This window comes from Paenarthrobacter sp. NPDC090522 (assembly GCF_044769225.1).
Classification (GTDB): Bacteria; Actinomycetota; Actinomycetes; order Actinomycetales; family Micrococcaceae; genus Arthrobacter.
Map to the genome: position 1 here is coordinate 286212 of NZ_JBIVXL010000001.1, position 57671 is coordinate 343882.

Consider the following 57671-nt stretch of genomic DNA (forward strand, 5'->3'; position numbering starts at 1 on the left):
CATCTCCGCCAACATGCTGGACGCTCTTGCCTTCCGGATTGGACGTCAGTGCAAGCACGAACACTCCCCTGCCGTACTCCGCTGCGAGCTCCAAGGCAGGCCGCAAGGACTCAAAGCCCAAGTAGGGGCTCAGCGTGACCGAGTCGGCTGCCAAGGACGAACCATCGCGAAGCCAGGCATCCGCGTACGCCGCCATGGTGGAGCCAATGTCGCCGCGTTTGGCGTCGGCGATGCTCAAGACTCCGGCCTCTTTGGAGGCTGCCAGGGTGCGTTCCAGGACCGCCATACCGGCGGATCCGTGGCGCTCGTAGAGCGCCACCTGCGGCTTGACGGCGGCAGCGAGGGAAGCCACCGCCTCCACCACAGTGAGCGAAAAGCGTTCCAGCCCGGCGGCGTCGTCGTTCAGTCCCCAGTCCGCCAGCAACTGCGGGTGCGGGTCAATGCCAACGCACAACGGACCGCGGGCGTCCATGGCCGCCGCCAGCCGGGAGCCGAACGACTCCCGGGCCGGCTGCAGTTCGGGTGTTACGCCGGACTCAGGCATTGGCGGCCTCAAAGGAGGCAGCCAGGTTGGCCGCGTGCTCCTGCAGGCTCGTCACGGACCACTCGTAGGTGCGCAGCGCTTCGATCGCCTGGACCGCAGCGTTGAACTCCGCCACCGTGGTGATGCAGGGAATGCCGATCGAGGTTGCCGCAGCCCGCAGTTCGTATCCATCGCTGCGCGCTTCGCCGCCGGACGGGGTGTTGAACACCATGTCGATTTCCCCTGCCACGACGAGGTCCGCGATGGTTCCCTCACCCTCGGCGCTGCTGCCCTCGGCCACCTTGCGAACAGGCGTTGCCTGGATGCCGTTGCGGCGCAGGACGTCCGCGGTTCCGCCTGTGGAGACAATCTCGAAACCGAGGTCCGACAGGCGCTTGACGCCCATGATCACGGACCGCTTGTCCCGGTTGGCCACCGAGACGAAGATCTTGCCACCGGTGGGCAGGGCGTTGTTCGCGCCCGACTGGCTCTTCGCGAAGGCGGTATCGAAGTGCTTGTCGATGCCCATGACCTCGCCCGTTGAACGCATCTCGGGGCCGAGCAGGGAGTCAACAACCTTGCCCTCCGGAGTGCGGAAGCGGCTGAACGGCAAAACGGCTTCCTTGACGGCGACCGGGGCGTCGAGCGGAAGCATGGAACCGTCGCCGGACTCCGGCAGCATCTTGTACGCGCTGCGGAGCTGGTTGATGGTCACGCCCGTACCGATCAACGCGGCGGCCTTGGCCATCTGCACGCCCGTCGCCTTGGAGACGAACGGAACGGTACGGGAGGCGCGCGGGTTCGCCTCGAGGACGTAGAGGACATCCGATGCCAGGGCGAACTGGATGTTGATCAGGCCGCGGACGCCCACACCTTCGGCGATGGCGCGCGTAGCAGTACGGACGCGCTCGATCACGTTGTTGCCCAAGGTGATCGGGGGCAGCACGCACGCGGAGTCACCGGAGTGGACTCCGGCTTCCTCGATGTGCTCCATGATGCCGCCCAGGTACATGTCCGTGCCGTCGAAGAGCGCATCGACGTCGATCTCCACCGCGTCTTCGAGGAAGCGGTCGATCAGCACCGGGTGCTCGGAAGTGATTTCCGTTGCGTTGGCGATGTAGCGGGACAGGTTGGCTTCGTCGTAGACGATCTCCATGCCGCGGCCGCCCAGGACGTAGGACGGACGGACCAGGACGGGGTAGCCGATCTCGTCGGCGATCTTCTTGGCGTCCTCGAAGGAGACCGCGGTGCCGTTCTTCGGGGAGGTCAGGCCGGCCTCATCCAGGACACGGGCGAAGGCGCCGCGGTGCTCTGCGAGGTCGATCGCTTCGGGCGAGGTGCCCAGGATGGGGACACCGGCGTCGGCCAGCTGCTGGGCCAGCTTCAGCGGGGTCTGGCCACCGAGCTGGACGAAGACGCCCATAACGCCACCGGTGCGCTCCTCGGCGGCGATGACCTCGAGGACGTCCTCGAGGGTCAGCGGCTCGAAGTAGAGGCGCGTGGAGACGTCGTAGTCAGTAGAGACGGTTTCCGGGTTGCAGTTGACCATGACGGTCTCGTAGCCGGCCTTGCGCAGTGCCATGGAGGCGTGGACGCAGGAGTAGTCGAACTCGATGCCCTGGCCGATGCGGTTGGGGCCGGAGCCGAGGATGATGACAGAGGGCTTGGAGTGCAGTCCTACCTCGTCTTCCTCGTCGTAGGCCGAGTAGTGGTACGGCGTGTAGGCGGCGAACTCGGCGGCGCAGGTGTCCACCGTCTTGTAGACCGGGCGGATACCCAGGGCCTGGCGGACACCGCGGACAACAGCCTCCGAGTTGTGCGTGAGGGCACCGATCTGCTCGTCGGAGAAGCCGTGGCGCTTGGCGGTCCGCAGCATGTCTTCGCTGAGGACGCCGGCCTTGCGGATCTCCTGTGCCGTCTCGTTGAGCAGCTGAAGCTGGTCCAGGAACCACGGATCGATCTTGGTGGCCGCGAAAAGGTCTTCCACCGTGGCACCGCCCAGGAGGGCGCGCTGCACCTGGTGGAGGCGGTCCGTGGTGGGGCGCTTGGCGTTCTCGATGAGCTCCGCGACCTGGTACTCGGGGACGGAGCTGAAGTCCAGCTGCGAGCCCTTCTGCTCGAGGGAGCGAAGGGCCTTCTGCAAGGCTTCGGTGAAGTTGCGGCCCATGGCCATGGCTTCGCCCACGGACTTCATCGTGGTGGTCAGCGTGTTGTCCGCCGCCGGGAACTTCTCGAACGCGAAGCGCGGAACCTTGACCACGACGTAGTCGAGGGTGGGCTCGAAGGATGCAGGGGTCTTCTGCGTGATGTCGTTGGGGATCTCGTCCAAGGTGTAGCCGAGGGACAGCTTGGTGGCGATCTTGGCGATCGCGAAGCCGGTTGCCTTCGAAGCCAGGGCGGATGAACGGGATACACGCGGGTTCATCTCGATGACCACCACGCGGCCCGTGGCGGGTTCGATGGCGAACTGGATGTTGCAGCCACCGGTGTCCACACCGACTTCGCGGATCACGGCGATGGCCACGTCGCGGAGCTTCTGGTATTCGCGGTCGGTCAGCGTCAGGGCAGGTGCGACGGTGATCGAGTCACCGGTGTGCACGCCTACGGGATCGAAGTTCTCGATGGAGCACACAACAACGACGTTGTCGTTCTTGTCGCGCATCATCTCGAGCTCATATTCCTTCCAGCCAAGGATGCTCTCTTCGAGCAGTACCTCAGTGGTGGGGCTGTACTGGAGGCCCTGGCCAACAATGCGGCGGAGGTCGTCTTCGTTGTACGCCAGGCCGGAGCCCAGGCCACCCATGGTGAACGACGGCCGGACCACCATGGGGTAGCCGAGGTCCTCGGCAGCCTTGAAGGCCTCGTCCATGGTGTGGATGATGTGGCTGCGTGCCGATTCGGCGCCACAGCGTTCCACGACGCCCTTGAACTTTTCGCGGTCCTCGCCGAGCTCGATCGCGGCGATGTTGGCACCGATCAACTCCACGTTGTACTTCTCCAGGACGCCGTTCTTGTCCAGGGCAATCGCGGTGTTCAGTGCGGTCTGGCCACCCAGCGTCGGCAGGACGGCGTCAGGACGCTCCTTGGCAATGATCTTCTCGACCACCTCGGGCGTGATGGGTTCCACATAGGTGGCATCCGCGAACTCGGGGTCGGTCATGATGGTGGCCGGGTTGGAGTTGACCAGGATGACCCGCAGGCCTTCGTCCTTCAGGACGCGCAGGGCCTGGGTACCGGAGTAGTCGAACTCGGCGGCCTGGCCGATGACGATCGGGCCGGAACCGATGACAAGGACGCTCTTGAGATCTGTACGCTTGGGCATTACTTCTGGTCCTCAGTCTTGGTGTCGGTGGAGTTTGCGGCGGTGGCGGCTTTCGTGTCGGCCATGAGGTCGATGAAGCGGTCGAAGAGGTACGCGGCGTCGTGCGGGCCCGCAGCTGCCTCGGGGTGGTACTGGACCGAGAAGGCCGGGATGTCGAGGCAGGCGAGGCCTTCCACAACGTCGTCGTTCAACGAAACGTGGCTGACCTCAACCCGGCCGTAGCGCTCTTCCGGGGCCACAGTGGCGCCGTTCATGGGCGCGTCCACAGCGAAGCCGTGGTTCTGGGAAGTGATCTCCACCTTGCCGGTGCGGCGGTCCATGACCGGCTGGTTGATGCCGCGGTGTCCGTAGCGCAGCTTGTAGGTGCCGAAGCCAAGCGCGCGGCCCAGGATCTGGTTGCCGAAGCAAATGCCGAAGTACGGCAGCTTCTCGTCCAGCACCGAACGGAGCAGGGTCACTTGGTGGTCCGCGGTGGCGGGGTCTCCGGGGCCGTTGGACATGAAGAAGCCGTCCGGGCTGACGGCGTTGACGTCCTCGAGTGTGGCGGTGGCCGGGAGGACGTGCACGCGGACGCCGCGCTCCGCGAAGCGGACCGGGGTCATGGCCTTGATGCCGAGGTCCACCGCGGCGATGGAGAAGCGCGGTTCGCCGTCCCAGCCGTGGTCCTTGGGCTCCACCACGTAGGCTTCGTCGATGCTGACTTCCTCAGCCAGGGCTGCGCCTTCCATGGGGGCGCTGGCCAGGACGGTCTCCAGCAGTTCCTTGTCCGAGGCCTGGGCGGCCTCGCCGGAGAAGATGCCGGCGCGCATGGTCTTGTGCTCACGCAGGTGCCGGGTAATGGCGCGGGTGTCCACGCCCTGGATGCCCACGATTCCCTGCTCCACCAGTTCGGCGTCGAGGGAACGCTCGGAGCGCCAGTTGGAGGGGCGGCGTGCGGCGTCGCGCACGATGTAGCCCGCAACCCAGATCTTGCGGGACTCAGCGTCTTCGCTGTTGACGCCCGTGTTCCCGATGTGCGGGGCCGTCTGGACCACCAGCTGGCGGGCGTAGGAGGGGTCCGTGATGGTCTCCTGGTAGCCGGTCATACCGGTTGCGAAGACGGCTTCACCGAGGGCTGTGCCTTGGGCGCCGTAGCTCCGGCCGCGGAACATGCGGCCGTCTTCGAGCACCAGAACGGCTGCTGAGGGGGTTGGTGTGGTGGCTGCGTTACTGTCCGTCACTTTATTACTTTCCACTATCGGCATCTGCCTGAGGGGCTGCGGAGATCAATTCTTGAAGGGCTTCGAGGAGGAGCTGCTGGTCTGCGGATTGCCTGGATCTGAAGCCGGTGTCCAGTTCCCGGTCCCCCAGCTTCCAGCTGATGACCAGGAGTCCGTCCTTCTCGACGAACTTGCCGGCCATCCCGGCGTCCCTGCGGACGTCGGTCACGGCCGCGCGGGGGATGAACACCGGAGCTGCTCCGGGGCGGTCGAACAGCACGCCTTCGGCGTGGATGCTCAACTCGGCGTTGGTCCGGATTCCCAGCCCCTGCACGGCGATGCGGTCCAGCCAGTCGCCTGCCGTGGTGGTCGCAACATACTGCCCCTCGGCCACCACTGCGGCCGGCGCCAGTTGCTGCGGCACGTCCGGGAGGCGTTCGACGTCGGACTGTCGCCTGAGGCGGTTCCGCCACCCCAGCCCGATCATCGCCAGGATGACGAGGATCAAAGCCACGGTGATGACCGCTGAGAGGGTCTGGGTGTCCATCAGGCGCCGCTGACCGCCGCGGCAGGGGTATCGAGGTTTCCCGGGTACCGGTAAGGCGTGTTCAGTTGGCCGTCGAGGACCGTCGGGTGGCCCTTGAAGAACGTGGCAACGACTGATCCGGGCAGTTCCTTGCCCTTGAACGGTGAATTGCGGCCCATGGTGGCCATTTTATGGGGGTCCACCGTCCAGCGCGCAGCCGGGTCGACCAGGATGAAGTTGGCCGGCTCACCTTCGTCCAAGGGACGGCCCTGGTCGGCGACCCGGCCGATCTGCGCCGGAGTGAAGGAGGTAACCCTCGCGAAGTCGGCCCATGTCATGAGGCCGGTTTCGATCATGGTTGCCTGCACCACGGAAAGTGCGGTTTCCAGGCCCGTCATGCCCATGGCGGCCTGTGCCCATTCGCATTCCTTGTGCTCGCTCGGGTGCGGCGCGTGGTCCGTTCCCACCACATCGATGGTTCCGTCGGCCAGGCCTTCGCGGAGAGCCTGGACGTCCGCGTCCGTGCGGAGCGGCGGGTTGACCTTGAACACGGGGTCGTAGCTGCGGACCAGTTCGTCGGTGAGGATGAGGTGGTGCGGGGTGACTTCCGCCGTGACGTTGATGCCGCGGGCCTTGGCCCAGCGGACGATTTCAACGCTTCCTGCCGTTGACACGTGGCAGATGTGCAGGCGCGAACCCACGTGCTGGGCCAAAAGGACATCGCGGGCGATGATGCTTTCTTCGGCGACAGCCGGCCAGCCGGCCAGTCCCAGGACGGCCGAGACGGCGCCTTCGTTCATCTGTGCCCCGGCGGTAAGGCGCGGTTCCTGCGCATGCTGGGCCACCACGCCGTCGAACGCTTTGACGTATTCCAGGGCGCGGCGCATGAGGACGGGATCATGAACGCAGATGCCATCGTCGGAGAACATCCGTACCTGCGCGCGGGAGTCGGCCATGGCACCCAGCTCTGCGAGCTGTTCCCCGGCAAGTCCGACCGTGACCGCACCCACGGGGCGGACATCCACCCAGCCCGAAGCCCGGCCCAGGCTGTGGACCTGCTCCACGACGCCCGCGGTATCTGCCACGGGGTTGCTGTTGGCCATGGCGTGGACGGCAGTGAAGCCGCCCAGGGCTGCCGCACGGGTACCGGTTTCAACCGTCTCTGCGTCTTCCCTGCCCGGCTCGCGAAGGTGGGTGTGGACGTCCACCATGCCGGGGAGGGCGATCAGGCCGGCCGCGTCGATGACAGTGGCATCGTCAGCTGCCAGGTCCTTGCCACGTGCCGCGATGAGCCCGCCACGGATCAGGAGGTCTTCGGCTTCGCCGCCAAGAATGGCGGCCCCGCGGATCAGGTAGGTATCACCGGACATCAGTTGTTCTCCTTGGTGGACGGGGTGGTTGCAGTGGGGGCTGCCTCGCGGGTGTCTCCCGAAAGCAGCAGGTAGAGGGCGGCCATCCGCACGGAAACACCGTTCCGGACCTGGGCCAGCACGGTGGAACGGGGAGAGTCTGCGGCCGCGGAGGAGATCTCCAGGCCCCGGTTCATGGGACCCGGGTGCATGATGATGGTGTCCTTCATGCCGAGGTCATCCAAGGTTTTCAGGCGTGCGTCATCGAAACCCCAGCGGCGTGAGTACTCGCGGGTGGACGGGAAGAAGGAAGCGTTCATGCGTTCGCCCTGGACCCGGAGCATCATCATGGCGTCCACGCCGGCTTCGAGGGTCTCGTCGAGGTTGTAGCTGATCTTGCAGGGCCAGTGTTCGACGCCGATCGGCAGCAAGGTGGGTGGCGCAACAAGCGTGACATCGGCACCCAGGGTACGCAGCAGCCACACGTTGGACCGGGCCACCCGGGAGTGCAGGACATCGCCGGCGATGGCCACCCGCATGCCTTTCAGGTCCGCGCCGGAGGACGCCGTCCCGTTGATCTGCGACCAGTGGCGGCGCATGGTGAAGGCATCCAGCAAGGCCTGCGTGGGGTGTTCGTGGGTACCGTCTCCGGCGTTGATCACCGCGGCATCGATCCAGTCGGTAGCGGCAAGTCGGTGCGGAGCCCCGGATGCCCAGTGCCTGATCACCACGGCGTCGGCACCCATGGCGGCCAGGGTCTGTGCCGTGTCCTTGAGGGACTCCCCCTTGGAGACCGAGGAGCCTTTGGCAGCAAAGTTGATGACGTCCGCGGACAAGCGCTTGGCCGCGGCCTCGAAGGAGATGCGCGTCCGCGTGGAATCCTCAAAGAAGAGGTTCACCACCGTACGGCCGCGAAGGGCCGGAAGCTTCTTGACCTCGCGGTCCCCCACGGCGGACATTTCCTCGGCGGTGTCCAGAACGCGGATGGCGTCCGCGGCGCTGAGGTTCTCAGTGGAAAGAAGGTGCTTCACTTACCTGCCTCGATCACTACTTCGTTGATGGGTTCGCCGTCCACGGAATCGATCTCTTCGAGGCGCACGCGGACCTTCTCTGAAGATGACGTGGGAAGGTTCTTGCCCACATGGTCCGCCCGGATGGGCAGCTCACGGTGACCCCGGTCCACCAGGACTGCGAGGCGCACGATCCTGGGCCGACCCAGGTCAACCAGGGCATCCAACGCCGCACGGATGGTACGTCCCGAGTAAAGGACGTCGTCAATGAGGACAACAACTTTGTTGTCGATGCCGGAGAGGGGAAGGCGCGTGTGGTGCGGTGGCCGCGTGGGCTGGTGCGAGAGGTCGTCACGGAACATGGTGACATCAAGCTGGCCGACAATGGTTTCGGCGCTGACCGCGGGATCGGCCGCGGCAATTTTGTTGGCCAGGCGCACGGCAAGTGGATAGCCGCGGCGGGGAATGCCCAACAGGACCAGGTCCTGGGAGCCTTTGTTGGCCTCGAGGATCTCATGGGCGATACGAGTGAGCGCACGGTCGATGTCCGCCTGGTTGAGGACAACCCTGGACGGAACCTGCGCTGAAGTAACTTCAGTCATCGCTCGTCTCCCCTTTCCCCGCCTCACAGGACGGAATTAAAAAAGGAATATTTGCGTTTCAAAGTTACCACAGGCACCTCGGGCGCCCTCACCGCATGACCCGGGCAGCGGTGAGTTTAACCTCACATCCCGAACGCGTGGAATAGGCTCGAGAGCATGACCAGCAACTTCCCCGGCAACCCTGGCGGCCCGCGGCACGATCCTGGGTCCATGCCGGGCGGGTCCCCCAATCCCACCTGGATCGGCAGGGTGCAGCCAGGCAACTACCAAACGGCCCCCGGGAATCCAGGCGCGCTTCCCCAACAGTCCTGGGCCAACCCGGCCCGCGCCCAGCCCCGACGGAGTTGGGGTTTGATCCCGCTGCTCCTGGTGGGTGCCGTCCTGGTTTTCGGAAGCCTCCTCCTGGTGATCCCTTTCCTCCTGGGAAACACCGGCGTCACCGGCTTCGTGATCGGTTTTGTGGCTTCGGTGGTTCCGCTGTCCGTGGTGTTGTTGACCGTACGGTTCATTGACCGCTGGGAGCCCGAGCCCAAGCGCCTGCTGTGGTTCGCGTTCACCTGGGGAGCCGCCGTCTCCATTGCCGCGACGCTTTTGATCCAACCTGTGTTTGCCTTGGCAGCTCCCACCACCAGCGAAGAGGCCTTCACCTACTTCATGGCTACGGTGCAGGCTCCCATCGTGGAGGAATTCAGCAAGTCCCTTGGCTTGCTGGTACTCATCCTCGCGGCACGGAAATACTTCGACGGTCCGGTGGATGGCGTGGTCTTCGCCTTCACCATCGCCGCCGGCTTCGCCTTTACGGAGAACATCCTGTACTTCGGCCGCGAGATCGCCTCATCCTCCGAGCCGGGTGCAGACCTGGTCCGGATCTTCATCCTGCGTGGGGTCATGTCGCCCTTTGCGCACGCCATCTTCACCGGGACCACCGGGCTCATCATGGGATTCGCCGCACGGAAATGGCACACCGGCTACGCGGTCCTGGCGTTCTTCATAGGCCTGCTCCCCGCAATGTTCCTGCATAACCGCTGGAACAGCATGGGCCAGGACTTCCTGGCCGAGTACTTTGTGGTCCAGGTACCGATCTTCCTGGTGGCCGCCGTGGGCATCATCCTGCTTCGCCTCGCCGAAGGAAAGCTCACACGCCAACGCCTGCAGGAATATGCCGCTGCTGGTTGGTTCACGCCGGTGGAGGTGGAGATGCTGTCAACCGCCCGCGGCAGGAGGCAAGCCATCGGATGGGCTGCCACCCGCGGCCGCTCGGCCCACATGCGCAACTTCATCAAGGCCGCCACGGCTTTGGCTTTCACCCGCCAGCGGATCCTGAGCGGACGCGACGTCCAGCTCCATCAAAGGGACGAACTGGAGCAGCTGCGGGCCATTCCGGAGTTCCGCAAGGCTGTCCTGGGGTAGGCATACAGAAAGGGCCCGCTTTCCGGCACGCACGGTGCGGGAAAACGGGCCCTTCTTGGGCAGTACAGCTAGGCCAGCAAAGATGGCTTGAGCTTCTGCAGCCGCCCCAGCAAACCGTTGATGAAGGCCGGCGATTCGTCAGTGGACATGGTCTTGGCCAAGGCCACGGCTTCGCTGACGGCCACACCATCAGGAACGTCGTCGTTGTACAGCAGCTCCCAGGCGCCGATACGCAGGATGATGCGGTCCACGGACGGCATCCGCTCCAACGTCCAACCCTGCGCGTAGGTCTGCAGGAATTCGTCGATGGTGGGCTGCATGGACACAACACCCTCCACGATTTCCACCGTGTACGGGTTAACAACGAGGTCAGTCTTCTCCCGGCGTGCCTTCAGCGCGTCGAAAGCCGAGACCGAGCGCTGCTCGGCTTCGAAGAGTACTTCCAGGGCCCTGTTACGGGCCTTACCGCGGGCGCTCACTAGTCGTTGACCCGGCCCAGGTAGCTGCCGTCGCGGGTGTCGACCTTGACCTTGGTGCCCTGCTCGACGAACAGCGGAACCTGGATCTCGTATCCGGTCTCGACCGTAGCCGGCTTGGTGCCCGCGGACGAGCGGTCACCCTGGAGGCCGGGCTCGGTGTACGTGATTTCGAGGACGACGCTCGGCGGGAGTTCAATGTAGAGCGGAGTGCCCTCGTGGATGGCGATGTTCACCATCTGGTTCTCCAGCATGAAGTTGGTGGCATCACCCACAGTTGCGCCGGATACGTGGATCTGGTCGTAATCGCTGGTGTCCATGAAGACGAAGTCTTCGCCATCCTGGTACAGGTACTGGTAGTCGCGGCGGTCAACCGTGGCGGTCTCGATCTTGAGGCCGGCGTTGAACGTCTTGTCCACAACCTTGCCGGACATGACATTCCGCATCTTGGTGCGGACGAAGGCGCCGCCCTTGCCCGGCTTGACGTGCTGGAACTCAATGACGTTCCAGAGCTGGCCCTCGAGCTTCAGTACGGTTCCGTTCTTGATGTCGTTTGTGGTTGCCACTCGTATCCTCTGGTTTCTCTCACTGGTCAAAGCTAAGTTCTAGCTTCCAGCCGTATGCCAAGCCGGCATGCCACAATGGCTGGCCAGCGCGTATTTATCAAAAATCCAAGAACCATTCTAACGGCAATTGGAGGGTGGCCCGTCATCGGGCAGCAGGAAGCGGCCTAGGAAGCCACTTCCACCACGTCGCGGGCACGCTGCAAGGCCACGGCGGAGGAATAGATCAAGGCCGCGTCGGCCGCCATGGCTACCCGCAGGTCCAGGGCCTTCGCGAACTCTTCTGAAGCCGCGACGGCGTTGCCACTGACGAAGTAGGCACGCCCAAGGTACTGATGGACCACGGCTTCCTTGCTGCTGCCATGGACTTCATTAAGGAGTTGGCGGAACAGCTGAACGGCACGGTCGTGCCTGTTGGTGGCACGGTGGACTTCGGCTTCGAAGATCCTCAGGCGAAACGACTCGGGGTCCTTATAGCGTGCCTCGGCGAGCAATTCGGCGGCTTCCTTGGGCTGGTTCTCCAGCAGGAGTGCCATGATGCGGTCGGCGGGATCTTCGGACACAGCGAGGGCGGACTCCATCGCGTCCTCGTTCACCACCACCGGGAGGAGGGTGTCCGGGTTCATCCGGACTCCTGGGAAGCCGGCTGTTGGCCAGTCGCTGATGCCTTCGCTGAGGGTGGCCGTCATGATGCGATCTCCTGGTAGGCGGCAAACAGCAGTGAGGTGTCCGGAACATCCAGGATGCCGGGCTTGGCCACCCCGTCCAGGACCACGAATCGAAGAAGGTCGCCGCGGGACTTCTTGTCGCGCCGCATGCCGTCCAGCAAACCCTGCCAACGGTCCTTGCGGTAGGTGATAGGCAGGCCCAGGCTCTCCAGGATGGTCCGGTGCCTGTCGGCGTCGGCATCCGTGAGACGGCCAACACTGCGGGAGAGCTCTGCGGCGAACATCATGCCGACGGAGACCGCCGCGCCATGCCGCCAGGAGTAGCGCTCCACGAGTTCGATGGCGTGGCCCAAGGTGTGGCCGTAGTTCAGGATCTCACGCAGCCCGGATTCCTTGAGGTCCTGGGAAACAACCTTGGCCTTGACCGCGATGGCCCGCTCGATCAACTCCCGGATCACCACCGATCCCGGATCCGTCACTGCGTCCGTGTTCTTCTCCACGAGGTCCAAAATGGCGGGGTCCGCGATGAAGCCACATTTGATGACTTCGGCCATGCCCGAAATGAGTTCGTTCCTGGGGAGCGTCTGCAGTGTGTCCAGGTCCGCGAGCACAGCGGCAGGCGGGTGGAACGAACCCACGAGGTTCTTGCCTTCCGCGGTGTTGATGCCGGTCTTACCGCCGACAGAAGCGTCCACCATGCCAAGCAGGCTGGTGGGCATGTGGATGACCTTGACGCCGCGCAGCCAGGTGGCAGCAACGAATCCAGCCAGGTCCGTGACCGCACCACCGCCAACGGCGACGATTGCGTCCGATCTTGTGAAGTCGTTTTGCCCCAGCACCTGCCAGCAGAAGGCGGCTACCTGGATGTGCTTGCCCTCTTCGGCATCGGGGATCTCGGCTGTCAGGGCCGTGAAGCCTGCGGCCTCAAGTTCGGCCCGGACGGTATCGCCGGTCAGCCGAAGGGCCCTGGGGTGGATCACCAGGACACGGCGGACGCGCTCCCCGAGCTTGGCCGGAAGTGTTTCCAGCAATCCCCGTCCCACCACGACGTCGTAGTTGTCCGAGGCATTTTGCCCGGTGACCTTGATGACAGTTGCTTCGTTGCTCACTTTTCAACTTCCTCTTTCAAGGCTGCGTACTCGCGCAGCCGCTCCTCCAGCAGGAGGGCGATTTCCGTCACGGATCCCGACCGGACATCCAGGACGATGTTGGCGAGGCGCTCGTAGACGGGCTTTCGGGCGGCGAACAAGGCCTCCCAGCGGGACATCGCGTCCCCCTGCAGCAAGGGGCGGCCGGTGTTCCGCGCAATACGGTCTGCAACGGTTTCGGCATCGCATTCCAAGTACACAACAGTGCATTCTTCAAGCAACTGCTGCGTCCCCGAGTCAAGGACTGCTCCCCCACCGAGCGAAATGACGGCGGGCAGGACCTTGGCTGAATCGATGGCTTTGGCCACTGCCCGCGCTTCGAGTTCACGGAACGCGTGTTCGCCGCGGCCCGCGAAGATGTCCGCAATGCTGCCGTGCGCGGCCACCACTACGGCATCCGTATCCACGAAAGGTATGTCCAACTGTTGCGCCAACTGCACGCCAATGGCGGATTTTCCTACCGCCATCGGACCAACCAGGACAACGGGACGGCCTGCGCGGCCGCCCTGGATCGCGCCCGCCACTACCGGCCGACCGAGTCCAGGGTAGCCGGGATGCTGTCCAGGTAGCTCTGCAGGTTGCGGGTGGTCTCCGCCACGGAGTCGCCGCCAAACTTTTCGGTGATGGCCTCGGCCAGCACCAGCGCCACCATGGCCTCTGCAACGACGCCTGCCGCCGGCACCGCACATACGTCCGAACGCTGGTGGTGTGCCTTGGCCGGCTCACCGGTGCTGACGTCGATGGTGCGCAGCGCGCGCGGAACGGTGGCAATGGGCTTCATGGCCGCACGGACCCGGAGTACCTCACCAATGCTCATGCCGCCTTCGATGCCGCCTGCACGGTTGGTCTGCCGGATGATCTTGCCGTGCTCATCCTTGACGATTTCGTCGTGGGCGGCCGATCCACGGCGCGCAGCGGTCAGGAAGCCATCGCCAACTTCCACGCCCTTGATGGCCTGGATGCCCATGAGCGCTGCCGCCAGGCGTGAATCGAGGCGACGGTCCCAGTGGACGTAGCTGCCAAGTCCGGGCGGGAGTCCGTAGGCCAGGACTTCAACGACGCCGCCCAGGGTTTCCCCTTCCTTGTGGGCTGCATCAACCTCAGCCACCATGGCGTCCGAGGTCTCACGGTCGAAGCACCGCAACGGGTCCGCATCCAGGGCGAGTACGTCGCCCGGAAGCGGCAAAGGCCGGCCTTCAGGAACGGAGACGCTGGCAATGGAAACGGTGTGACTGACCAGTTCGACGCCAAGTTGCTTCAGGAACTGCGCCGCTACCGTACCCAGTGCCACGCGGGTGGCGGTTTCCCGGGCACTCGCACGTTCAAGCACAGGACGTGCTTCATCAAACCCGTACTTCTGCATACCGGTGAAATCGGCGTGGCCCGGACGCGGACGCGTCAAGGGGGCATTGCGTGCCTGGTCCGCCAAGAGCTCCGGATCCACCGGATCCGCGGACATGATCTGTTCCCACTTGGGCCATTCGGTGTTGCCCACCTGGATGGCAACGGGACCACCTTGGGTGACACCGTGACGGACACCACCCATGATGGTCACTTCGTCCTGCTCAAACTTCATGCGGGCGCCACGGCCATAACCAAGGCGGCGACGCGCCAGCGCGTCGCGGATCTGCCCACTGGTGAGTTCAACACCGGCAGGCACGCCTTCAACTATTCCGACCAGAGCCGGACCGTGGGATTCACCGGCTGTCAACCAACGCAACATATAACCAATCCTGCCATGTAAGGCCTCTAGAACACTCGCCGGGGAAGCCCGACTGAGTCGCACATCACATCTATGACGGCGGCATCCACGTCGCATCCGCTGAAAAGGCGGATCTGTTCTGCCGCTTGGTACATCAGCATTTCAAGCCCTGGAACCACGGCTCCGCCGTGCCCATGCCACACCTCGGCAAGGCGGCTCGGCCAGGGGTCGTAGGCGACGTCCAGCAGCACCCCTCCCCCGGTTCCGGGCTGGTCCGCCAACTCGTCCGCCAGGGCATCGGCGGCACGCGGCGGGAAGGTAGAGATCACCAGGTCGCTCGCGGCCACCGCTGTTGAGGCTTCCGTGAGCGGACGGACCGCAAGTGAAATCCCGACGGCGGCCGCAGCCGCTTGGGCTTCGACGGCACGGGAGACATCGCGGACGAAGACATCGACGTGTCCCGCTCCCATCTCCTGCACCGCTGCGATCGCGGCCGCGGAGGTTCCGCCACCGCCCAGGATGGCTGCGTGGGGCGTCGTTGCCAGACCGGCGTAACGGACAGCTTCAATAATGCCTGCGACGTCGGTGTTGTATCCGACACGGCGGACGGAACCGCCGTCGAGTTCAAATGCCACGGTATTGAGCACGCCCAAGTGGGCGGCCGCACCGCGGACCTCGTCCACCTCTGCCACCATTGCCGTCTTCAACGGCATGGTCACGGACAGACCGCACCACGAGCCATCTCCGCGGACCGTTTCCATGAACGCTGGAAGTGATTCCACCGTCACGTCAATCGCCGAATAGCCGATGTCCACACCGAGCTTCGCGTATGCGGCGGAATGCATCGCCGGAGACTTCGAATGTGAGATCGGATGGCCAAGGACAGCAGCCCGGCGGCTCACACACACCGTCCCGGATTGGCCGCGCACCAGGCGTTGTATTGCTCGACGTAGCCGCTGTGCTCCGCCAACGTCTTGGAGAACTTGGTCTCCTTGGTGTCCAGGTTGATGGTCACCCAGTACAGGTAGTCGTTGGCAGTGGGCTTGGCGGCGGCATCGATTGCGGTCTTGCCCGGCGAACCGATGGGGCCCGCAGGAAGTCCAACATTCGCATACGTGTTGTAGGTGTTGGACTTATCGGCCTTCTCTTCGTCCGTCAGGTGGAAGGACTTCTTGCCGAGGCCGTAGGTCACCGTGGCATCGGACTGGATGAGGCCGTTGGTTTCCTTGTTGTCGGGCTTGAGCCTGTTGTAGATGGCGCCGGCCACGTTTCCGTAATCGGCCTGGCCACCTTCTGCCTGGACGATGCTCGCGATGGTCACGACGTCGTACTGCTTGGCCTGGTCCGTGATGCCCTGCGCCTTGAGTTCGTCCAACGTGGCTGTGACGAGGGCCTGGATGATGTCCTTGCCGGACGTACCCAGCGGGAAACGGTACTCACCCGGCGCAAGGAAGCCTTCAAGGTTCTTCGCCTTGGCCGGCAGCCCGAATTGGCCGGGTGCCTGGTTGAACGCGTTGAGTTGCTGGAGCGGGATACCTGAACCCTTGGAGATCGCGTCGAGCGACTCGTTGATCCGCAGGCCTGCGCTCAAGGCGAAGTAGATGACCTTGGACGAATCCTTGTTGGAGAGGATTGCGACGGCATCGGAGTTCTTCATCTCCGTCTTGAACGTGAAGTCGCCCGGAGACAAGACACCGCCTTCAGCTGTGAAGGCCTTCACGAAGCTGTCGGCATCGGCCACCACCTTCTTCGACACCATGTCGGCGGCAACCTGCTTGGGCCCCGCACCTTCGGGCACCGTGACGGTGACTGAACCGGAGCCCGGCCCCGGATAGTCGGTCACCTTGTCCATGCCCAGGAGAGGCTTGAGGAACTGGGCGCCGATCACGATGGCGGCCACGAAGACGCCGAGGGTGATGAGCAGGGCGAGCACACGACGGCGGCGGCGCGCCTTGCGGACAGCTGCTTTGCTCACCGGGCTTTCCATGGCCGGAATCAGCTCATGGGCGTGATCGTCGGGATGGTGGTCATCGGGATGGGCTTCATGATGCTCGTCGTAGGCGTAGTGCGCATCGTGCCCGGCGTGGATGTCCCCGCCGTGGTGGGCCTCGTGGTCCGCAAAATCGTGGTGTCCATGGTCGGCGGCGTCGCTGTCCTGGCTGGGCTCTCCCTCAACATGGCCTGCATAGGCGGGAGCCACGACCGGCATATGCGTGGTGGCATCGTGAGGCTCAGGCTCCTCCGCAATGGACGGAGCCGCTTCGGGTGCAGGCGGAACAGGATTCGGCAGATCCGCGGGCTGTGCCTGTGGGGCGGGACGCGGCGCTGGCTCGGCTGCCGGCGGAGCAGGCTCCGCTGCCGGCGGGGTGGGCCGGGCTGCGGGAGGTGCCACGGAGGGACGCTGCGCAGCTGCGGCATTGGGGACCGCAGGTACAGGACGGGGAAGTTCGGGCTCCACTTCCGCCGAGGCGCCCGCCTCGCCTGGCGTGGCTTCGGGAACGGGCACCACGTTCTGGTTTTGCGTGGCAAGGAATCTTTCCCTTGCGCGCAACTCCTTGCGGGTCAGCGGCATGCCACCGCCCCCCGTACCGTTGGAGGGGTCGTTGTTGACCGGGCTCACAGTTGCAGTCCCCTCGTAGAAGAATCTGGATCACTGCCGGAGGCAGCCCGCAGCGTTGGGGCACTGCTGGGTGTTTCGGACTGCGCCCGCGCCTGCACGCGGCGGCCAACGTCCGTTCCTCTGGCTCTTTGCATGTCGATCGCGTGCTGGAGTATTCCAGCAGCAGCAACCTGATCAACCACTTTACGGTGGTTCTTGCTGCTCATGCCAGCTTCGTGCAGGTTGCGGTGCGCCGTCACGGTGGTCAAGCGCTCATCCACGAGGTTGACGGGAACATCCATTTCCGCCCGCAGCAAGGCCTCCGCCAACAGTTCGGCATACTCGGATGCCATTTGTGCCGATGCGCGCTCCTCGCCTTTCATGGTGCGCGGAAGGCCCACCACAATCTGGACGGCGCCGAGCTCAGCCGCCTGCTTCACCAGGACGCGGATGTCCGAGTTCTTCTTTGCGTCCCGTCCGACGGTCTTGAACGGGGTGGCAAGGATCCCGTCGGGGTCGCAGATGGCGAGCCCTACGCGGACGGTGCCGACGTCCACCCCCAGCTTGATGCCCCGGGGGTAGACGTCGCCGCTGCTACTGGAACCCACCTCAGCGCTTGGCTATCGCGTCCACTACCGCGGCGAGGGCCTCGGAGACCTTCGCAGCGTCAGTACCGCCGCCCTGGGCAACATCGTCCTTGCCGCCGCCGCCTCCGCCGAGGATTCCGGCTGCGAGGCGAACCAGGGCACCGGCCTTCACTCCGGCGTCACGGGCGGCCTCGTTGGTAGCCACCAGGACCACGGGGCGATCGTTGCTGACGCCTGCGACAGCCACCGTGGATGCCTCCGAACCCAGGCGGTTCCGGAGGTCAAGGGCGAGGTTGCGGAGATCGTCCGCGCCACCAACCTGGCCCGCGTCGTGGGCAATGACACGGACGCCCGCGGCGTCACGTGCGGTACCTGTCAGGCTTGCCGCGGCTGCAGCAAGCTGTTCCTTGCGCAGGCGGTCGAGTTCCTTCTCGGTGGCCTTGAGCTTGTTCAACGTGCTGGAGATACGGTCGGCCAACTGGCCGGACGGCACCTTCAGGAGTTCGGTCAGCTCGGTGACCAGCGCACGTTCGGCGGCCAGGTGGCGGAAGGCGTCCAGGCCCACGAAGGCCTCCACGCGACGGTTTCCGGAGCCAACGGACTGTTCTCCCAGGAGCGAAAGGCTGCCGATCAGCGAGGTATTGGACACGTGCGTGCCACCGCACAGCTCCCGCGACCAGGCGCCGTCGATCTCCACTACCCGCACTTCGCTGCCATAGTTTTCACCGAACAATGCCATGGCTCCGAGCGCCTTGGCCTCGGCCAGGCCCATCACCTTAGTGTCCACCCGGAAGTTGTTGCGGATGGCGATGTTGGAGACTTCCTCGATTTCCGAGCGAGTGGCGGAGCTCAGGCCTTCGCCCCAGGCGAAGTCGAAGCGAAGGTAGCCTGCCTTGTTGAAGGAGCCTCGCTGGGTGGCCTCCGGGCCGAGGATCTGGTGCAGGGCAGCGTGCACAATGTGCGTTCCCGTGTGGGCCTGCTCTGCGGCGTGGCGGCGTTCGCGGTCGACGGCGGCACGCACCAGCGCGTCGCCGGCAATCTCGCCTTCGCGGACGATTGCCTTGTGGACGCTCAGGCCCTTGACGGGCCGCTGGACGTCCAGGACCTCGACGACGAAACCGTCGCCGGTGATAAGGCCAGTGTCTGCCGACTGGCCACCGGCCTCGGCGTAGAACGGGGTCTCGTTGAGCACGAGTTCGATTTCGTCGCCCGTGGAGGCGTGGGCTACCCGCTTGCCGCCGCTGACGATGCCACGGACCCTGGACTCGCCCTCAAGCTCGTCGTAGCCGGTGAAGACTGTGTCGCCTTCGCCCAGCAGTTCCTGGTAAGCCGTGAGGTCCGCGTGACCGCCCTTCTTGCCCTTGGCGTCGGCCTGGGCACGCTGGCGCTGTTCGAGCATGAGTGCACGGAATCCGGCCTCGTCCACCTTGAGGCCGGCTTCCTCGGCCATTTCAAGGGTGAGGTCGATCGGGAAACCGTAGGTGTCGTGCAGGGTAAAGGCGTCGGCACCGGAGAGCGGAACACCGGCGGCCTTGGACTCCGCAACAGCATCTTCCAGGCGGGCGGTGCCGGAAGCGATGGTCCGGAGGAAGGCCTTTTCCTCGGCATAGGCAATGCGGCTGATGCGGGCAAAATCAGTCTCGACCACCGGGTAGACGCCCTTCATGGCGTCCCGGGAAACCGGCAGGAGCTCAGGGAGGCAGGCGTTCTCGACTCCAAGGAGGCGCATGGCCCGCACTGCGCGGCGGATCAGGCGGCGCAGGACGTATCCTCGGCCTTCGTTGGAGGGTGCCACGCCATCGGCGATCAGCATGAGGGCTGAACGGATATGGTCTGCCACAACACGCATGCGGACATCGTCAGTGTGGTGCGGATCTTCGTCGGTCTCGGCGGAGGTGTATTCCTTGCCGGACAGCTCGGCAGCCTTGTCGATGACGGGACGGACCTGGTCGGTCTCGTACATGTTCTCCACGCCCTGCAGGATCATTGCGAGGCGTTCCATGCCCAGGCCCGTGTCGATGTTCTTGTTGGGAAGTTCGCCAACAATGTCGAAGTCCACCTTGGAGCGGACGTTCTCGATCTGGTACTGCATGAACACGAGGTTCCAGATTTCGATGTAGCGGGTCTCGTCCGCGATGGGACCGCCCTCGATGCCGTACCCGGGACCGCGGTCATAGTAGATTTCCGAGCACGGACCGGCGGGTCCGGGCTGGCCGGTGTGCCAGTAGTTGTCGGACTTGCCCATCCGTTGGATGCGCTCGGCCGGGATGGCGGTGTTCTTGAGCCACAGTTCCTTGGCTTCATCGTCTTCTTCGTAGACGGTGACCCAGAGGCGTTCCGCCGGAAGCCCGTAGCCGCCGTCGTCCACGCTCTTGGTAAGGAGTTCGAAGGCGAACTTGATGGCGTCTTCCTTGAAGTAATCACCAAAGGAGAAGTTGCCGCACATCTGGAAGAACGTGCCGTGGCGAGCGGTTTTTCCGACTTCCTCGATGTCGCCGGTGCGGATGCACTTCTGGACGCTCGTGGCGCGGCTGTACGGCGGCTCTTCACGGGCAGTCAGGTAGGGAATGAACGGCACCATGCCGGCCACAGTGAAGAGAAGTGACGGGTCGCTGGAAACGAGCGACGCGGAGGGAACGGCTGTGTGGCCCTTACTGACAAAAAAGTCCACCCAGCGCTTGGTGATCTCCTGCGACTTCATTGGCTGATTACTTACCCTTCTCAATTCACTGCACACGTTGTGCGCGGTACCGGCTGATGCCGTTCCGCAGCTTTCCATTCTGCCCTGTTGCGGGCGCGGGGGCGAACCCGCCCGCTACCGACGGACGGCGTCTTCGATGCCCAACGCCGCCCGGAGGTCCTCTTCGCGCTCGTGCATGCCCGCCCGCACCGCGTCGGCAAAGTCGAACAGCCCGTCGGCCAGCCGGCCAACGGCGCGGTTCAGGCCATCAGGCCCGATGGAGGCCTGCGCCTCGTTGAACTTCTTGAAGGCGATGACGCCGATCGCGACGCCAATGCCCATCCAGACAACTCTCTTCATGTGTGATGCCCTCCCGGGGAATCAGCGGCTGCGCCGGCCGGACGATGGGGTGCTCTTCCTGGCGAACGCGGAGCGGACACCATAGCTGAACGCGGCAACCTTGATCAGCGGTGAACCAACCGTGGCCGCCACGAGCGAAGACAGTGCCGAAATGTTGGCGGAGGCATCGGAAACGTTCGACGCAATGCCGTCCACCTTCTTCAACTGCTCGTTGGTGGTGGACACCGTGGCCGTCACCTCGTCCATGAGGGGCGTGGCGCCGTCGCTGATGGAACGGATGGACGAGCGGACTTCGTCGAAAACTCCACCGAGCTTCAAGATCGGCACAGCCAGCAACAGAACCAGGAGCGCGAAGACTCCTGCCGCAATCAGGCCGGCGATGTCGCCACCAGACATAGAACTCAACTCCTAGGATCGTTGCGCTGCCCCGCCGGCCGTCTCCGGTTTGGCTGGGGCTTCCCCAAGTACCTTACAGACAAAAGGAGCCTCATCTCACCTGTGGAGGCAACACCGCCAACACCAGCCGCAAAGACAGAGAAGCCCGTGGCGTATGCCACGGGCTTCTCAGTGCGCTGCTGGAAAATTTAGCGAGCGTAGAATTCGACGACGAGCTGCTCTTCGCAGATCACGGGGACCTCGGAGCGCTTCGGGCGGCGAACCAGCTTTGCCTGCAGGGCGTCGATCTTGACATCCAGGTAAGCCGGGGTGGTGGCCAGGACGTGTGCACCGGCAGCTGCTGCCTGGAACGGTGCCATGACCTCGGAGCGGCTGTGGACGTGGATGAGCTGGCCTTCGCCGACGCGGAAGGACGGGCGGTCCACGCGGATGCCGTCAACCAGGATGTGGCGGTGCACAACCAGCTGGCGGGCCTGGGCGATGGTGCGGGCGAAGCCTGCACGGAGAACCAGGGCGTCAAGACGCATCTCGAGCAGTTCAACCAGGTTTTCACCGGTCAGGCCCTTGGTGCGGCGTGCTTCTTCGAAGGCACGGGTCATCTGGGCTTCGCGGATGCCGTACTGGGCGCGCAGGCGCTGCTTTTCGCGCAGACGAACGGCGTAGTCGGAGTCCTGCTTCTTGCGGGCACGGCCATGCTCACCGGGGCCGTACGGGCGGCGCTCCATGTACTTGGCGGCCTTGGGGGTCAGAGCGATGCCGAGTGCACGCGAGAGGCGTGCGGTACGGCGAGCACGAGTGTTGTTAGCCACTTGTGTCCTTCCAAATTACTGCGGTGTATCAGTGTTCCTGGCCTCCATCAGGGAGAGCATCGGCCAACCGCTGCCTCTTGCTACTGGCCCACGGCACAGTGCCATCGAAGGAAACTTCCATGGGATTGTGCGTCGGGTCATGCCAGACGAAGATCAATCCTACCACGGGGCCACGGCTCCACGGTCGCGGACCGGCACCAGGGAGCTACTGGCCGCGGATGATCTTGCGCAGCCGTTCGAGCCTTGGGGCAATGTCCCTTTCCGCGCCGTTGGTGGTGGGCACGTAGTAGTCCTTGCCCACCAGGTCGTCGGGCGGATACTGCTGGGTGGCCACACCGTGGGGCTCATCGTGGGCGTACTTATAGCTCTGGCCGTGGCCAAGCTGCTTGGCGCCGGGATAGTGGGCGTCGCGAAGGTGCATGGGAATACCACCGCCGAACCCTGCCCGGACATCGGCGATGGCCTTGTTGATGCCCATGTACGCAGCGTTGGATTTGGGTGCGGTTGCCAGGTGGACCACGGCTTCGGCCAGGATGATGCGGCCTTCCGGCATGCCGATCAATTGAACGGCCTGCGCAGCCGCGACGGCCGTCTGCAATGCGGTGGGATCGGCCATGCCAATGTCTTCGGCGGCGGAGATCACAATGCGGCGCGCCACGAACCTGGGATCTTCGCCGGCTTCGAGCATGCGTGCCAGGTAGTGCAGGGACGCATCCACGTCCGAACCCCTGATGGACTTGATGAAGGCGCTCGCCACGTCGTAATGCTGGTCGCCGGCCCGGTCATACCGGACGGCGGCCGCATCCACGGCGCGTTCGGTGTGGCGCAATTCCACGGGTACCGGCGCGTCCGGTGCGCCGTCGTCGGCAAGGCCCGGCTCGCCGTCGTGCGTTTCTTCGCCTTCGACGGCGGCGCTGTCACCGAAAGCGACACCTGCGGCAGCTTCCAGCGCGGTCAGTGCCCGCCGCGCGTCCCCACCCGACAAGCGCACCAGGTGCTCCAAGGCTTCCTGGCTGAGCTCCACCCGCCCGCCGAGTCCACGCGCATCCAGGACCGCCCGCTGCAGCAGCCCCGAAATGTCCTCATCGGTCAGTGGCCTGAGCGTCAGCAGCAACGAGCGCGACAGCAAGGGCGACACCACGGAGAAGGAGGGATTCTCCGTCGTGGCCGCCACCAGCACCACCCACCGGTTTTCGACACCGGGAAGCAGGGCATCCTGTTGGGCCTTGTTGAACCGGTGGATCTCGTCCAGGAACAGGACCGTGGTCTTCTTGTAGAGGTCCCGGGCAGTCAGGGCCTCATCCATCACCCGCCGCACGTCCTTCACGCCCGCCGTAATGGCGGACAACTCCACGAACTTCCGGCCCGGTCCCCTGGCAATCACATGCGCGAGAGTCGTCTTGCCGGTACCCGGCGGACCCCACAGGATTACCGAGCTCGGCCCCGCAGGACCGGCTGCCTCCGCCCCCGCCGCCAACTGCCGCAGCGGTGAGCCTTGACCGAGGAGGTGCTGTTGTCCCACCACGTCATCCAGGGTCCGGGGACGCATGCGGACCGCCAACGGGCTGCGCTGCGAAGCCATCCACCCCGCATCGGAGACTCCCCCGGCTGCGGGCACGTCCTCCGACTCGTCGTCGTTGACTGCGCCGGCACCAAAGAGATCTTCCACATGGATAGGCTACTCATAGTTCCAGCAAAGGAGACATTGACGTGGACCGGCCCGTAACCAGCCCGCACCACCAAGGACCCCGCGCCGCCAGCCGGACGGCCTTGGTTCCTGCCGCGCGGCTCAAGGGCTGGGTGGACCGCTTTGCTGCCAGCCACGGGTCCGCGGCCGAGGATTTCGACGGCGACGCCCTGGTCCTGCGCGCGGCCGACGGCACCACGGCTGCGCTCAGGCCGCCATGGCCGATCGACGGGCGGCCGGGGCGCGGCGCCACTGAACTGGAGCGCCTGGCCTCCCTGGCTGCCCAGGAACGCGGGCTGGGGCTTGTCCTGGTGCGACGTGGCGGCTTTGCCATTGCCGCAGCCAGCGGCGGCAAGATCCTCGCGTCGAAGAGCGGCAACCGCTATGTCCAGTCCCGGACGTCGGCAGGAGGGCAGTCACAACAAAGGTTTGCCAGGCGGCGATCCAACCAGGCAGACGCTTTGGTGGAGACTGCAGCCGACCATGTGGGCCGGATCTTTGCTTCACACCTGATCGAATACATCATCCCCGGAGGGGACCGCGCCTTGGTGGAGCAAGTCCTTAAGGCCCCGGTCGCGCAGGCCTGGGCCCAACGGACCCGGCTGGCCTTCCTCGATGTTCAGGAACCGAAGACGGCAATCCTGCCCAAAGCTGCTTCCGATGCATGTTCCATCCGCATCACCGTCACTGACCCACCAGGCTGATTTCTAGCAGCCTGACCTTGCCCGCTGCAGCGGTGCCTGCCGATACAAATAGCTGCCGTAGTCCCTGAAGCCTGCCAGTCGGTACAGGCTCTGCGCAGCATGATTTGCCGCCGTGACAAGCAGCCAGAATCCTTTGAGGTCCTCACGGGCACCCTCGTTCAGCAGGGCGTCCAGCACCTCACTTGCGTAGCCCCGCCTGCGGTGCGCTTCCGACGTCGCCATGCCATAAATGCCACCCCAGCCACCCGCCAAAGCAAGACGCCCGACGGCGGCCGGCTGGCCGGCGTCGTCCCTCACGAGGGCGTAGACGGAAGGACAGCCGGTCAGGATCCTGCGCGCGACCTCCAGTTCAGGTTCACCGCCGCGGCCGTCCACCGACCACCACAGCCTCAGCCATTCCTCCGATGGGGAACGCGACAACTCCACGCGGCCGTCACCGCAGGACGGCAGGCCCGACGTGCCGCGCACCATGATCTGCGTGGCGGACTGCCGGGTGAAGCGCAAGCCATCCAGGACGTCATTGAGGCCCGCGCTGCGGGCGTCGTCGAACACCTGGAAGATCAGCGGGAGGCGGCGGCGACGGTACCACTCGGAGGCATCACGGACGGCCGCGGCCAGCGCCGCGCCGTCCGCGCCAGCGGACAATCCGCGTGGCCACACTGAATTGGCCCGCTGCGTCACGCCCTCAGACGCCCTCAGCACCCAAGCACCAGATTCTTCCCGGTCCAAGGACGGCCAGGCCTCGTCCATGAGGGCTTCGATCGAGGACTGGTCCAGCATGAAGGGGGCCACCTTTCACTGACGGCGGGAACGCCGAAGGCCCCCCGCGGACGGGGAGCCTTCGAAGGGGAACTTTACTCGGACTTGGTCTCCGGCTTTGCGGCGGGCTTGGCCTCCGGCTTGAAGTCCACTCCGGCTTCCTTGCGCTGCTGCGCCGTGATCGGAGCAGGCGCTGCGGTCAGCGGGTCAAAGCCGTTGCCGGTCTTGGGGAAGGCGATGACGTCGCGGATGGACTCGACCCCGGCCAGCAGGGCCACCACGCGATCCCAGCCAAGGGCGATGCCGCCGTGCGGAGGGGCGCCGTACTTGAAGCCCTCGAGCAGGAAGCCGAACTTGGTCTCGGCATCTTCCTTGTCCAGGCCCATCAGCTTGAACACGCGCTCCTGGACATCGGCCTGGTGGATACGGATGGAACCGCCACCGATCTCATTGCCGTTGCACACAATGTCGTAGGCGTAGGACAACGCCGATTCCGGATCCTGGTCGAAGGTGTCCAGGAACTCAGGCTTGGGCGAGGTGAACGCGTGGTGCACAGCCGTCCACTGGCCGGCGCCAACCGCGACATCCCCGGACGCCACAGCCGCGGCAGCAGGCTCAAACATGGGGGCGTCAACAATCCAGACAAACGCCCAGTCGTTCGGGTCGATCAGGCCGGTACGGTGGCCGATCTCCACGCGGGCTGCGCCGAGCAGTGCACGTGAAGCGGACTTCTCGCCCGCTGCGAAGAAAATGCAGTCCCCCGGCTTGGCGCCCACGGCATCCGCCAGGCCTGCGCGTTCCTGCTCGGTGAGGTTCTTGGCAACGGGACCGGCCAACTCGCCGTCTTCCTTGAAGAGGACGTAAGCCAGTCCCTTGGCACCGCGCTGCTTGGCCCATTCCTGCCAGGCATCCAGGGCGCGGCGGGCTTGGGACGCACCACCGGGCATGATCACGGCGCCCACGTAAGGAGCCTTGAACACACCGAAGTTGGTGTCCTTGAAGAATTCCGTCAGCTCGGTCAGCTCAAGGCCGAAGCGCAGGTCCGGCTTGTCCGAACCGTACCGGGCCATGGCGTCGAGGTAGGTCATGCGGCGGATGGGCGTGGGGACTTCGACGTCGATCAGCTGCCAGAGGGCCTTGACGATGCCTTCGCCCAGGTCGATGATGTCGTCCTGGTCCACGAAGCTGGCTTCGATGTCCAGCTGGGTGAACTCAGGCTGGCGGTCCGCGCGGAAGTCTTCATCGCGGTAGCAACGGGCGATCTGGTAGTACTTCTCGAAGCCGCCCACCTGGAGGAGCTGCTTGAAAAGCTGCGGTGACTGCGGCAGGGCGTACCAGGAACCCGGGGCCAGGCGTGCCGGCACCACGAAGTCGCGGGCGCCTTCCGGCGTCGAACGCGTCAGCGTGGGCGTTTCGATCTCGACGTAACCACGCTGGTGCAGCAGTTCACGGGCTACGCGGTTGGCCTCGGAGCGGAGGCGGATGTTGCGGGCCGGGCCCGGGCGGCGGAGGTCCAGGTAGCGGTGCTTGAGGCGTGCCTCCTCGCCAACTTCCACGTGCTCGTCAATTTGGAACGGCAAAGGATCGGAAGTGTTGAGAATCACCACTTTGTCCGCGATGACCTCAATGTCGCCGGTGGCCAGGGCGGGGTTCTCGTTGCCTTCGGGACGCTTGTTGACGGTACCGGTCACCTGCAGGACGTATTCGTTGCGCAGGCCGTGGAAGACCTCTTCCTCGCGGACAACCACCTGGGCGACACCGGAGGCATCACGCAGGTCAACGAATGCCACGCCACCGTGATCGCGGCGGCGGCCTACCCAGCCGGCCAGGGTAACGGTTTGTCCAATGTGCTCGGAACGGAGTGATCCGAGGTCATGTGTGCGCAGCACAGCATTCCTTTCAGCGTGAATTTTGAGGGATGTCCGCAAGGACGATCCCGTCCGAGTTTACCCGCCCCGGCCGCGGCCCCCGCTACGGGGGAAGTCAGGCGGTGGTGACCCGGACGTACAGGTCCTCGTCCGACGGAGTCCAGGTGGCCGGATCCGCATCCACCTGCTCGCCCGAACGGATGTCCTTGACCTGGTGCTTGCCATCCTCGTCGGTGAACCACACGAACGGAATGCCACGACGGTCCGCGAACTTGATCTGCTTGCCGAACTTTTCGGCCTTCGCGGCGACTTCCGTGGCGATGCCGCGGCTGCGCAACTGCGCAGCGACGTCCTGTGCTGCGGACCAGCTGTCATCGTGGTTCAAGGCAACCAGGACCGCAGTTGGCACGGAACGGGATGCCGTGGCGAACTCCTGGCTCAGGATCCGCGAGACAAGGCGGGTCACGCCAATGGAAAGGCCAACGCCGGGGAACTTGCGGTTGCCCTTGCTGGCCAGGGCGTCGTAACGTCCGCCCGAGCAAATGGAACCCAGCTGCTCGTGGCCAACCAGGACGGTCTCCACCACCGTGCCGGTGTAATAGTCCAGGCCGCGGGCGATGCTGAGGTCTGCGAGCACCTTGCCGGGGGCACGCAGCACTGCTGCCTCAATGACCTGCTCGAGCTCGCTCAGGCCTTCGTCAAGAAGGTCGTCCTTGACACCGAGAGCCTTGACCTGGGCCACGAAGGACGTGTCCTCGGTGCGGATCGTGGCAAGCTGCAACGCCAGGCCGGCCTGCTCGTCCGTGGCCCCTAGCTCGCTCTTGAGCAACTCCGCCACCTTGTCGGCACCGATCTTCTCCAGCTTGTCGATGCTGCGCAGCACCCCCGCAGTGTCCGTGAGGCCGATGCCGCGGTAGAAACCTTCCGCCAGCTTGCGGTTGTTCACGCGGAGCCGGAACTCCGGAATCGGAAGTGCGCTCAGGGCTTCGGCAATGACCAGGGCGATTTCCACGTCGTAGCGGAACGGCAGCTCACCGTCGCCCACAACGTCAATATCGGCCTGCGTGAATTCCCGGGCACGGCCCTCCTGCGGGCGTTCTCCGCGCCACACCTTTTGGATCTGGTAGCGGCGGAAGGGGAAGGCAAGGTAGCCGGCGTTCTCCACGACGTACCGCGCGAACGGCACCGTCAGGTCGAAGTGCAGTGCAAGCGCGTTCGGATCCGAGCGATCAGCTTTCGCCGGTTCGCCTTCGTCATCCTGGAGCCGGCTCAATCCATAGACTTCCTTGTCGATTTCGCCCTTGCGCAGCAGTTGGCCAACCGTTTCCACCGCGCGGGTCTCAATTGATGAGAAACCGTGCAGCTCGAAGGTCTTGCGGAGGGTATCCAGGACATGGAGTTCCACCAACCGCTCCTGGGGAAGCCACTCGGGGAATCCGGACAGGGAGGCGGTACGTGCCATGGTGGAAATGTCTCCTCGAAGAAAGCCGACCCGGAATTCAATGCAGCGACAATAAACATCCAATCAGCGTTTATTGGGCAGGAGTCCAGACGGTCATGCATAAACTATGTGCGGCAGCCAGTTTATGCTTTCCTCGCGTGCACTTCTAATGCAGCATGCCCGGATCCCCTCGGCCGCCCTGGTACACGGACATTAACAGGAGGACTCTTGGCAACGAAGTCGCGCGATGAACGCGAGGCCAGACGACGCATCCGGCAAATGGAAGCCAAGCGTGCCCTGCGGCAGGAACAGGGCAAGCGGCGCAAGCGGGACAATACCCTTGCCATCACCGCAGCCATCGTGGCCTTGGTCCTGGCCGTGGTGCTCCAGTTGACGGTGTTCAGCTCCAATCCAACTGAGGAGGAGTATGCAGCGGCCCAGGCCGGGCTCAGTTCACCGTCCGCCTCGCCCGCAGCCACCAACAGCGCGGACGTTCCCAGCGCGGACACAGCCGCGGGGAAAACCTTCACGGGAGAACTCACCCTGAACAGCGGCGTGGTGGGAGTCCAGATCGATGGAACCACCGCTCCACAGGCTGCTGCCGTCCTCAAGTCGCTCAGCGATTCCGGCTATTACGCTGGTGCCTTCTGCCACCGGTTGACAACCTCGGATACTTTTGGGCTGCTGCAGTGCGGGGCCAAGGCCGAGGACGGTTCCGATGACCCCAACTACCGGTGGGGACCGCTGGAAAACACGCCGGCCGACAACAAATACCCCGCGGGCACCATTGCCGTCGCACGCAGCGGCAACAACGCCTACGGAAACGGCCACCAGTTCTTTATCGTCTACAAGGACACCCTGATCCCTTCGGACTCTGCCGGCGGCTACACCATAGTGGGGAAGGTAACGAGTGGCCTGGATGTGGTCACCAAGATCGCAGCGGCCGGGCTGAAGGCCGGTGCCGCCAACAACGACGGCGCCCCTGTGGCACCTGTCACGATAGACTCTTTTTCACTGAAGTAACCGACTCCCGGCCCCGGCCTGGGGTGCATGACCTTTAGCAGTCCCTCCAAGCGAAAGACTTTTAGCGGTGACAGACAGTCAGAAATCCGACGAAACAGCAGCAGTGACCAACCAGGAAGCCGTCGAGGCGACCGAGGGCAGCGGCCAGGAAGAGACGCCGGGCGTCGAAACCACGACGCCGGAAGCCAAGCCTGTTGCACCCCGCCCGGCTCCCTCGCCCGCTGCCTTCGCAGCGCGTCCCAAGGCTCCCGCCGCCGTCGTACCTGCCGCGCCGGCAGTGTCCGCAGCGTCCCTCGCCGAAGCCGCCAAGTGGGGCCGCGCCGAAGGCGACGGCCATGTGTTCCTCACCCTGGACGGTGAAGAACTCGCCGTAGGCCAATACCCCGGCGTCAGCCCTGATGAGGCCCTGGGGTACTTCGCCCGGAAGTTCGACGACGTGATCGCCCAGGTGGTGCTCCTGGAACACCGCGTGGAATCCAAGGCACCGGCCACGGACATGCAGAAGACCGTCGCCCATCTGCGGGAACAACTGGCTGAACGGAACATGGTGGGCGATATCCGCTCAGCCGAGGCGCGCCTGGACTCGCTCTCCACCCAGATCGTGGAGCTGGAAAAATCGGAGAAGGCGGCGCACGACGCCGTCCGGGCCAGCGAACTCGCAGCCCGCGAAGCGATCGTCGCCGAAGCCGAGTCCATCGCCGGACAGGATCCCGCGCAGATCCAGTGGAAGACCTCGAGCGCCCGCATGAACGAGCTCTTTGAGACCTGGAAGGCGGCGCAGAAGAGCGGCGTCCGCCTGGGACGCAGCAACGAAGACGCACTGTGGAAGCGCTTCCGGTCGGCACGCACGGTCTTCGACCGCCACCGCCGCGCCTACTTCTCGCAGCTGGACAGCAACAACTCGGCAGCGAAGGCCGCCAAGGAGGCACTGATCACCGAGGCCGAGGGACTCTCCTCGTCAACGGACTGGGGCTATGCCGCAGGCGAATACCGCCGGCTCATGGACCAGTGGAAGGCCACTCCCCGCGCCAGCCGCAAAGACGACGACGCGCTCTGGGCCCGGTTCCGTGCAGCGCAGGACGTCTTCTTCAGCAACCGGCAGGCGGCCAACGACCAGATCGACCAGGAATACACCGCCAACCTGGCTGTCAAGGAAGAGCTGGTGGCCGAGGCCCAGGCCCTCCTGCCGATCAATGACCTGAGCGCTGCCAAGAAGGCCCTCCAGTCCATCCGTGACCGGTGGGAGGACGCCGGGAAGGTGCCGCGTGCGGACATGGGACGCATCGAGGCCGGCCTGCGCAAGGTAGAGGACGCTGTCCGGGAAGCCGAAGAAGAGAAGTGGCGCCGGAGCAACCCGGAGACCAAGGCCCGCACCAACAGTGCACTCTCGCAGCTTGAGTCGGCCATCGCCAGCCTCAAGGATGACCTGGAGAAAGCTGAGAAAGCAGGCGACCAGCGACGCATCAAGGCCGCCCGCGAAGCCCTCGAAGCACGCCAGGCCTGGCTGGACCAGATCCAGCGCTCGGCAAGCGACCTCGCGTAGGATTTTTTCCACGAAGGCAGGCCCCGTCCCGGTTATCCACATAGCCGGGTCGGGGCCTGTACTCGTTTTCGGGGTTCGGGAAATGATCGATGGATGGTCTCCGCTGTCACCACCGCGCATCTGCAAGAACCCGTACTCCATGAGCTCTACTCCGCGCCACGCATCTTCACCTGGCCCGAACTCCAGAGCATGGCATCGGATGGCATCCTGTCGCCGCTGTACGGAAAAAGCTACGCAGCGCCCGGATCCGCGGTCACCCCGCGTCTGAGAGCCCGGGCTGCCGCGCTGGCCGTTCCGGAACGCATGCGGACCAAAGTGGTGGCCGGCAGGCTGACGGCGGCATGGATCTATGGCTGTGCCAGGCCACCCAGGAGCCTGACGCTGCTGGTTGACGCCAAGCACCGCATCTCCAGCATCCGCGGTGCCCGTGGCTGCAGCCTGCACGAGGTCCGGCTCGGCCAGTTTGACGTCGTCAGCCTTGGCGGGTTGCTCGTCAGCAGCCCCTTGCGGACCGCAGCGGACATCGCCTTGCACGTCGAAGCCGAGCATGCGCTTCCGGCGTTGTCTTCACTCCTGGAAAAACCGGACCTTGGAGTCCGGCTCCGCCTGGTAACCCTGGCCGTGCAGGCTGCCCCGCGGGTACCGCACAAGAAGCGCGCCCTCGCCACCTTGGCCCGGTTACAGGATGGCTAGCTTCGGCGGCGGTTGCCCGTGGTCCGGTAGACGTCAAAGACTCCGTCGATGCGGCGTACGGCACTCAGGACGTGATGCAGATACTTCGGATCACCCATCTCGAAGGCAAACTTGGAAATGGCCACCCTGTCGCTGGACGTGTGGACCGATGCCGCAAGGATGTTCACGTGGTTGTCCGAAAGAACCCTGGTGACATCGGAGAGCAGGGACTTGCGGTCCAACGCCTCAACCTGGATCTCCACCAGGAAGACACTCGACTGCGTCGGAGCCCATTCCACTTCCACGATCCGGTCCGGCTGGTCCCGAAGGCCTGCGACATTCGTACAGTCGGTCCTGTGAACCGACACTCCGGAACCCCGGGTCACGAAGCCCAGGATCGGATCCGGCGGGACGGGCGTACAGCACCGGGCAAGCTTGACCCACACATCGCCCACGCCGCGCACAATGACGCCGGAATCGGAGAACTTGGATTTGGCCACCTGCGTCGGAATGCTGACCTCGTCAAGGTCCTCATCAGGCGTCTCATGGCCACCCAGCTGCTCCATGAGCTTTTCCATGACCGACTGTGCAGACGTGTGGCCGTCTCCTACACCCGCGTACAGGCCGGAAATATCCACGTAATGGAAGTCCTCGGCCACGGACGACAAGGCGTCATGGGTCATGAGGCGCTGCAGTGGCAGGTTTTGTTTGCGCATCGCCCGCGTCAGCATGTCCTTGCCGCGGTCAATGGCCTCTTCGCGGCGTTCCTTGCTGAACCATTGGCGGATCTTGTTGCGGGCACGCGCCGACTTGACGAAATGCTGCCAGTCCTGGCTGGGGCCGGCACCCTCTGCCTTGGAGGTGAAGATCTCTACCCAGTCGCCATGGTTCAGTTCGCTGTTGAGGGGTACCAGCTTGCCGTTGACCCGGGCGCCGATGGTGCGGTGTCCCACTTCGGTGTGGACGGCGTAGGCGAAGTCCACGGGCGTGGATCCCGCCGGAAGCGCCATGACTTCGCCCTTGGGCGTGAACACGAACACTTCCCGGGCGTTGATCTCGTAACGCAGCGAATCGAGGAACTCGCCGGGATCGGAAGTTTCCTGCTGCCAGTCAACCAATGACCGCAGCCAACCCATGTCACCGTCACGCGGGCTTCCCGGACCAACGGCCGTGCGGTTGGGCTGGTCTTTGTACTTCCAGTGCGCCGCTACACCGTATTCCGCCCGGCGGTGCATCTCGTGGGTCCGGATCTGGATCTCAACGGGCTTGCCGCCAGGACCGATCACGGTGGTATGCAGTGACTGGTACATGTTGAACTTGGGCATCGCGATGTAGTCCTTGAACCGCCCCGGGAGCGGGTTCCAACGCGAGTGCAGGGTGCCCAGGGCTGCGTAACAGTCCCGGACCGAATCCACCAGGACACGGACGCCCATGAGGTCGTTGATGTCGTCAAAGTCCTTATCCCGGACGATCATCTTCTGGTAGATGGAGTAGTAATGCTTGGGGCGACCGGTGATGGTCGCCTTGATCCGCGCGGTGCGAAGGTCATCGGCAATCTGGTTGCGGATGACGCTGAGGCTCTTCTCACGCTCCGGCGTCCGGTCCCCCACCATCCGCACGATTTCCTCGTACACCTTGGGGTACAGGGCGGCGAAGGACAAGTCCTCGAGCTCCCATTTGATGGTGTTCATGCCCAGGCGGTGGGCCAGCGGAGCAAAGATCTCCAGGGTTTCGCGCGCCTTGCGGGAGGAGGATTCAGCGGACACGAACCGCCAGGTACGGGCGTTGTGGAGCCGGTCCGCCAGCTTGATCATCAGGACACGGATGTCCTTGGCCATGGCCACGACCATCTTGCGGACCGTCTCGGACTGGGCCGCCTCGCCGAAGCTGACCTTGTCCAACTTGGTGACGCCATCCACCAGCATGGCTACTTCCGGCCCAAAGTCCCGCGTCAGATCGGCGAGCGTGTACGGAGTGTCCTCCACAGTGTCATGCAGCAGGGCTGCCGCCAGCGTGGTACCGGTCATGCCGAGCTCCGCCAGAATGGTGGCGACGGCTACGGGATGGGTGATGTACGGATCGCCGCTCTTGCGCTTTTGCCCTTGGTGGCTGCGTTCCGCAACGGCGAAAGCGCGCTGGATGAGGTCGAAGTCCTCTTTGGGGTTGTTGGCCCGGACGGTCCGCAGCAACGGCTCCAGGATGGGCGAGTATGGTGCCACTCCCCTGCCGGTCAGGCGGGCCAGGCGGGAGCGCGTGCGTTCGCGTCGTCCAGGGAAGGTTGGGCGTGGCCCGGGGGCATCAACCGGGACAGCAGCAGTCCGTCCAGCCACGCTTGTTGCTGGAACAGCCACCCCGCTGTGACCGTCTTCCCCGCCCGCCGGTGGTGCCGACGTCGCACGTTCTTCCACAGAAGTACCCCTCACGACCGATTTAATTCTCCCAGTCTATTCCCGGAAGCGAATGCTTCCGCAACCCGGCAGCACATGACGGATGGACCGGCAAGTCAAAGAGCCGGGCGCCTGCACTGAAGCAGGTGCCCGGCTCTTCCGGTGATAGAGTTCCTAGGCGCTGGGAACAGCGGCCTCGGTACGGCGGTGGGAGACCTTCTTGGCTTGCTTGACGAGCTCCGGCTCGCCTTGGCGCAGCCACGCGTACAGAGGCGCAGCAATGAAGATCGTGGCGGCAGTTCCGATCAGGATACCCACGAACAGGGCCAACGAGAGGTCCCGCAGGGTGCCCGCGCCAAGAAGTCCGGCACCGATGAACAGGATCGCAGCAACCGGAAGAACGGCCACCATCATGGTGTTGATGGAACGGACCAGGGTTTGGTTGACCGCGAGGTTTACCTCTTCGGCGAAAGTCCGGCGGGAAGAGGTCGCGATGTCCGACGTGTTCTCACGGATCTTGTCGAAGACCACCACCGTGTCATACAGCGAGTAGCTAAGGACGGTCAGGAAGCCGATGATGGCCGACGGCGTGACTTCGAAATCGCTCAGGGCGTACACGCCCGCTGTGGTGAACATCGTGACGAGCATGCCCACCAGGGCGGACAGGGACATCTTCCAGGTCCTGAAGTACAGGGCCATGAGGACGGCAGCCAGTCCAACGAAGACCACCAGGCCGATCAGCGCCTGCCGGGTGACATCCTGGCCCCAGGTGGGACCAACGAAGTTGGAGGTGACCTCATTCTCGGTCACGCCGTAGGCGCTGGTGAGGCCATCCTTGATGCGGTTGGTTTCGTCGTCAGTCAGCTGGTCCGTCTGGATGCGCATGGTGTTGCCGGCGACGTTCGCCACACGCGGCACGGCGCCCGCGACGACGTCGTGGACAGCCTTCTCGCCCAGGGCGGCATCGGTGGTCTTCACGTTGGAAACCGTGAACTCCGAACCGCCGCGGAACTCGATGCCGAGGTTGAAGCCTCCCTTGAGAACGGGAATCAGGATCGAAAGGACCACTGCGACAGCCGCGATGGTGAACCAGATCTTCTTGGAGTCGACAAAGTTGTACGAACGTTTGCCGGTGTAGAGCTCATAGCCGAAGGTTGCGAAGCTCGTCTTCATTACTTCTCCTCCTTGGTGCCGTTCGAGGTGCCGGTGAGCTGGCCCTTCTCGGCAAGGCGCCGTTCGGCGATGGTCATGCGGCGTTCAGCTTCGGCTGTGGCACCCGCATTCCGGGCGCGGACGTTGGCCGGCTTGTCGGCGGGCGTCCGGAGACGGCCTGCGCCACGGTACAGGGGTACTGCTCCCAGCCGGTCAGGAGACAAGCCGGAGAAACGGTGCCCTTCTCCGAAGAACTTGGTACGCGCCAAGGCCTGCAGCGTGGGGTGGGTGAACATGAAGACCACAATGAGGTCGGCCACGGCCGTGAGGCCCAAGGTAAAGGCGAAGCCACGGACGTTGCCGACGGCCACGAAGTAGAGGACCAAGGCGGCGAGGAGGTTGACGGCCTTCGATGCCAGGACGGTGCGCTTGGCGCGCTTCCAACCGTTCTCGACGGCGGAGACCAGGCCGCGGCCCTCACGGAGCTCGTCGCGGATTCGTTCGAAGTAGACGATGAAGGAGTCAGCCGTCTGGCCGATGGCGACGATCAAACCGGCCACACCGGCCAAGGAGAGACGGTAGTTCTCGGTCCAGCCCAGGATGGCGATGGCCAGGTAGGTCAGCGCACCAGCCACAACCAACGATGCCACCGTTACCAGGCCAAGGGCGCGGTACTGGAACAGCGAGTAGACAACCACCAAGGCAAGGCCAATCAGGCCCGCCAACAGGCCAAGGCGAAGCTGGTCCCCACCGAGGGTGGCCGAGATCTGTTCCTGCGACTGGATCTCGAAGCTGATGGGCAGTGCGCCGTAGCGGAGCTGGTCGGAGAGGGCCTTGGCTGTGGCCTGGGTGAAGTTTCCGGTGATCTGCGGACGGCCATCGGTGATGACGGCCAGGGCGCGGGGAGCCGAGATGACTTTGTCGTCCAATACAATGGCGAACTGCGACTTGGGGTCGTCACTGCCTTGGGCCTGCGCGGCAACATAGTACTGGTTGAGGCGTTCGGTAACCTGCTTGAACTTCTCCGTGGCGTCACCGTTGAAAACGATGTTCACGCCCCAGGAGTTGGTCACCGTTCCCTGTGCACCCTGGACCTGGGAGAACGTGGAATCGGCGATGTCCTGGCCCTTGACCTCCACCGGTCCGAGGATGTACTTGATGGCCGGCGTCTTGTCCGTCGCGGCCTCGCACGTCACCAGGGGCTTCGCGGGGTCCGAACGGTCGCGCTTCTCCGTTGAAGGATTGACGCAGTCCAGGGCCTCGAATTCCTTCTGGACCTCGGGGGTGACCCAGTTCGGATCGCTCGCGTTGGTCGGCTCGGCGGTCGGCTTGTTCAGCTGGTCGTCCGGAGTGCGGGATTCGGCGGGGACCGCAGCAGGATCGCCGTAGGTGATGACGGGGCGGAAGTTCATGTCCGCCGAGGCCTGGATGAGGTCGCGGGTTTCCTTGGACGGCGTACCCGGCAGGCTGACCACGACGTTGCGGCCTGACTGCGTGCTGATTTCGGCTTCGGCAACACCGGAGCCGTCCACGCGCTGGCGGATGATCGCGACAGCCTGGTTGAGTTGCTCCTCATTGATATCGCTGGCACCCTCCACCTTGGGCGCCAGGATCATCTGGGTTCCACCCTCAAGGTCCAAGGCGAGTTTGGGAGCCCAGCTGGCGTGGCCAGTCAGGACCCCGCCACCGAGGACTGCGGTCAGTACAACGAAAATTGCTCCAAGCCAGGTCAGCACCCTGCGGGCTGAGTTTTTGGGGCCGGTCCGTGCCATTAATCGATCTTCCTGTTATCGCCGGACAGCCGCCGGCCGACGCTGGTAAGCGTCCGCCGGCGGCTTTCCGCTGCCTTAGAAGTTAACGTGCGCGGTGTTACCGCGACTGACAGTGCTAATTGTCCTTCTTGTCCTCTTTGTTGAGGCGCGCGATGGTTTCTTCGGGCGTCTCAGTTGCAGCCGGGCCTTCAGTCTCGGCGACAGTGAGGGAAGAAGCGTCGTCCGGCACAACCGGAGCTTCCTCTTCGGGCTTGTCCACCACTTTGGTGACAGCCTGGCGGTGGACCGTGGCCTCGTTGCCCGGGGAGAGCTCGATGACAACTTTGTTCTCGGCCTCGTCGATGGACACGATGCGGCCAAACAGGCCAAAGCTGGTCATGACGTCAACACCCGGCGCAAACTTCGACTGCATCTCAGCCTGCTGCTGCTGGGTCTTCTTGTTGCGGCGGAACATCATGAAGACAAAGAGGCCAAGCATGACGAACAGCAATATGGTCATTGGATCCACAGGGAAGTTCCGTTCTGTACTTACGTTTTGTTCACGGCAACGTCCTGTGCCGAGCGTCATACCAGTCTAGAGGGAAATTCTGAACGGGGCGTGTTAACCGAGGGTGTCTACGCTCTCAGCGTTGTTTTCGTCCTCGTCAAACAGTGCCAGCTGTTCCTGGCCGAACACCCCGGCAGGCACCGCATACCCCAAGTGCGTCCAGGCCGCTGCCATGGCGATGCGGCCACGCGGCGTGCGGCCCATCAGCCCTTCCCTGACCAGGTAGGGCTCGGCAACGGTTTCCACCGTCTCCGGCTCTTCTCCGACGGCGATGGCCAGCGTGGACAACCCCACGGGACCACCGTTGAATTTGGTGATCAGGGCTTCCAGGACCGAGCGGTCCAACCGGTCCAGACCTCGCACGTCTACCTCGTACATGTCCAGGGCCGCCGCGGCCGAGCGGGCGTCGATCTGCTCAATGCCGTGTACCAGCGCCCAGTCCCGGACACGCCGGAGCAGGCGGTTGGCAATACGGGGCGTTCCCCGGGACCGGCCGGCAATCTCGGTGAACCCTGCAGAGTTGACCTTCAAATCCAGCAAGCCGGCCGAACGTCGCAGGACCAGCTCAAGCTCGGACAGCGAATAGAACTCCAGGTGTCCGGTAAAACCAAACCGGTCGCGGAGCGGGCCGGGCAATAGGCCCGCACGGGTAGTGGCACCCACCAGGGTGAACGGCGGCAATTCCAGCGGGATGGCTGTGGCACCCGCTCCCTTGCCCACCACGATGTCCACGCGGAAGTCTTCCATGGCCATATAAAGCATTTCCTCGGCAGGCCGGGACATGCGGTGGATTTCGTCGAGGAACAACACTTCCCCCTCGGACAACGAGGAGAGGATGGCCGCAAGGTCACCGGCGTGCTGGATGGCCGGGCCGCTGCTGATGCGAAGGGGTGCATTCATTTCTGCGGCAATGATCATGGCCAGGGTGGTTTTGCCGAGGCCAGGAGGGCCGGAGAGCAGCACGTGGTCAGCGCTCCTCCCACGCATGCGGGAAGCTTCCAGCACCAGCGACAACTGCTTCCGGACCCGGTGCTGGCCCACGAAATCGTGCAGGTTCTTGGGCCGGAGCGCGGCTTCAATAACCCGCTCCTCCGGTTCCTCTCCCCCGGCTACGAGGGATTGCTCAGCCACGGCTGCCTACGCGGTTGCCCGCACGGGCGCCGTCCTGCCCCAGCCAACGCAGCGTGGCGCGGAGGATCTGGGCAACGTTGCCGGAGTCCACCAATTCGGGAGAGTCGGCCATGGCTTTGTCGATGCTTCCTGTGGCGTCCTTCTCCGACCAGCCCAGGCTGGTCATGGCTGCAACCACCTGGGGCTTCCATTCGGCACTGATTTGCACGGCGGGGGTGCTTGACGTTCCCGTTCCGTGCGGGACGAGCTTTCCTGCCAACTCCAGGACCAGGCGGCCGGCAACCTTCGGGCCGATGCCCGGCACCTTGGTGAAGGCCTTGGTGTCACCGGTGTGGGCGGCTACCCGGATGGCTTCGGGCTCGTGGACGGCCAGCACGGCCAGCGCCAGCCGGGGACCGATGCCGCTGACGCCCAAGAGGACATCGAAAACCTCACGTTCATCTTCGTCAGCGAATCCGAACAGGGTCAGGGAGTCCTCCCTGACGATCATGGACGTGAAGAGCTTGGCTTCATCGCCCACCTTGAGGTGGCTCAACGTCTGGGGCGTGGCGTAGACGCTCATGCCGGCACCGTTGAGGTCGATCACTGCGGTGGACAAGCCAACGTGGGCAACCGTTCCACGAAGAAAACTGATCAAGACCCGGCTCCTGTAATTATCCGAACATATCTACGAATAGCCTAGCAAGCGCCGCCGGCTTTTACCGACCACGCCGCGCCTTGGCTTCGGCTTCCGCCCACGCCCGCTGGGCAGGAGTCAGCGACGACTGGCCCTTGGCGGAAGCCGTCCCCATGGTCCCACCTGCCCGCCAGGCGTGGGTCAGGGCGAGGGCCAAAGCATCGGCGGCGTCCGCGGGCTTGGGTGGGGCATCCAAGCGAAGGATCTTGGTGACCAGCTTCGTCACGGCCTCTTTGTTGGCGCTGCCACTGCCGGTGACGGCCGCTTTCACTTCCGACGGCGTATGCAGGGCCACCGGAATGTCCCGCCGGGCTGCGGCGGCAATGACGACGCCTGACGCCTGCGCCACGCCCATGACCGTGCTGACGTTCATCTGTGAGAACACCCGCTCCACCGCCACCACATCGGGTTCATGCAGGTCCAACCACTCATCGATGGCCTGGGCGATCACCAGTAAACGCCGGTCAAGCGTCAGTTCGGCTGAGGTTCCTACCACCCCCACTGCCACCATGGTTGCCCGTCGGTTCCGCTCGATGTCCACCACGCCGATGCCGCAACGGGTAAGGCCCGGATCGACTCCCAATACGCGAAGAGTCAAGTCCGGGCCTTCCTGTCAGTGGTGGATGTGTTGCGTTGCCCCGGCCTAGTCGGCGTCGAGGGCTGCCTGCACTTCCTCGCTGAAGTCGGCGTTGCTGTAGACGTTCTGGACATCGTCCAGGTCATCGAGCGCGTCAACCAGCTTCATGAACTTCTTGGCGCCGTCGACGTCCAGGTCCACCTGCATGGACGGGACAAACTCGGCTTCGTCCGAGTCGTAATCGATCCCGGCATCCTTCAAGGCATCACGGATGGCCTGGAGGTCCGAGGGCTCGGAGTGGATTTCCCAGTTCTCGCCGCTGTCCTTGACTTCTTCGGCGCCTGCTTCAAGGACCGCCATGAGGATGTCGTCTTCGCTCAGGCCATTCTTCGGCAGGACCACCACGCCCTTGCGGGTGAAGAGGTAGCTGACGGATCCGGGGTCGGCAATGGTGCCGCCGTTGCGGGAGATCGCGAGCCGGACTTCGGAAGCGGCGCGGTTCTTGTTGTCGGTCAGACATTCGATGAGCACGGCAGAGCCCTGCGGTCCGCGTGCCTCGTACATGATCTCGGTGTAGTCAACCACTTCACCGGTGAGGCCGGCACCACGCTTGATGGCGCGGTCGATGTTGTCGTTGGGAACGGAGGTCTTCTTCGCCTTGGTAACGGCAAGTTCCAGGCCGGGGTTGCCGGCGAGGTCCGGTCCGCCCATCCGGGCAGCAACTTCGATGTTCTTGATCAGCTTGGCGAACGACTTTGCACGCCGCGCGTCAATGACGGCTTTCTTGTGCTTGGTGGTCGCCCATTTGGAGTGGCCTGACATGCTTTACGCTTCTCCTCTGATCATTCGAATAAAGAGTTCATGCACGCGCTTCTCGCCCGTCACTTCCGGATGGAAGGAGGTTGCCAACAGGTGGCCGGAGCGCACTGCAACAATTCTAGCCAATCCATGCAAAGTGGCCGTGTGGCTTGCATGGTCGGGATCCACCTGGGCCAATACTTCGACGTCCGGACCCACGCGCTCAACCCACGGTCCGCGGATGAAGACGGCATGCACAGGATCGACGCCGGACTCCCCAGCGCTGAAGTCGAGCCCCTTGAAGTCGAGGTCCGTTTCGAAGGACTCCCGCTGCCTGCCGAAGGCATTGCGGCGCACGGTAATGTCCAGGCCACCGAAGGTCTGCTGCGGGTTCCCCTCCATGTCGGTGGCCGGATCGGCGATCTCGTCTGCCAACAGGATCATTCCGGCACAGGACCCATAGACGGGAAGGCCGTCGGCAATGCGTTTGCGCAGCGGATCCGCAACCTCGAAGATCCGGGCCAGCTTGTCGATCGCCGTGGACTCCCCACCGGGAATGATGAGGCCGTCGATGTCATCGAGTTCGGCCGGACGGCGGACGCCGATGCCCGTAGCACCCGCGGCTTCCACCGCATGGATGTGTTCACGGAAGTCACCTTGGAGAGCCAGCACGCCGATCCGGAGTCCTGCACCCACGCGTGATGAAGCGTCGGAAAGGGAATTGGTCATTCGACCATCATAGTGGCCCGGACACCGGGACCACGTCCAGGGACCGGGCTTCATGCACCAACTGGGATATATTACAGAGCATGTTTTCCTTCAGCGTCCCCCTCGGCAAAGTGGTCCGTGGACTGTCCCGGCTTCGCGGCGGAGGCTCAGCTTTTCCCGGCCTGGTGGTCGAGAAAATCGACCCCGGTTTCATGCAGCGGACCTTGGCTTCCTTGCCGCACGGCGTTGCCGTGGTCAGCGGGACCAACGGCAAGACAACCACCACCAAGATGGTGGTGGAACTCCTTGAAAGCCAGGGCCTGAAGGTCTTCACCAACCGCAGCGGAAGCAACTTCACCCGCGGCGTGGCCGCGTCGCTGCTGGGTGACGTCGATTGGCGCGGAAAGCTCGACGCCGACGTGGCCGTCCTGGAACTGGATGAGGCACATGCTGTCCATTTCGTGAACAAGGTCTCGCCGCGCTTCAGCCTCCTGCTCAATGTCCTCCGTGACCAGTTGGACCGCTTTGGCGAGATCGACAAGACTGCCCGGCTCTTGGAACACATCGCCCTCAAGACCACGGATACAGTCGTCCTGAACCGCGAAGACCCACGCGTGGCACGCATCGCCCAAGCCATCCACAGCCCCGACGCGGTCCTCCACCCGGCCATCCGCTATTTCGGCCTGGACGAGTCCCTCCGAAGCACCTTTCCCAACGATGACGACATGCGGACCGCCACCGGCACCACTTCCCCGGGGACGTCAGCCGCAGGTGACGCTCCCGCCGCCCCGGCGGCCGACGTCGTACTCCGCCGGGTAGGTGCCGACGACGCTGACTTTGAGTTCGACGGCGAGACCGTCACCACCCGGATGAAGCTGCGCGGCGTGTACAACATCTTCAACGCCGCCGCGGCGCTGTCCCTTGCCCGGGCCATCCTTGGCGCGGGCGAAGTGGACACCCCGAAGCTCGTCAAGGCCCTCGGCGAGGTGGCTCCCGCCTTCGGCCGCGGCGAAAGCCTCACGGTGGACGGCCAGCCCCTGGAACTGGTGCTCGTCAAGAACCCCAGCGGCTTCCGCCTCGGGCTCAAGTCGTTCCCCGCGGGCGGCTACGCCACCATGATCGCCATCAATGACAACTACGCCGACGGCAGGGACATGTCCTGGCTCTGGGACGTGGAGTTCGAATCCTTGCGCGGGAACGGCGTGGAAGTCCTCACGGGTGTCCGGGCCTACGACATGGCCCTTCGCCTGCAGTACGACGAGGTGCCTTTCGGCGCCGTCGAAACCGATATCACGGCCGCGCTGCGGACGTTCATCGACGGATCGCGCGGCAAGCCCAAGCGCATCTTCTGCACTTACACCGCCATGCTCGCCATCCGCCGCGAACTGGCCAAAATCACCATTGTTGAGGTGGTCTCATGACGTCGGAAACCAAAGAGTCCCAGGAAAGCCAACCGGGCAAGGGTACGTTGCGGGTCCTGCAGCTGTATCCCAAGGAGATGAACATCTACGGGGACTGGGGAAACGCCCTGGTGCTCCAGCAGCGCATCAAGTGGCACGGTTACACGCCGGAACTGCTGGAGTACAACGTGGGCGATGACTTCCCGGAGGATATCGACATCATTGTGGGCGGCGGAGGCCAGGACAGCGGCCAGGTGGGCATCCAGGATGACCTCCAGGCACGGGCCGACGTCCTGCGGGGACTGGCTGACGACGGCGCCCCCATGCTGGTGATCTGCGGCCTTTACCAACTGTTCGGGAAGTTCTTCAAAACCAGCGCAGGCCCGGTGATTCCCGGCATCGGCATCCTGGACGTCGAAACACATGGCACCAATGAGCGTCTGATCGGCAACGTCGCCCTGAAATCCGCGGAGTTCGGCGAGGTCCTGGGCTACGAAAACCACAGTGGACAGACCACGCTGGGTCCCGGCGTCGACCCGCTGGGCACCGTGACGAAAGGCGCCGGCAACAACAGTAAGGACGGCCATGAGGGCGCCCGCTACCGCAACGTAGTGGCCAGCTACCTCCACGGCTCGCTGCTGCCGAAGAACCCGGCGATTGCGGACTTCCTGATCAAGACGGCCGCGGAGCGGAAGTTCGGCAGTTTTGTTCCGGGAATGCCCGACGACGACTACGCCCGCCTCGCGCGCGAACACGCCGCACGCCGGCCGCGGTAGCGGTTACTTCTCCTTGGTGATGAGGAGTTCGTGGGCGCCGGCCGTTGCCGCGCCCATGGACTCCACCACTGCTTGCGTTCGCTGATGCGTCTCCGCGTCTGCCACTGGTGAGGCGCAAACACCCTGCGGAGCGTCACTGGCCACGGAACACCAGCGGTAGGGATCGCGGACAATCACTGATGGCGCCCAGGCAAGGTCCGAGACACTCCATGCGCCGGCGTCATTCTGGCTGAATTGTGCGCGCACCAGCAGGCCCTCGTTGTTGACGACGTACCACGGCGACAATTCCGTAATACCGTTACCCAGCCCATAGACGATCCAGGTGCCCTTGTAGTTTTCAATGGGCAGCACCGAATGGGTGTGATGGCCGTAGACCATGGTGAACTGGCCGCTGTCCACCAGCGCATGGGCCACATCCTGCTGCTGGGCATTGGGCTCGCTCGCGTACTCGTCGCCCGCGTGCATGACGCCCAGGACAATGTCCGCCCCTTGGGCGCGCGCCTGGGTGGCTTTGGCGATCATGACGGCCGGGTCCAGTTCGTCCACCAACCAGGGATACTCCGGAATCTGTCCGTTATGGCCGTACGTCCCGGCGATCACGGCAATGGTTGCCGCCGGCGTCTTGAGCATGAGGATTTCTTTGGACGCTGCCACCGTGCGGTAGGACCCGGTGTGTTTCAGCCCGGCGGCGTCGAGGGCATCCAGGGTACGGAGCAGGCCATCCGTGCCGCGGTCGATGGTGTGGTTGCTGGCCGTGGTGCATGCCTGGTAGCCGATGTCCTTGGACGCGGCGATGATCTGGGGTGGCACGTTGAAGGACGGGTAGGCCGAGAAGGGGCCTTCCGGGTTGGCCACGGGAGTCTCTTGGTGGCAGATGGCGAGATCGCTGGCGGCTACATATTTCCGTTGCCCCTCGAGGAGTGGAACAAAGGTGTAACCGGGCTGGCCGGCAGCCGCGGCGTCTGCCCGCGCCTGCTGCCAGAGCTGGGTATGGACCAGCATGTCGCCGGTGACCGTTACGGAGGTGCAGCGGAGGGTTGGACACGCCGGCCCCTTGCCGTGGGTGGGGACGGGCGTCGGGGTGGGACTCGGTGTGGCCGTGACGGGCGGCTCCGCCGCACTGCTCGTGTTACTGGAGTCATTCTCGGCGATGACCCCGCAACCGTTGAGCAAGGCAAGGAGGGCGCTGGCTGTCAGCAGCCAAGCCAGCTTTGGGACGGAGGCGCGAGCGGTCCATGTGACTTTCCCCATACCGGCCATCCTACGGCCACGGCTGCCGCCGATCGGACGCGGCGCCCTTGAGGACACGAACTTCAAATGAAAGAGTCATTTCATGACCAGCCCGAATCCCCTTCTCAGCCCGAGCCCGCTTCCCTTCGGATTGCCACCTTTTGCTGACATCACCGTCCAACACTACGCGGAAGCCGTGGAAGCCGGACTCGACCAACACCTCCAGGAAATTGCCGCAATCGCAGACAATCCGGGGCGGGCAACGTTCGACAACACGGTCCTTGCCATGGAACGTTCCGGCCAATTGCTCAACCGGGCCGCGGCCGCCTTCTTTACGTTGGTATCGGCCGATGCCACCGATGCCATCCGGGATCTTGAAACCGACCTCTCCCCCAAACTCTCCACACACCAGGACGCTGTGTTCCTCAACCGGAACCTCCATGAACGGTTCGCGGCAGTGGATGTATCCGGACTGGACGCAGAATCGGCGCGCTTGGTGGAGGAATATCTCAAGGAGTTCCGCCAGTCAGGCATCCAGTTGGACGCCACGGCGCAGGAACGATTGAAGGAGATCAACGCCGAACTCTCCCGGCTGGGCACAGGGTTTGGCCAACGGACCAAGGAAGCCATGAAGTCCGCCGCCCTGCTCGTGGACGATGTCACTGACCTGGCGGGCTTGCCATCCAGCGACATTGCCGGCGCTGCTGAAGCAGCGGCGGCAGCTGGCCACGAGGGCAAGTACCTTCTCACGCTCATCCAGCCCAGCAACCAGCCGGCCCTGGCGTCGCTCGAGAACCGCACCATCCGCCGTCGGCTCTTTGAAGCATCCTTGGCCCGCGGCACATCAGATGATTCCCTGGACGTGCGTGACCTTATTCTCCAGACCGTGCGTCTGCGGGCCGAGAAGGCACGCCTCCTGGGCTTTGCCAACTATGCCGAACTGGTGATCGACCAACAAACCGCTCCCTCGTTCGAAGCGGTCCGAGCCATGATGGGGCGATTGGCGCCGGCGGCCGTCCGCAACGCCCAAGGGGAGGCGACGGCCTTGGCTGAGCTGGCCGGGCATGAACTGCAGCCCTGGGACTGGGCTTTCTACTCGGCCCGCGTCCGAAAGGAAAAGTACCAGGTGGATGAGCAAGCCATCCGCCCCTACTTCACGTTGGAATCGGTCCTTTCCGAAGGCGTCTTTCATGCCGCAACCGCCCTTTACGGCATCACCTTCCACGAAAGGCCGGACCTGGACGGCTACCACCCCGACGTGCGCGTCTGGGAAGTCCGCAACGAAGACGGCAGCAGGCTGGGACTCTTCCTGGGCGATTACTTCACCCGGGAGACCAAACGGGGCGGCGCGTGGATGAACTCCCTCGTGGAGCAGTCCCGTCTCCTGGGCACGCAGGGTGTGGTGATCAACAACCTCAACATCACCAAACCGGCGCCCGGTGAACCCGCACTGCTGTCGCTGGACGAGGTCCGGACGGTGTTCCACGAGTTCGGGCACGCGCTTCACGGGCTGTTCTCCGACGTCACGTATCCGCGGTTTTCCGGAACCTCGGTTCCGAGGGACTTCGTGGAGTACCCGTCACAGGTCAATGAAATGTGGATCATGTGGCCGGAAGTCCTGGCAAACTACGCCCGCCACCACCAGACCGGCGAACCGTTGCCCGCAGACATCGTCCGGAAACTCAACGACTCCCAGCTGTGGGGCGAAGGCTTCGCAACCACCGAGTATCTTGGCGCGGCTTTGCTCGACGTGGCCTGGCACGTCCTCTCGGAGGCCGACGTGCCGGAGGACGTTATTGCCTTCGAAGCGAAGGCCCTGGCCGAGGCCGGAGTGGCCCACCCCTTGATTCCACCGCGGTACCGCAGCGGCTATTTCCAGCACATCTTCGCGGGCGCGGGCTACGCCGCCAGCTACTACTCCTACATCTGGAGCGAGATCCTGGACGCCGACACGGTGGAATGGTTCAAGGAAAACGGCGGCCTCACCCGCACCAATGGAGACGTTTTCAGGTCCGAACTCTTGTCCCGCGGCAACAGCAGGGACCCGCTGGTATCCTTCCGTGCCTTCCGCGGCCGCGACGCAGAACTGGAACCGCTGCTGAAGCGTCGGGGGCTGGATTAAACAACGACGCCGGACGGTTACCTCAGGAGGTGACCGTCCGGCGTCGTTGAGCTGCTTTTACCAGCCGCGCTCGGCGAGGCGGTGCGGCTCAGGGATTTCGTCGACGTTGATGCCGACCATGGCTTCGCCGAGGCCGCGGGAGACCTTGGCGATCACGTCGGGGTCGTCGTGGAAGGTGGTGGCCTTGACCACGGCGGCAGCACGCTGGGCCGGGTTGCCGGACTTGAAGATGCCCGAACCCACGAACACGCCGTCGGCGCCGAGCTGCATCATCATCGCAGCGTCAGCCGGGGTGGCGATGCCACCGGCGGTGAACAGCACCACCGGGAGCTTGCCCGTGGCGGCAACTTCCTTGACCAGTTCGTACGGGGCCTGCAGTTCCTTGGCCGCGACGTACAGTTCGTCCTCGGGCAGGGAGGAGAGCTTGGCGATCTCGGCACGGATCTTGCGCATGTGCCCGGTCGCGTTGGAGACATCGCCGGTGCCGGCCTCGCCCTTGGAACGGATCATCGCCGCACCCTCGTTGATGCGGCGCAGCGCCTCACCGAGGTTGGTGGCACCACAGACGAAGGGAACGGTGAAGTTCCACTTGTCGATGTGGTTGATGTAGTCCGCCGGGGTCAACACCTCGGACTCGTCGATGTAGTCCACACCGAGGGACTGCAGGACCTGGGCTTCGACGAAGTGGCCGATACGGGCCTTGGCCATCACCGGGATGGACACCGCGGCGATGATCTGATCGATCATGTCCGGATCGGACATGCGGGACACGCCGCCCTGGGCGCGGATATCGGCCGGGACGCGCTCGAGCGCCATCACGGCCACGGCACCGGCATCTTCGGCGATGCGGGCCTGCTCGACGTTGACGACGTCCATGATGACGCCGCCCTTGAGCATCTCCGCCATGCCCCGCTTGACGCGGTTGCTGCCCGTGACGCTGTTCGCGGACGAACCGGCTTCGTTGCTTACATCTGGAGTAGACACAAAAACCCCTATGGGTAGATAAACGACCTTTTGACCGGCGGCACGCACAGCACAGGACCGCATTCAGCGCACACCGGAGTTCAGGTCAAGGTGACCAAGTACTAGTAATACTAGTCGCAGTGGATGGGGTGGCTGTACTTGTATTACTGCCCCAAATCCCCATTTGGCCGGGTCCGGCAGGACACCTGCACAATCCGCCCGTCCCGACTCTGGTCAGATGCCAGTTCCCTTGGCCTCCGACAGGGCTTGCCGGTGGACCGTGGCCATCCTTTGGACGATGGTGATGACGCTCGCAATGGCAAGCAGGACCAGTGTTGCGAACAGAACCACCGGTGGCAGCCCAAGCCCCGTCAGTCCCGTCACGAGCAGAACGGAGGCCAGCCTCTCAGCCCGCTCAGCCAGGCCTACGCTGGCGTGGTACCCCAAGGACTCGGCCTTTGCCCGGGCATAGGAAACCACCATGCCCAGGACCAGGCAAACAACGGCGGCCGTGGCAATGGCGGGGTCTGCGCCCTTCGTGAAGAACCAGATGGTGATGCCGGCGAAGATCGCCCCGTCGGCCAGCCGGTCAAGGGTGGAATCGAGGAAATTGCCCCAGCCACCGCTTCGGCCCTGAAGCCGGGCCATGATCCCGTCCACCACGTCGGAAAAGGCAAAGATGGCAACCACCACCGAACCCCACCAGAGGTACCCGAGCGGATACAGGACCAGGCCACCCAGGATGACTCCGGCGGTGCCAACAATCGTTACCGCGTCCGGTGAAACGCCCATCTTAAGGAGCCAGCGGGCAACGGGTGTGAAGAGGGAGGTAAAGAAGCCGCGTGCATGCCGGTTAAGCATTCGACTCCCCCGGCCAGGCTTCGGCCACCAGTTTCCGGACCTCGTCCAGTGTCTGGGTAATGGCCTTGGTCTGGGCGATGATGGGGAAGAAGTTCCCGTCCCCGCCCCAGCGCGGAACCACGTGCTGGTGCAGGTGCGCGGCAATTCCTGCGCCGCCGGTGACACCTTGGTTCATGCCGAGGTTGAAGCCGCTGGGGTTGGAGACCTTCCGCAACACGCGCATGGCGGTCTGGGTGAGGTCCGCGAATTCTGCCGTCTCTTCCACGGTGATGTCGGTGTAGTCCGGCACGTGGCGGTAGGGGCAGATCAACAGGTGGCCCGGGTTGTAGGGGAAAAGGTTGAGCACCACGTAGCAGGTCCTGCCACGATGGACGATGAGCGACTCTTCGTCGGTGCGCGACGGCCCCACACAGAACGGGCAGTCGTCCTTGTTCTTGAACTGGTCCTGCCCGCCCTTGATGTAGGCCATGCGGTGCGGAGTCCACAGGCGCTGGAAGGCATCCGGGACACCAGCCAGGCCGAAATCGTCGGTTACCTCGGCGTCGCCCGGATAATCAGCTCCAGCGCCTGTGTTCTCCTGCACCGTTTCTTATCCGTTCCGTCAGTTCTCGCGGTTCTTGACGGCGTCAACGATCCTGCGGACCGCCTCGGCCACGGGCACGCCGTTGTCCTGGCTGCCATCGCGGAAGCGGAAGGAGACAGCACCGGCCTCGGCGTCTTCCCCGCCGGCAATCAGGACGAAGGGAATCTTGTCCTTGCTGGCCGTACGGATCTTCTTGGGGAAACGGTCCGAGGAAATATCCACTTCGGCGCGGATGCCCGCCGCTTTCAGCTGGTCAACGACGTCGAACATGTAGTCGTTGAAAGCCTCGGCCACCGGGATGCCCACCACCTGAACAGGAGCGAGCCAGGCCGGGAAGGCACCGGCGTAGTGCTCCGTCAGCACGCCCATGAAACGCTCCACGGAACCGAAGAGGGCGCGGTGGATCATCACGGGGCGCTGGCGGGTGCCGTCTGCGGCCTGGTATTCAAGCTCGAAACGCTCGGGCAGGTTGAAGTCCAACTGGATGGTGGACATCTGCCAGGTCCGGCCCAAGGCATCCTTGGCCTGCACGGAGATCTTGGGGCCATAGAAGGCAGCTCCACCCGGATCCGGAACCAGTTCCAGGCCGGAGGCTTCAGCCACCTCGGCCAGGGTGCGGGTCGCTTCTTCCCAGGTGGCGTCGTCCCCTACGAACTTTTCCTCATTCTTGGTGGAGAGTTCCAGGTAGAAGTCGTCCAAGCCGTAGTCCTTAAGGAGGCCCAGCACGAAGTTCAGCGTGGTGGTCAGCTCGTCCTTCATCTGCTCACGGGTGCAGTAGATGTGGGCATCGTCCTGTGTCATGCCCCGGACACGGGTGAGTCCGTGGACCACACCCGACTTCTCGTAGCGGTACACGGAACCGAATTCGAACAACCGGAGCGGCAGTTCGCGGTACGAGCGTCCACGCGAGCGGAAGATCAGGTTGTGCATAGGGCAGTTCATCGGCTTCAGGTAGTAGTCCTGCGCCGGCTTGCGCACGCTGCCGTCCTCGTTGAGTTCGGCGTCGATCTGCATCGCCGGGAACATGCCGTCCTTGTACCAGTCAAGGTGGCCGGAAACCTCGTAGAGGTGTCCCTTGGTGATGTGCGGGGTGTAGACGAACTCATAGCCGGCGTCCACGTGGCGCTGGCGGGAGTAGTCCTCCATGGCCTTGCGGATGATGCCGCCCTTGGGATGGAAGACCGGAAGGCCCGAACCGAGTTCGTCCGGGAAGGAGAACAGGTCCAGCTCAACGCCCAGCTTGCGGTGGTCGCGTCGCTCAGCCTCGGCGATGCGTTCCTGGTACGCCTTGAGGGCTTCCTTGGTGGGCCAGGCCGTTCCATAGATCCGCTGGAGCTGCTGGTTGTTCTGGTTGCCCAGCCAGTAGGCGGAGGACGAACGGGTCAGCGCAAAGGCGTTGGAGATGATCTTGGTGTTCGGCAGGTGTGGGCCGCGGCAAAGATCGCACCACACGCTGTCGCCGCTCTTGCGGTCCACATTGTCGTAAATGGTGATGTCGCCGGCGCCGACCTCCACGTTGACTCCTTCGGCGGAATCTGCGGCGTCGTTCTTCTTGCCCAGCAGTTCGAGCTTGTAGGGCTCGTTGGCCATGGCTTCGCGGGCTTCTTCTTCAGTAACGACGCGGCGGACGAACTTCTGGTTCTGGTTGATGATCTTCTGCATCATCTTTTCCAGCTGGCGCAGGTCTTCCGGGGTAAACGGCTCAGCGACGTCGAAATCGAAGTAGAAACCGTCGGTGATGTAAGGACCAATGCCAAGCTTGGCGTCCGGGCGCAGCTGCTGTACGGCCTGTGCCATGACGTGGGCGGTGGAGTGGCGGAGGACGTTGAGTCCGTCCGGCGATTCGATGGTGACGCCCTCGACGTTTGCACCGTCTGCGAGGGGCTGGTCAAGGTCCTTGAGCACACCGTCAACACGGGCAACAACAACATCGCGGCGCTCGAAGAAGAGTTCCGCGCCGGTAGTCCCCTCCGTCACCTTGGTCTCTTCGCCATCGACGATGAGGGTGATCTGTTGGGCATCTGACACGGGTGTCTCCTATTCATAGTGAAGGCTTCATAGCTTGTGGCGTACGGGGACCACAGCCAGCCACCGTCAATCGTATCCGCAACGCATGGAGGCGGCCAAAGCAGCGCGCCGGGTCTGGATGTGGCTGCGGATCAGCTCCCCAGTCCCGTAATGGCAAGGTTCCGGCTGATGCCGTCCAGGGGACCTGCATGCACCAATTCGGACGGAATGACGACGCCGGCAGGCAGGATTTCGGGGTAGGGCAATGTTTCGGGGCGGCTGAGGTCCCAGGCCTTGCTGGCACTGAGGCTGATGCCCTTGGGTCCCGTCCTCCGCGTTGTCCCCCGGATCAGCAAGAGCCTGGTGCCGAACAGGAGCGGACCCGATTCTTCCTGGGCTTCGTGGAAGAAGACACTGTCCACACACCCCGTGCCGTCGTCGATGCTGATGAAGACCACCCTTCGCCCACCCCGCATGGGCGGGGTTTGGGTAGCAACCCGCACCCCGGCAACCAGGACTTCGGATCCGTTGCGGAGGCCCAGGAGCTTATCTGCTGTGGTAACCCCCAGTTTGTCCAGCAAGGGCCGGTGGCTTTCCATGAGGTGCTCGCTGACGTCCACCGCCATCAGGTCCAGTTCCGCCCGCACCATATCCACAGTGGAAGGTTCAGGGTGTTCCGGCACCAGGTTGCGTAGTTCCACGTCTCCGATCGGGAGGGACAACTGGCCGTCAATGACATCCACGGTCTTCCTGGCGGGAGCCGCCTGCAGCGACTGGAGGTGCTGCACCAGGTCGGCGCGGTTTGCCGTGCTGCCCGAATCCTTGTGGAGATGGTCAAACGCGCCCAACTGGGCAAGCCTCTTGATGTTGGGCTTGCTGACCCTTGCCCGCGCCCGAAGATCGGCGAGTGAGTCGAAGGGTTGTCCGGCAACGATCCTCTTCAGTTCCGCCCCGGACAATCCATAAATTCCGGTCAGGCTGAGCCGGATGCCCAGTTTGCCGGCGTCCGCGCCTTCCTGGATCCGTTCCACGCGGTACTCAGCCTGGCTGCGGTTGATGTCCAACGGGAGGATGGGAATGCCCAGTCGGCGCGCCTCGGCAACCAACAGGCGCTTGGGATACATCCCGGGATCGTGTTCCCACAACCCGGCCAGGAAAGCCTCGGGATGGTGCGCCTTCAACCAGGCCGACTGGTAGGTGGGCACAGCGAAGGCGGCGCCGTGCGCTTTGCAGAAACCGAAACTGCCAAAGGCCTTGAGGGTTCCCCACACCCTGTCAACCACGTCCGGCGGATATTTCCTGATGGCATGTTTCCTGAAGTAGGTTTCCACGCCGGGTTCCTGGACCTCATCTCCCAGTGCGCGCCGGAATTCGTCTGCGCGGGCCAGCCCGCATCCTGTCATCACATCAAAGGTCTTCAGGATCTGCTCGTGGAAGACCGTGACGCCATGGGTTTCCTGCAATACGGGTTTCAGGTCGGCGTGGGGATAGATCTCGGGTGCGAACCCATGGCGGTGTTCAAGGAAGGGACGGACCATGTCCGATTTCATGGGTCCCGGCCGGAAGAGGGAGATATCGATGATAAGGTCGTTGAATTCGCGCGGTGCCATCTTGCCGATGAGCTCGCGCTGGCCTGGAGATTCGATCTGGAAGCAGCCCAGGGTATGCGTACTGCGGATGAGCTCGTAGGTGGGCTCGTCGTCGAAAGGCACGGCATTGAGGTCGATCCTGCCGTCCTCGGCGATGTAGGCCGGCCCCTCTCCCACCGGACCGACAGGGTGGTTGCCCGCCTCCACAACCGCCGCTTTGCCTGGGTGGAGCCGGATGACTTCACGGACGGCGAAAGCCATGGCACTTTGCATGCGGACGCCAAGGACATCGAGCTTGAGCATCCCCATGGGATCCATGTCGTGTTTGTCGAACTGGCTCATGGGCAGGCCCAGGCCGCTGGGCTGGACAGGTGTCCGGTCCAGGAGGGTGGCGTCCCCCAGGATCACACCGCAGGGATGCATGGAGATGTGGCGTGGCAAACGGTCCAGCCGCTCGGTAAGGTCCACCAGCAGGTCCAGTTGCTGATGGTCTTCGGGCGTCCCCCGCCCACGTCCTGATTCCACCCGTTCGGCGAACTCCCGGAGTTCGGGTTTCTCCACCATGGCTTCCCGGAACTTCCGGGCAGAAAACCGCCACAGCTGCTTGGCTATTTCGCCGATCTCGCCTTGGTCCATGCCAAGGGCCATCCCGGCGTCGCGGACAGCTCCCCTGGCCCGGTATCCGTTCTGCATGCTCATGAGGGTGACCCGTTCGGCGCCGAAGCGGTCAAAGATCTTCCGGTAGACGTTATGCCTTTCAGCGCTTTCCACGTCAATGTCGATATCGGGCAGCGTGGAACGGCGACCGGACAGGAACCGCTCGAAGATGAGGTCGTGGCGAAGGGGATCCACTTGGCTGATGTCGATCAGGTAATTGACAAGGCTGGAGGCTCCCGACCCACGGGCTGCCACCCGCACGCCCATCTCAAGGATCATCCTGGAGACCTCTGCCACGGTCAGGAAATAGGAAGCAAAGCCCAATCCGCCAATGATCTCCAGCTCATGGTCCAACCGCGAGCGCATGGTTTCGAAGGCCTTGCCACCAATCCCGGGAAATCGCCTGGTGATTCCCGCTTCGCAGCGTTGGGTCAGTTCCACCATGGGGTCCTGGGTGATGCCGATGATGGAGGCTTCGGGAACCACGGGCTTCTTCCATCCCATGTCCATCACGGGGTTCATCCGGCACTTGTCGGCGAGCGCTTCGGTGTTGTTCAGGAGTTTGTTGAGCTCGGCAGCGCTGTGCCCCGCGGCTCCCATGATTTCCTTGCCGAGCTGGTGCATGTGTTCTTTGCTCTTGAGCCACCCTTGTCCGGTGGGTTGCAGCAGCGGAGCTTCAGAGAGCTCAGGAAGTGACTTCAAGGACCTGGCGGCGTCCAGGACATCGGCGGTGGCGGCGCCGTCTTGTGCGCAGTAGCGGACGGCGTTGCTGAGGATTGCCGGGACGTTGTATTCCAGGGCGAGTTTGAGCATGCGGATGGCGTGGGCGGTGCTGAGGGGTTGGCCTGGTGGGCTGAGGTGGGAGACGATCTCCGCCACGATGGTGCCGGGCGGCATGGCGTCGATCCATTCCTTGAAGAGGGTCCTTGGCCGGAGGTATTTCCTTCCTCCCATCGCACGGCCAACATCGGAGTCGGGTCCGATCAAGACGGTAAGGACCGGTTTCAGGGTTGCGGGGTCGAGCGTCCTTGAGGCGAGCTCAGCCCTGGTCACGGCGACGGGTACCACACCTCCGGCTTTTCCCGAGGTGCGGGCATGGGCGTCGGAGACGAGACGGCAGAGGGCACGGTAACCGGCTCCGTTGGTGTTTCCGTGGGCAAGTACGACGACGCGGCCCGCGAGCTGGGTTCGGTGGTCGCCGTCATCGTCGAAGACGGCGAGGTCCACGCCGATGATGGGGTCGAGGCCGGCGTCCATGCATGCTTTGAGGTGTTTGACGGTGCCGTACAGTCCGTCGCGGTCAGTGCAGGCGAGCGCTGTGGCTCCGTCTGCTGCGGCAGTTTGTGCGAGTTCGTCCGGCCAGGAGACCCCGTAATGGGCGCTGAAGGCGGTGGAGACGTGCAGGTGCGTGAAGCTCAAGGTTCAGGCGGCTTCGTCTGGTTCCACGGCCTGGCTTGGTGCGGCATCGTGGATGCGAAGCAGCCTCCATCGGCCGCTTCCCAGATGCCGGACGAGGTCCAGGGTGATGGTTTTTGCTGTTGGCCCTGCGGTGTCTTCCTGGAGCTGGACGCGCCAGATTTCGTGATCAACCAGTCCCGCTCCAGTACCCAGCGGCGCGCGGCTTTCTTCAATCCACCATTGGCGCCGTTCGAACCACCGGACAGGTTCGGCGCATACGCAGTATTCCCGGCTTTGCCATTGAATGCGCTGGGGTTGTCCGGTTTCTGCACAGGTGACAGTGACTGACTCGCTGAACAGCCCCATTTCCACGCTCCTCGTACCACTTTTGTATTCGAAGATATGTTCGAATAGTTCCAGTTTACGGCGACGGAGCCACAAATCCTACTCTGGAGTTTTCACCCTGCCCCGCCTCCTGGAGACGAGCTTGCCCACTTGCTTGAGCAAGCCGTCCCGCACTGGTTGCATGGTTTGCGCAAGGGCTACCCTGCCCATCAGCGAGGACGCGAGACGGAGCCGCTGGGTTTTGAGGACACGCTCTTTGTTGTATTCACGGAGCGCTTCTTCGCGGGGCAGCACATTGAGCAGGCTTCCCAGGGTGACTGCATCAACCAGTGTTTCGCAGGCTCCCCGGCCCAGGTTGGGCGTCATGGCGTGGGCAGCGTCGCCCAGCAGCACAACATTGCCCCTGGCATAACCGGACAGTGGCGGTGCGGTCCAAATCCGCTGGGCGAGGCTTATGTCCGGCGTCGCCAGGGCAAGAACGCCCTGCACCGCCGTTGAGTGGCTGGAATAATGCTGCCGCGTGACTTCCAAGGCTTCTGCAACATCCACGCGTTCAGGGCCAAGGTCGGAGCGGAAGGAGGCATACCAATTAGTGCCCCCTTCCGCCGGTGCGACGCCGAAGATGTCCCCCCGACCCCAGTACTCCCCTACGTCTTGGGTGGACGGACGCCCGGGCACCACCCCCCGGACTGCAATGAATGGCGTCGGCCTGGCAGAAGTCTTCGCGCCCCACGCGGCCCTTCGCACCACGCTGTGGACCCCGTCCGCTCCTACCACCAGCCCCGCTGCTGGCGGGAGGTCCGCCACCCGATGCCGTTCGCGGCGGACTGATGATGGGACGGCTGAGTCCAGCAACCGCAGCAACGTGGGCCTGGTGACACCCACCAGTCCTCCACCTTCCATGGCGAGCATGGGGTGGCCGGAGGGTTCCCTGAGCGCTCCGGACTCAAGGACTGCGCCCGCGGCTTTGATGGCTTCAAGGAGTCCTAGTTCAGCCAAGGCCTTGCGGGCGCCCGGCCACATGGCCAAGGTTGTCCCTACGGTGGGGAGTTCGGGCCGCTGCTCATGGATGGTGACATCGAACCTGGCCGGGTCCAGGACTGCTGCGAGAGCGAGCCCCGCGATTCCGCCACCAATGATGTCGACTTTTTCCATTCCTCCACAGTACAACTACATTTGTAGTGGCAACAGTGGTTGAGGCTAAGCTTTCCCCATGCCGGACCGCCGAACCGAACTTGCCGACGCTGCCCTCGCAGTCGTGGCAGCGAAAGGCCTCAAGGGCCTCACGCACCGCGCCGTGGACGCGGAAGCGGGCGCCGCCGTCGGGACCACCTCCAACTATTTCCGCAATCGGGCGGCCTTGGTAACTGCCGCCCTGGACCGCGTTGAAGAGTTGGACTCCCGCCTGCTGCAGCAACAAGCAAAAGGACAATTTCCGACGTCGGTCGCGGAGCTCGCTGAGCAACTCACCGGCGCGGTGCTGGCCTTGGCGAGGGAACATGCCGACCTCACCCGGGCAAGGTTCGTCTTTGCCTTGGACCGGCCGGAATCGGTCTCCGCGGGGCACGAGCGCATGTTGACCGGACTGGCGCAGATCCTGGAGGCACTCGGCGTCCCCGATTCACGGGTGCGGGCCGAGGCCGTTGCCGATTACAGCGACGGGCTTGCCCTGCACCTGTTGACAGCGCGCCGGGGGCAGGACATCGCACACTCGACCGTCGCAGCGAACGTCCGCCAACTCCTCGAAGGATGATTCCCGGGGCTGGACGCGGGCGGGTCCACAGAGCAGGATTGTGGCATGAGCACCCATGACGCACTCCTGAAGCAGGTCAGCATCACGGCCACGGACGACAACCTCGTGGCGCGTTTCGAAATCGACGGCAACATCCCCGGGTCCGGCGCCTATGTGGTTGGCCTGGTAGCTGCCAGCGAAGACTACTCATCCCAGCGCAGGCTCGGCATCGAATTCATGAACGGCGAAGCCATATCCTTTTATTCCTTCAACCATTCGTTGAGCACCGAGGAAAACTACGACATCAAGGGCGTCGAACACGACGGCAACGTGATCACCGGCAACTTTCCCGTTTCCGCCATCCACGGCCTGGCCAAAGGTCACCTCATGACTGCCTTCAGCGAAGCCGATGGCAGAGAGTTCCAATCAGGTGTGCCCGTCAGCGAATCCCTCTAGCTAGAAAAGGCCTTCCACCGGTTCAATCAGTTCCGGTGAGTTGTTGCGGACGTTGCCCACGGCCGCGCCAACGGCATCAAGGGTCCAATCAGCCGCGGCATCGTGCGCCCTGGACCGGACCATATCCACCAGCCCCTCAGCGTCCTTCTCGCGCGGATTCAGCCAGGCCTCAATGGTT

The 57671-nt window shown here is 64.0% G+C and carries 52 protein-coding genes (2 of these 52 cut by a window edge); 10 read left to right on the plus strand and 42 right to left on the minus strand.

Features of this window, described 5'->3' with window-relative positions; genetic code table 11:
• The 7 genes in view from pyrF to pyrR are tightly spaced (each overlapping or abutting the next) and all read right to left on the minus strand, a layout consistent with a single transcriptional unit that may run on beyond the window.
• Positions 1-544, minus strand: the 5' portion of a protein-coding gene (pyrF, locus tag ACIQT2_RS01300) for an orotidine-5'-phosphate decarboxylase (protein WP_402942828.1). It extends 326 nt beyond the left edge of the window; only the first 544 of its 870 coding nucleotides appear in the window; its start codon is at positions 542-544; its stop codon lies off the left edge, out of view.
• Positions 537-3845 carry a carbamoyl-phosphate synthase large subunit gene (gene carB / locus ACIQT2_RS01305; RefSeq protein ID WP_402942831.1) on the minus strand — a complete coding sequence of 1103 codons (3309 nt, stop codon included), beginning with the start codon at positions 3843-3845 and terminating at the stop codon, positions 537-539. Before carB ends, pyrF begins: the two co-directional genes overlap by 8 nt.
• Entirely contained in the window at positions 3845-5089 is a 1245-nt protein-coding gene (carA, locus tag ACIQT2_RS01310) for a glutamine-hydrolyzing carbamoyl-phosphate synthase small subunit (protein WP_402942834.1), read from the minus strand. Before carA ends, carB begins: the two co-directional genes overlap by 1 nt.
• Entirely contained in the window at positions 5070-5591 is a 522-nt protein-coding gene (locus tag ACIQT2_RS01315) for a hypothetical protein (RefSeq protein WP_402942836.1), read from the minus strand. The genes carA and ACIQT2_RS01315 overlap by 20 nt, the downstream gene beginning before the upstream one ends.
• Entirely contained in the window at positions 5591-6940 is a 1350-nt protein-coding gene (locus tag ACIQT2_RS01320; RefSeq protein ID WP_402942839.1) for a dihydroorotase, read from the minus strand. Before ACIQT2_RS01320 ends, ACIQT2_RS01315 begins: the two co-directional genes overlap by 1 nt.
• Positions 6940-7950 (minus strand): aspartate carbamoyltransferase catalytic subunit, encoded by a 1011-nt coding sequence (locus ACIQT2_RS01325; protein ID WP_402942842.1) that lies wholly within the window; start codon positions 7948-7950, stop codon positions 6940-6942. Before ACIQT2_RS01325 ends, ACIQT2_RS01320 begins: the two co-directional genes overlap by 1 nt.
• Positions 7947-8531 (minus strand): bifunctional pyr operon transcriptional regulator/uracil phosphoribosyltransferase PyrR, encoded by a 585-nt coding sequence (gene pyrR / locus ACIQT2_RS01330; RefSeq protein WP_402942845.1) that lies wholly within the window; start codon positions 8529-8531, stop codon positions 7947-7949. Before pyrR ends, ACIQT2_RS01325 begins: the two co-directional genes overlap by 4 nt.
• 156 nt (positions 8532-8687) lie before the next feature.
• On the opposite strand from pyrR, the gene ACIQT2_RS01335 reads away from it, so the two are divergent.
• Positions 8688-9941, plus strand: a complete 1254-nt coding sequence (locus tag ACIQT2_RS01335; protein WP_402942848.1) for a PrsW family intramembrane metalloprotease — start codon at positions 8688-8690, stop codon at positions 9939-9941.
• A 68-nt stretch (positions 9942-10009) separates the two neighbouring features.
• On the opposite strand, the gene nusB is transcribed toward ACIQT2_RS01335, so the two are convergent.
• The 14 genes from nusB to ACIQT2_RS01405 all read right to left on the minus strand — a co-directional run bounded on the left by nusB (position 10010) and on the right by ACIQT2_RS01405 (position 23598).
• Positions 10010-10420 (minus strand): transcription antitermination factor NusB, encoded by a 411-nt coding sequence (nusB, locus tag ACIQT2_RS01340; RefSeq protein WP_400331976.1) that lies wholly within the window; start codon positions 10418-10420, stop codon positions 10010-10012.
• Positions 10420-10983, minus strand: a complete 564-nt coding sequence (gene efp / locus ACIQT2_RS01345; RefSeq protein WP_021470603.1) for an elongation factor P — start codon at positions 10981-10983, stop codon at positions 10420-10422. Before efp ends, nusB begins: the two co-directional genes overlap by 1 nt.
• A gap of 164 nt (positions 10984-11147) precedes the next feature.
• Positions 11148-11669: a tetratricopeptide repeat protein gene (locus tag ACIQT2_RS01350; RefSeq protein WP_400331973.1), complete on the minus strand. Its 522-nt coding sequence runs from the start codon at positions 11667-11669 to the stop codon at positions 11148-11150.
• Complete coding sequence (gene aroB / locus ACIQT2_RS01355; RefSeq protein WP_402942852.1) at positions 11666-12757, minus strand: 3-dehydroquinate synthase; 1092 nt, start codon at positions 12755-12757, stop codon at positions 11666-11668. The genes ACIQT2_RS01350 and aroB overlap by 4 nt, the downstream gene beginning before the upstream one ends.
• Positions 12754-13320, minus strand: coding sequence for a shikimate kinase (locus ACIQT2_RS01360; protein WP_400331967.1), 567 nt, complete (start codon positions 13318-13320; stop codon positions 12754-12756). The genes aroB and ACIQT2_RS01360 overlap by 4 nt, the downstream gene beginning before the upstream one ends.
• Entirely contained in the window at positions 13320-14519 is a 1200-nt protein-coding gene (gene aroC / locus ACIQT2_RS01365) for a chorismate synthase (protein ID WP_402942855.1), read from the minus strand. The genes ACIQT2_RS01360 and aroC overlap by 1 nt, the downstream gene beginning before the upstream one ends.
• Positions 14520-14545: 26 nt before the next feature.
• Positions 14546-15400 (minus strand): shikimate dehydrogenase family protein, encoded by an 855-nt coding sequence (locus ACIQT2_RS01370; RefSeq protein WP_402943123.1) that lies wholly within the window; start codon positions 15398-15400, stop codon positions 14546-14548.
• The gene (gene mltG / locus ACIQT2_RS01375) at positions 15397-17118 is read right to left on the minus strand and encodes an endolytic transglycosylase MltG (RefSeq protein ID WP_402942858.1); all 1722 of its coding nucleotides are present in this window, start codon (positions 17116-17118) and stop codon (positions 15397-15399) included. Before mltG ends, ACIQT2_RS01370 begins: the two co-directional genes overlap by 4 nt.
• Positions 17115-17705, minus strand: coding sequence for a Holliday junction resolvase RuvX (gene ruvX, locus ACIQT2_RS01380; protein WP_402942861.1), 591 nt, complete (start codon positions 17703-17705; stop codon positions 17115-17117). The genes mltG and ruvX overlap by 4 nt, the downstream gene beginning before the upstream one ends.
• A 1-nt stretch (position 17706) precedes the next feature.
• Positions 17707-20385 carry an alanine--tRNA ligase gene (alaS, locus tag ACIQT2_RS01385; protein WP_402942864.1) on the minus strand — a complete coding sequence of 893 codons (2679 nt, stop codon included), beginning with the start codon at positions 20383-20385 and terminating at the stop codon, positions 17707-17709.
• Between the two features lie 114 nt (positions 20386-20499).
• Positions 20500-20724 carry a DUF6167 family protein gene (locus ACIQT2_RS01390; RefSeq protein WP_402942867.1) on the minus strand — a complete coding sequence of 75 codons (225 nt, stop codon included), beginning with the start codon at positions 20722-20724 and terminating at the stop codon, positions 20500-20502.
• A 21-nt stretch (positions 20725-20745) separates the two neighbouring features.
• The gene (locus ACIQT2_RS01395) at positions 20746-21120 is read right to left on the minus strand and encodes a DUF948 domain-containing protein (protein WP_402942870.1); all 375 of its coding nucleotides are present in this window, start codon (positions 21118-21120) and stop codon (positions 20746-20748) included.
• Between the two features lie 188 nt (positions 21121-21308).
• On the minus strand, positions 21309-21929 hold the full coding sequence (gene rpsD, locus ACIQT2_RS01400) for a 30S ribosomal protein S4 (RefSeq protein ID WP_387437188.1): 621 nt from the start codon (positions 21927-21929) through the stop codon (positions 21309-21311).
• A gap of 205 nt (positions 21930-22134) precedes the next feature.
• A complete protein-coding gene (locus ACIQT2_RS01405) occupies positions 22135-23598 on the minus strand; it encodes a replication-associated recombination protein A (protein WP_402942873.1) in 1464 nt (487 codons plus the stop codon).
• Positions 23599-23639: 41 nt separating this feature from the next.
• Here ACIQT2_RS01405 and ACIQT2_RS01410 point away from each other — a divergent pair, with 41 nt between their 5' ends.
• Positions 23640-24320 carry an acVLRF1 family peptidyl-tRNA hydrolase gene (locus ACIQT2_RS01410; RefSeq protein WP_402942876.1) on the plus strand — a complete coding sequence of 227 codons (681 nt, stop codon included), beginning with the start codon at positions 23640-23642 and terminating at the stop codon, positions 24318-24320.
• Between the two features lie 3 nt (positions 24321-24323).
• Here ACIQT2_RS01410 and ACIQT2_RS01415 read toward each other — a convergent pair whose 3' ends face one another.
• The 3 genes from ACIQT2_RS01415 to hisS form a co-directional block, all read right to left on the minus strand.
• A complete protein-coding gene (locus ACIQT2_RS01415) occupies positions 24324-25100 on the minus strand; it encodes a GNAT family N-acetyltransferase (RefSeq protein ID WP_402942879.1) in 777 nt (258 codons plus the stop codon).
• Between the two features lie 74 nt (positions 25101-25174).
• On the minus strand, positions 25175-26968 hold the full coding sequence (gene aspS / locus ACIQT2_RS01420) for an aspartate--tRNA ligase (protein WP_402942882.1): 1794 nt from the start codon (positions 26966-26968) through the stop codon (positions 25175-25177).
• 94 nt (positions 26969-27062) lie between these two features.
• Positions 27063-28409, minus strand: coding sequence for a histidine--tRNA ligase (gene hisS / locus ACIQT2_RS01425; protein WP_402942885.1), 1347 nt, complete (start codon positions 28407-28409; stop codon positions 27063-27065).
• A gap of 207 nt (positions 28410-28616) precedes the next feature.
• On the opposite strand from hisS, the gene ACIQT2_RS01430 reads away from it, so the two are divergent.
• From ACIQT2_RS01430 to ACIQT2_RS01440, 3 genes are all read left to right on the plus strand, one after another.
• A complete protein-coding gene (locus ACIQT2_RS01430) occupies positions 28617-29411 on the plus strand; it encodes a peptidylprolyl isomerase (RefSeq protein ID WP_402942888.1) in 795 nt (264 codons plus the stop codon).
• 67 nt (positions 29412-29478) lie between these two features.
• A complete protein-coding gene (locus ACIQT2_RS01435; protein ID WP_402942891.1) occupies positions 29479-30954 on the plus strand; it encodes a DUF349 domain-containing protein in 1476 nt (491 codons plus the stop codon).
• 93 nt (positions 30955-31047) lie between these two features.
• Positions 31048-31647 (plus strand): hypothetical protein, encoded by a 600-nt coding sequence (locus tag ACIQT2_RS01440; protein ID WP_400331932.1) that lies wholly within the window; start codon positions 31048-31050, stop codon positions 31645-31647.
• On the opposite strand, the gene ACIQT2_RS01445 is transcribed toward ACIQT2_RS01440, so the two are convergent.
• From ACIQT2_RS01445 to pdxT, 9 genes are all read right to left on the minus strand, one after another.
• Positions 31644-34034: a RelA/SpoT family protein gene (locus ACIQT2_RS01445; RefSeq protein WP_397321945.1), complete on the minus strand. Its 2391-nt coding sequence runs from the start codon at positions 34032-34034 to the stop codon at positions 31644-31646. The genes ACIQT2_RS01440 and ACIQT2_RS01445 overlap by 4 nt on opposite strands.
• A gap of 153 nt (positions 34035-34187) precedes the next feature.
• Entirely contained in the window at positions 34188-35186 is a 999-nt protein-coding gene (secF, locus tag ACIQT2_RS01450) for a protein translocase subunit SecF (protein ID WP_400331930.1), read from the minus strand.
• Positions 35186-36937: a protein translocase subunit SecD gene (gene secD, locus ACIQT2_RS01455; protein ID WP_402942895.1), complete on the minus strand. Its 1752-nt coding sequence runs from the start codon at positions 36935-36937 to the stop codon at positions 35186-35188. The genes secF and secD overlap by 1 nt, the downstream gene beginning before the upstream one ends.
• 115 nt (positions 36938-37052) lie before the next feature.
• A complete protein-coding gene (yajC, locus tag ACIQT2_RS01460; RefSeq protein WP_402942898.1) occupies positions 37053-37436 on the minus strand; it encodes a preprotein translocase subunit YajC in 384 nt (127 codons plus the stop codon).
• A 102-nt stretch (positions 37437-37538) separates the two neighbouring features.
• Positions 37539-38615 (minus strand): Holliday junction branch migration DNA helicase RuvB, encoded by a 1077-nt coding sequence (gene ruvB / locus ACIQT2_RS01465; protein WP_402942901.1) that lies wholly within the window; start codon positions 38613-38615, stop codon positions 37539-37541.
• Complete coding sequence (gene ruvA / locus ACIQT2_RS01470) at positions 38608-39252, minus strand: Holliday junction branch migration protein RuvA (protein ID WP_402942904.1); 645 nt, start codon at positions 39250-39252, stop codon at positions 38608-38610. The genes ruvB and ruvA overlap by 8 nt, the downstream gene beginning before the upstream one ends.
• A 61-nt stretch (positions 39253-39313) precedes the next feature.
• Positions 39314-39889: a crossover junction endodeoxyribonuclease RuvC gene (gene ruvC / locus ACIQT2_RS01475; protein WP_402942906.1), complete on the minus strand. Its 576-nt coding sequence runs from the start codon at positions 39887-39889 to the stop codon at positions 39314-39316.
• A 45-nt stretch (positions 39890-39934) separates the two neighbouring features.
• Positions 39935-40690 (minus strand): YebC/PmpR family DNA-binding transcriptional regulator, encoded by a 756-nt coding sequence (locus tag ACIQT2_RS01480; protein ID WP_402942909.1) that lies wholly within the window; start codon positions 40688-40690, stop codon positions 39935-39937.
• A 3-nt stretch (positions 40691-40693) separates the two neighbouring features.
• Entirely contained in the window at positions 40694-41395 is a 702-nt protein-coding gene (gene pdxT / locus ACIQT2_RS01485) for a pyridoxal 5'-phosphate synthase glutaminase subunit PdxT (protein ID WP_402942912.1), read from the minus strand.
• 80 nt (positions 41396-41475) lie between these two features.
• Between pdxT and ACIQT2_RS01490 the strand changes: the two genes are divergently transcribed.
• Both ACIQT2_RS01490 and ACIQT2_RS01495 read left to right on the plus strand, forming a co-directional pair.
• Positions 41476-42795: a MurT ligase domain-containing protein gene (locus ACIQT2_RS01490; RefSeq protein WP_402942915.1), complete on the plus strand. Its 1320-nt coding sequence runs from the start codon at positions 41476-41478 to the stop codon at positions 42793-42795.
• Positions 42792-43550 (plus strand): type 1 glutamine amidotransferase, encoded by a 759-nt coding sequence (locus tag ACIQT2_RS01495; protein ID WP_402942918.1) that lies wholly within the window; start codon positions 42792-42794, stop codon positions 43548-43550. The genes ACIQT2_RS01490 and ACIQT2_RS01495 overlap by 4 nt, the downstream gene beginning before the upstream one ends.
• A 3-nt stretch (positions 43551-43553) precedes the next feature.
• On the opposite strand, the gene ACIQT2_RS01500 is transcribed toward ACIQT2_RS01495, so the two are convergent.
• On the minus strand, positions 43554-44810 hold the full coding sequence (locus ACIQT2_RS01500) for a CapA family protein (protein WP_402942920.1): 1257 nt from the start codon (positions 44808-44810) through the stop codon (positions 43554-43556).
• A gap of 73 nt (positions 44811-44883) precedes the next feature.
• Between ACIQT2_RS01500 and ACIQT2_RS01505 the strand changes: the two genes are divergently transcribed.
• Positions 44884-46902: a M3 family metallopeptidase gene (locus ACIQT2_RS01505; RefSeq protein WP_402942923.1), complete on the plus strand. Its 2019-nt coding sequence runs from the start codon at positions 44884-44886 to the stop codon at positions 46900-46902.
• A gap of 57 nt (positions 46903-46959) precedes the next feature.
• On the opposite strand, the gene pdxS is transcribed toward ACIQT2_RS01505, so the two are convergent.
• From pdxS to ACIQT2_RS01540, 7 genes are all read right to left on the minus strand, one after another.
• On the minus strand, positions 46960-47886 hold the full coding sequence (pdxS, locus tag ACIQT2_RS01510) for a pyridoxal 5'-phosphate synthase lyase subunit PdxS (RefSeq protein WP_031215979.1): 927 nt from the start codon (positions 47884-47886) through the stop codon (positions 46960-46962).
• 213 nt (positions 47887-48099) lie between these two features.
• Positions 48100-48726 (minus strand): phosphatidylinositol phosphate synthase, encoded by a 627-nt coding sequence (gene pgsA / locus ACIQT2_RS01515; protein ID WP_402942926.1) that lies wholly within the window; start codon positions 48724-48726, stop codon positions 48100-48102.
• A complete protein-coding gene (locus ACIQT2_RS01520) occupies positions 48719-49309 on the minus strand; it encodes an HIT family protein (RefSeq protein WP_387437166.1) in 591 nt (196 codons plus the stop codon). Before ACIQT2_RS01520 ends, pgsA begins: the two co-directional genes overlap by 8 nt.
• Positions 49310-49327: 18 nt before the next feature.
• Complete coding sequence (gene thrS, locus ACIQT2_RS01525; RefSeq protein WP_402942929.1) at positions 49328-51337, minus strand: threonine--tRNA ligase; 2010 nt, start codon at positions 51335-51337, stop codon at positions 49328-49330.
• A gap of 131 nt (positions 51338-51468) precedes the next feature.
• Complete coding sequence (locus ACIQT2_RS01530; protein ID WP_402942932.1) at positions 51469-54981, minus strand: DNA polymerase III subunit alpha; 3513 nt, start codon at positions 54979-54981, stop codon at positions 51469-51471.
• A 3-nt stretch (positions 54982-54984) separates the two neighbouring features.
• Positions 54985-55326: a DUF6504 family protein gene (locus ACIQT2_RS01535; protein WP_402942935.1), complete on the minus strand. Its 342-nt coding sequence runs from the start codon at positions 55324-55326 to the stop codon at positions 54985-54987.
• 78 nt (positions 55327-55404) lie between these two features.
• Positions 55405-56460 (minus strand): FAD-dependent monooxygenase, encoded by a 1056-nt coding sequence (locus ACIQT2_RS01540; RefSeq protein ID WP_402942937.1) that lies wholly within the window; start codon positions 56458-56460, stop codon positions 55405-55407.
• A gap of 58 nt (positions 56461-56518) precedes the next feature.
• Here ACIQT2_RS01540 and ACIQT2_RS01545 point away from each other — a divergent pair, with 58 nt between their 5' ends.
• Together ACIQT2_RS01545 and ACIQT2_RS01550 are read left to right on the plus strand one after the other, a co-directional pair.
• Positions 56519-57058: a TetR/AcrR family transcriptional regulator gene (locus ACIQT2_RS01545; RefSeq protein WP_402942940.1), complete on the plus strand. Its 540-nt coding sequence runs from the start codon at positions 56519-56521 to the stop codon at positions 57056-57058.
• Positions 57059-57103: 45 nt separating this feature from the next.
• The gene (locus tag ACIQT2_RS01550; RefSeq protein WP_400331882.1) at positions 57104-57493 is read left to right on the plus strand and encodes a hypothetical protein; all 390 of its coding nucleotides are present in this window, start codon (positions 57104-57106) and stop codon (positions 57491-57493) included.
• Here the strand turns inward: ACIQT2_RS01550 and ACIQT2_RS01555 are convergent, their stop codons facing one another.
• On the minus strand, positions 57494-57671 hold the final stretch of the coding sequence (locus ACIQT2_RS01555; protein ID WP_402943125.1) for an SOS response-associated peptidase. 569 nt of this gene lie beyond the right edge of the window; 178 of the gene's 747 nt are visible here — the last part of the coding sequence; the start codon falls outside the window, past its right edge; it ends in the stop codon at positions 57494-57496.

Coding starts and splice junctions, on each gene's coding strand:
- ACIQT2_RS01335 (WP_402942848.1), top strand. CDS start 8,688: ATGACCAGCAACTTCCCCGGCAACCCTGGCGGCCCGCGGCACGATCCT.
- ACIQT2_RS01440 (WP_400331932.1), top strand. CDS start 31,048: ATGGTCTCCGCTGTCACCACCGCGCATCTGCAAGAACCCGTACTCCAT.
- ACIQT2_RS01545 (WP_402942940.1), top strand. CDS start 56,519: ATGCCGGACCGCCGAACCGAACTTGCCGACGCTGCCCTCGCAGTCGTG.
- ACIQT2_RS01490 (WP_402942915.1), top strand. CDS start 41,476: ATGTTTTCCTTCAGCGTCCCCCTCGGCAAAGTGGTCCGTGGACTGTCC.
- ACIQT2_RS01315 (WP_402942836.1), bottom strand. CDS start 5,591: ATGGACACCCAGACCCTCTCAGCGGTCATCACCGTGGCTTTGATCCTC.
- secF (WP_400331930.1), bottom strand. CDS start 35,186: ATGAAGACGAGCTTCGCAACCTTCGGCTATGAGCTCTACACCGGCAAA.
- ACIQT2_RS01505 (WP_402942923.1), top strand. CDS start 44,884: ATGACCAGCCCGAATCCCCTTCTCAGCCCGAGCCCGCTTCCCTTCGGA.
- ACIQT2_RS01395 (WP_402942870.1), bottom strand. CDS start 21,120: ATGTCTGGTGGCGACATCGCCGGCCTGATTGCGGCAGGAGTCTTCGCG.
- ACIQT2_RS01535 (WP_402942935.1), bottom strand. CDS start 55,326: ATGGGGCTGTTCAGCGAGTCAGTCACTGTCACCTGTGCAGAAACCGGA.
- ACIQT2_RS01540 (WP_402942937.1), bottom strand. CDS start 56,460: ATGGAAAAAGTCGACATCATTGGTGGCGGAATCGCGGGGCTCGCTCTC.
- alaS (WP_402942864.1), bottom strand. CDS start 20,385: ATGAAGTCGCAGGAGATCACCAAGCGCTGGGTGGACTTTTTTGTCAGT.
- aroC (WP_402942855.1), bottom strand. CDS start 14,519: ATGTTGCGTTGGTTGACAGCCGGTGAATCCCACGGTCCGGCTCTGGTC.
- secD (WP_402942895.1), bottom strand. CDS start 36,937: ATGGCACGGACCGGCCCCAAAAACTCAGCCCGCAGGGTGCTGACCTGG.
- ACIQT2_RS01320 (WP_402942839.1), bottom strand. CDS start 6,940: ATGTCCGGTGATACCTACCTGATCCGCGGGGCCGCCATTCTTGGCGGC.
- ACIQT2_RS01500 (WP_402942920.1), bottom strand. CDS start 44,810: ATGGCCGGTATGGGGAAAGTCACATGGACCGCTCGCGCCTCCGTCCCA.
- ACIQT2_RS01390 (WP_402942867.1), bottom strand. CDS start 20,724: ATGAAGAGAGTTGTCTGGATGGGCATTGGCGTCGCGATCGGCGTCATC.
- carB (WP_402942831.1), bottom strand. CDS start 3,845: ATGCCCAAGCGTACAGATCTCAAGAGCGTCCTTGTCATCGGTTCCGGC.
- pyrR (WP_402942845.1), bottom strand. CDS start 8,531: ATGACTGAAGTTACTTCAGCGCAGGTTCCGTCCAGGGTTGTCCTCAAC.
- carA (WP_402942834.1), bottom strand. CDS start 5,089: ATGCCGATAGTGGAAAGTAATAAAGTGACGGACAGTAACGCAGCCACC.
- hisS (WP_402942885.1), bottom strand. CDS start 28,409: ATGGCACGTACCGCCTCCCTGTCCGGATTCCCCGAGTGGCTTCCCCAG.
- ACIQT2_RS01495 (WP_402942918.1), top strand. CDS start 42,792: ATGACGTCGGAAACCAAAGAGTCCCAGGAAAGCCAACCGGGCAAGGGT.
- ACIQT2_RS01480 (WP_402942909.1), bottom strand. CDS start 40,690: ATGTCAGGCCACTCCAAATGGGCGACCACCAAGCACAAGAAAGCCGTC.
- yajC (WP_402942898.1), bottom strand. CDS start 37,436: ATGACCATATTGCTGTTCGTCATGCTTGGCCTCTTTGTCTTCATGATG.
- ACIQT2_RS01415 (WP_402942879.1), bottom strand. CDS start 25,100: ATGCTGGACCAGTCCTCGATCGAAGCCCTCATGGACGAGGCCTGGCCG.
- ACIQT2_RS01350 (WP_400331973.1), bottom strand. CDS start 11,669: ATGACGGCCACCCTCAGCGAAGGCATCAGCGACTGGCCAACAGCCGGC.
- pdxT (WP_402942912.1), bottom strand. CDS start 41,395: ATGACCAATTCCCTTTCCGACGCTTCATCACGCGTGGGTGCAGGACTC.
- pgsA (WP_402942926.1), bottom strand. CDS start 48,726: ATGCTTAACCGGCATGCACGCGGCTTCTTTACCTCCCTCTTCACACCC.
- ACIQT2_RS01550 (WP_400331882.1), top strand. CDS start 57,104: ATGAGCACCCATGACGCACTCCTGAAGCAGGTCAGCATCACGGCCACG.